The sequence below is a fragment of the Streptosporangium sp. NBC_01810 genome (genome assembly GCF_035917355.1).
GTDB lineage: Bacteria > Actinomycetota > Actinomycetes > Streptosporangiales > Streptosporangiaceae > Streptosporangium.
The window spans coordinates 1304869-1359043 of the sequence record NZ_CP109070.1; the positions used below are offsets into that span (position 1 = coordinate 1304869).

Consider the following 54175-nt stretch of genomic DNA (forward strand, 5'->3'; position numbering starts at 1 on the left):
GGCACGGCTCACAGCGCAGGCACAGGGTGACGTGGCGGCCCCGGTGGAGCTGCGGCCAGTGCCCCCGGCGCAGGCACGCGATCAGGCGTCCGATCAGGCGTCGCACGGGGCCACCTCGATCCGCTTGAGCAGCTCGTCGGCGTGACACGGGACGGGGCGACCGGCCTTGTCGAACAGCGCGCACCAGCACGCCAGGTCCTTGCCGGCCAGCTCGACGCGGGCGCGCTCGACGATGGCGGGGTTAGCGTCGAGGTAGGCGCGGTACAGCTCCAGCGCCCGATCGCGGCCTCGGTCGCGGACGCTGAAGGGGTTGTGCCAGGGGTTCGCGGGCAGGCCGGGGGCGGCCCGGCCGACGTAGACGGCTCCGTCGGGCACACGGCCATGGAAGAGGTCGCCGGCGACCTTGACGCGCTTCATGACGACCTCTCGGTGCGGATCAGGCCGGGGGTGTCGAGCATGGTGCGCCCGACGTCGGCGACGGCCTTGGCGTTGGCGAGTGTCTCGGCGTCGGGCGGGCCGAGCTGCTCGGCGAGGCCTTCGGCGGAGTGGGTGCAGATGGTCCAGGCGCGGGTGTGGACGGAGCCGTCTGGGCTGCGGGTGCCCATGACGAGACGGGTGTCGCCGGGGTGCTCACACATCGGCGGCACCGCCGTTCACGGCGCGGGCGACGGACAGGGTGGCGTCGGTCTGCGCGTTGGTGCTGTAGCCTCGCTCCGCCGCGTACTCGGCGACGCTGGACACGACCTCCAGCAGGGCCGCGAGGGGCTCGCGGAGCCGGTCGGGTACGTCCCTGGCACAGACGGCCCACGCCACCCCGCACCGGCTGCAGGGGCCGGGCGCGAGGAGCGACCCGTGGGGCGGCTGGACGGGGAACGAGTGCTCGCAGCGGAGGTTCGTGGCGACGGCGCGGAGCTCCTCGGGGACGGTGAGGTCAGCCACGGTGCTCACCGCCGTCCTGGGGTGCCGGCACGAGCATCAGCCCGGCCAGGTCCTGGAGACCGCGGATACCGGCGTCGGTGGCCGCCCGGCGGACGGCGTGGGCGTACGCGGCGATGAGGCGCATGGCGGGGTCGTGGCCCAGGGACGCGATGGCGGTGATCAGGTGGCGGGTGAACATGTCGGGCTGGACGCCGCCGGTCGTGCCGAAGTGGTGGAGGACGTGGGCGGCGATCTCCGGGGTGAGCATGGGCGCCTCTGCCGCGACCGGCGGCTCGTTGGCCGGGGTCTGCTCCGGGCGCCCATGCAAGGCGTGGTGGATCTTTGCGGCGACCGCGTCGATGGTCCCGTCCCAGGAGTTCTGCCCGGCGAGCAGCTGCTCCTCGACGCGCACGGTGAGGTTGTCGGGGACGGCGCCGGGGATCAGGGTGCGCAGTGCCTCGGTGATGGTCTTCAGGCGGGGGTCGGTGGTCACTGCTTCTCCGTGGAGGTTGGGGTCGGGCAGGTGCACCAGCCCTCAGGGCCGGTAGGAACGTCGGACAGGCCGAGCGCGTCGAGCAGGTCGGGACCGTGCTGGCGGGCGAAGCGGGCGGCGTGGAAGCGCTCTTCCCGCTCGGCCGCAGCGCTGGTGTCGTTGGTGTACGCGACGTAGACGAGCCCGGTGGCGCGGGCCTGGTCGCTGCGGAAGACGGTCGGCTGGTCGCTCGCGCGGGCGGCCAGCTCGATCTGCGCTGAGGTGGCCATCACGAGGGCTGGATCTCGACGAAGAAGGCGTCCGTGCCGTCGGTGGTGGAGACGCCGATCAGCGGCGGGTCCTGGCCGTCGAGGAGTTCGGCCGTTTCCACTCCCTCGAGTTCGTTGATCTTGCGGGTGAGGGTCTGGGCGAAGGTCTTGAGGTCCATCAGGACTCCTCAGTGGTGGTGAGGGCGGGTCAGGGGGCCAGGGGTGGCCGTGCGGCCTGTGAGGGCGAGCACGGCCACCAGGGCGAGCTACTGCGGGGCGGCCTGCGCGGGCACGTTCGACCGGGTACGGCCGATGCCGTTGCGGTCCCACGCGATGTGGTGCTGGTTGGCCATGACCATCGCGGCGGAGGCGAACTGCTCGGCCTCGGCCGGGGTGGCGAACACCAGGTCGACGCCGCACACGCGCATCCCGGAGGTGGGCGCCTTGTCGTGGTGGTGGCGGACGCCGGTGAACTCCGCGGTGCCCTTGAGGTTGAGCTTCGCCTCGACCTCGAAACGCTCGGGCTCGGGCTCGGGCTTGGTGTCGGCGCTGTACGGGTTGGAGATCATGAGATCCTCCTGAGTGGGTGGTCCCCGCCGTGTAAGCGACGGCGGGGGCTGCTCAGCGGGCGTAGTAGGCGATCAGGACGACGACGGTGACGAGCACCGCCAGGGCGACCAGGGCCACCTCGGCGGGGTTCAGGCGGAGGCGCTTGCCGTGCCTTGCGCGGTCGCGGCCTTTGCGGTGCGCCATCAGAACGGGGGCTCGGTCAGCTCGGCCCAGTCCGAGGTGCTGATGGTGCGCACCCACGGCGTGAGGCCGGTTTGCTGCCACGCCAGCTCGGCCTGGTCGCGGGAGACCGGCCAGAACGGTTCGCCCGAGGTTCCCGGCAGAGGCCCGAGGGTGGTGCCGTACTCGTAGCGGTGGGTCCGGTTACGCCAGTCCTCCAGCTCGGCCTCGGCCGCGCGCAGCCGGGCCAGCAGGTGCGGGACGGCGGCGAGGACCTCGGCCGTGGCCTGCCCGAGCTCGCCGGGGTCGTTCCGCGCGTCGGCGAGAGTGGCGGCCAGCTCGTCGAGGTCCAGCGGCTGCTCGTGCTCCTCCGGCGGCTCCGGCTCCCGGTCGTCGTACGGCTCGTACAGGTCGTCGATGTGCGTCATGAGGCCCTCTCAGAGGTGAGGTCGGAACGGCCGGCCAGACTGGGCTGACCGGTGGAGATGGCCACGGCGCCGATGTGAGAGCAGCGCCCGGCCTCGCGGCACGAGCACGCCCACCCGCCACCGGGGCCGCGGTAGGTGACGGTGTGGCGGCCGGTGTGGCCGCGCACGATGGCCGACACCCAGGTCGGGCGGATGGCGTCGGGGTCGGATCGGGCGTCGAGGATGGTGACGCGGCCCTCGCGGATCGCGGCCAGGGCGCGGTTGCGGAGGTCGGCCATCACGAGCCGTCGTCGGAGAGCTGGACAACGATCGCCAGACAGGGCTCGCAGAGGTGGACGGTGCCGCAGGCGTGGATCGTGGTGGCCGCCCGGCGCGAACAGCCGGCCGAGGCACAGCCGCGGCCCGTCGGGGCACCCTCACCACCCCGCGAGGTGATGTGGACCTCGTAGTCGTACTCGGTGCCGTAGTCGCCCGTGTGCGTGATGGTCTCGATCGAGATGTTCACCGGGATCGCGAATGGAGCGGCATCGGCCGCGAGAGGAGATCCCCACCGCACCTCTCGGTCGCCGATCGTCTCCAGCGTGGCGTAGTAGGCGAGGATGTCCAGCAGGTCCGGCATGAGGTCATCCGCACCTGCCGGACAGTCCTCACACGAAAGGTGAGGCTCCTCCTCCGGCTCGCCTTCGACCTGCCAGCGGTGCCCAAAGGGGCGAGCGGCGCACGCTGCGATGCGCTGGCCCCGCTCCTCCAGCCAGCCGAGGAACTCGTCCTCCCGTGGAGGCTCGCCCACGACTATCTCGAAAAGGTTCACGCCGCGGCCTGCATCTCCGCGCCCAGCGCCTTGATGCGGCGGGCGATGTGGTCGGCCTCGGCCTGGGTGATCTGCTCGGCCTTCAGCGCGGCCCCGGTCGCCGTCCAGCAGAGCGTCAGCTCCGAGACGTTCGAGGCGTCTTCGGCCACGCCCAGCAGCCGCTCGGTCTCCGGGGACAGGTTGTCCAGGTCCGGGCTCTCGGCTCCGGCCTGGAGGGTCGTCATCTCCCGGGCCCGGGTGCCCTGCGGGTCACAGCGCAGGACGTCGAAGACCAGTCCCTCGAGACTCCATCCCTCCGGCAGCTCATGAGGGTCGTCGACGCCGGGGCGGATGCCTGCATGAACCGAGCGAGCACCGACCACGACCGGTGGCCGGTCGCGCGACAGCCGTACCCAGGCGGAGCTGTCGAAGGCGAGGTTCTTGTGCCCCTCGACCTTGTACTCCTTGCTGCCCTCGATCGGGCGGCCCGCTGCGTCGAGGGAGGCCACCTCCTTGCCGCGCGCCGTCATGACGACGATGCCAGGGAAGGTCATGAGCAGGGTCATCAGGCGGCGGTGGCGGGTGGTCGCGTCGTTCCAGAAGTTCATGGGGATTTTGATCTCGTCGTTCGGGTCGACGTGCCTCCCCTTCTTGGCTGCGGCTTCCTTGGCGCGGTTGGCGGCCCAGTCCTTGAGCAGGTCCCACTCGGCGGTCATCGAGTCGATGACCAGGACGACGGGCGGCTCCCCGGCCTTCGCCGCGCGGGCGGCCTCCTCGCGCACCTCGCGCACCTGGGTGAGGATCGAGCCCCAAGTGCCGTCGTGCTCGACCACGAGGTAGCGGGCGCCGGGGATCGCGCCGTACTCGTCGGCCGCGCCTTCGCCGAGGTCGATCCAGTAGGTCTGGCCGACCTTCTCGCTGGCGGACAGCTGGGCGGCAGCCCAGGACTTGCCGCTCTTCTCCCCGCCCTCGATGAGGATGAGGGGCCAGGGGGCGCGGCCGGTGGGCTGTCGGGTGTTGATCACGCGTTCTCCTCGGGAGTGAGTGCGGGCTCGGGGAACGGTCGCCCGCTGGACAGGTGGTCGGCGTTGATCTCGCAGTGGCAGATCGAGCCGGAGGGATCGCCGTCCTCGTCGAAGGTGGTCAGCCAGTGCGTCATGTCTGCTCCTCGGGGTTGTGGTCGTTCCGCTCAGCGCGGTATTCGGCCTCGGTGGCGTCGTCGAGCGGGGGGCCGCCTCGCACGGTCGGGGTGGTGGGGCGGTGTGCCAGCGTCAGCTCGCCGTGCTGAGCACGGACCTCCTCGACCCGACGTGGCCGCCTGTCACTGGCGTCCACCTGGTGAGAGAGGAGGAGGCGGGTACGAGAGCGGCCTTCGGGCTGGGGGAGGTTGACGACGCGCCACCGTGTGCCGTCCGCGGCCACGAGCTCGTCGCCCGCCTGCGGGCCGTACGGCTCGCTACGCGAGGCGGGAGAGGCCGGAGGCGGAAAGGAGCGGACCCGGCGCAGCCAGGAGCACACCGTCGCGACGACGGACGGGTCCTGGTTGGCGAGCCAGCCCAGGAGCTCGTCATCCCAAGCACCGGCCTCCAGGCCGCCCAGCTCGCGCAGCAGGGCGGTGCGGCACGCGGCGGTCAGGGACTCGCCGGGGGAGGTGCGAATCGCGTCCCACGGCTCGGCCTCGATCGGCCCCTCGGGAATGCGGATCTCAGGCATCAGCCACCGCCGGGGCCTGCTCGGCGTCGAGCTCAGCGACGTCCGCCTCCGTGAGCGCGACCCACACCCGGATCCGCGCGCCGAGGTACTCGGCGTCCACGCCAAGGTGCCCGGCGTGGTCAGGAGTCGGGTTGCGGTAGCGGTGCACCTCGGGGGTGGCGTCGAGGACCTCCGCGTAGCGGGTGATGGCGGCCCGCCGGTCAGCGAGCGGCGGCTGGTGGTCGGGCTGCCCGCTGAGCAGGCCCGTGTAGAGGCAGAGGGTCCAGGTCACGCCCGGCAGGTCCCGGCCCAGCAGGTCGAGCAGGGCACGGGCCGCGATTTGCTGGCCGGTCAGCGTCGGGTTGGCGGTCATGCCGTCACCGCCGGGGCCTGCTCGGCTGAGGCGCGCATCTGCGCGACCATCTCGACGCGGCTGTAGACGGTGGTCCACCGGTCCAGCGCCTTGGGGTTCTCGCCCAGCGCGGTGCGGTGCGCGGTCAGCGCGTCCAGGGCGTCACACGCCAGGTGGTAGGAGCCGCGCTCGTCGCCGGGCAGCACCCGGTCAGCGGCCTTGATGACCACGCGGGTGACGTCCACCGACGTCACCCGGGGCGCCGGGTACGTCGTCTCCAGCAGGTCGGCGGCGGCGGCCAGGACCTGGCGTGCGGCTAACTCCGTGACGGCCTCCAGGGCGGGGGCGCTCATGCCTTCACCGCCGAGACGTAGGTCGCGCCGTAGGTGCGGGCGTAGCTGCGCGCCATGTCCTCAATCGAGACGCCGTTGGCCTGGGCGTCGGTCGTGCAGACCTTCACGGCCTGCCCGCTGGACCGCTCGACGACGGCCAGCGTCGCGCCGTCGGGCACGGTGGTGAGGCGGCGCAGCTCGTCGGTGAGGGGCTCCACCCCCACCGAGTGCCGGGTGGTCGGCTCGCCGCGGAGCAGGGCCTGCACCTCGGGCTCGGAGTACCGGCGGTGGCCGCCCAGGGTGCGGATGGAGCCGAGTCGGCCGGCCTTCGCCCAGCGGGTGACGGTCTTCGGGGCGACGCGGAAAAGCTGACCGACCTCAGCGGGGGTGAGAAGGGGATCGGGCTGGTTGGCCATGGGGGTCCTTTCGGATTAGGCGGTGCGGGTCGGGTGGGGCTGGGCCTGGCGGCGCATGTAGTCCAGGACCGAGCCCGAGGGGATGCGCATCTTCGATCTGCGCGCGCCGGGCATGGCGATGTCGCTGATGGCCAGCTCTCCGCCAGCCATGAGGCGACGAACGTGGCTCTCGGAGCAGCCGATCTGGGTCGCCACGTCCTTGGGCTTGAGCAGGGTCTCCATGTCCTCTCCAGTTCTGATGTTGTCTGATGGCGCAGACATAAACGGGTGGAAAAGTGCGCTTCTGTCTACCTTGAGGGCGTCCTCGATCGCGTGGGCGGTGGTCTCGCTGGTGGAGGTGCGGGTGCCGGAGTAGAGGTACCCGATCAGCGACTTAGACCGTTCGACCTGCGCGGCGAGGCTCACGGTGTCGTAACCCGCCGCCTGCATAGCCTGCCGGAGAGCGGCGCCGCTGCGGAGGATCATCGTGGGTCGTCGTGCCATGTCTTGACTCCTAGTTCGTTGTCTGGGCACGCAGACACTTTAAGCGCTGCTCGATTCGGTTGTCCAGCGATTCGGTATGTGGCCTAGGGGATCTGCTTTCATTGCTTCATATTGTTGTCTGGTCGACCGAGGACTACACAGACAGCAAACCTCTGGTGTCTGGACAGGACGCCAGGGCAGGCGAGGGCGACAGAGAGGCGACGAGATGCCGTCGCGACCAGAATCGACAGGCGAGGCTCCAGGGAGCCTGGCGAGCTACGTGGTGAAGTACCTGGAGAGTCGTCCAGGTCGAGGCGGGGGGCATGAGTCCTACCGCCAGCTGGAGCTGCGGTCCCGTGATCCGCAGGGTGACGGGAAGTTGAGGCGGCAGTGGCTGATCGACCTGACCGAGGAGCGCACCGGGCGGCCGGAGGAGTGGCGTCTGCGCGCTCTGGCTGCGGGGATGGCGCGCGGCGAGGCCGAGGACGGCACGGAGGCGTACGAGGATTCCTATCGCCGGCACCTGACCAGCATCCGCCGGCTGGCCGCAGAGCGATGGCCTGGTCTGGAGGGTGAAGCGGCTCGGGTCGAACTGGCCGGAGGGGATGTGATCGTGATTCCGGCCCCAGCGGGGCTGGATGAGGCGGGTCGGCGGCTGGTCGCGGAGATGGCGGCGGAGATGGCTCGGCGTCTGGCCAACAAGGACAGTTAGTAACTTATTAGATACATTCCGCTTACTCGGCTTACTCAGTGGCTGCTGTAGCAGACAACACATTGTGTTGCGCGACAGATTGGACATTCAGTTCAACCCACAATGTCGTGGCGGTGAAGCGAGTGCCCGGAAAAGTTACGTATTGTCTTTTATCGCGCAAAATTATTCCCGTTACACAACCAGTAATAGTTCATGCCGTAAAGGGGGATGTCACCGTATTCGTGGGTGATGATCTCCTTGAGGAGCCTCTCGCGACCGAGCTCGGCCGCGTGGGCGAGAGGCTCCTCCAGGGGCGGCGATGGTTCGACCAGCCCAACCGCCGCCCCGTGTTCGATCTCCGTATCCACCGAGTCTCGGACATCGGGGCGGGCCGTGACCTGCTGTATGTCGATGTTCGCGGCAATGTCGTAGACCTGCTCGTGGATCGCTCCCTGATACGGCCCTCGCTTCCCTCGCTGCTCGTCCAGGCCTCCGACGAGATCGGCCGCAATTTCGCATAATCGATGTCCCCCCCTCCTTCACTCCCGATACCTGGAGGCCGATATGGCCAGATATCGCCGCTTGCCCTCTGGTCTGTGGCAGGCCACCGTGGACCTGCCTGGCGGACGACGGGTCACCGAGACGCACAAGCTGAAGTCCGTCGTCCAGAACTGGGCGAAGGAGCAGGAGGCGAAGATCGCTCAAGGCCACAAGGTCAACCCGCGCGCCGGGCGGATCACGGTGGGGGAGTGGCACGAGAAGTGGTGGGCGGCCCGCGTCGTCGAGGACGAGACCCGGCGCGGGGACGAGGCCCAGTTCCGGCTGCGAATCCTCCCGCACTGGAAGGAGTGGCGGATGGGCGACATCGGCCGTATCAACGTCCAGGAGTGGGTGCGGAAGATGGAGCAGCGGGGTGACGGCCGGTACGCGATCCGCCGTTCCTACAACCTGTTGGCGAGCATGCTCGGGGACGCTGCCTTGGAGGGGGTCATCCCGGCGTCGCCGTGCCAGAAGGTGGTCCTTCCCGCGACGGTGGCCAAGCTGCCGAGCTGGTTCACCCCGGCGCAGGTTGCCGCGATCGTCGCCGAGCTGCCCGAGGGGCACGGGGTGATGACCGACCTCATGTGCTACGCCGGGCCCCGGTGGGGCGAGGCCGCTGGCGTCTGCGGCGCCGAGCGCGCCGACGAAACGGGCAACCCGGTCGACTGGCTGCGGGGGAAGGTCTCGATCCGCGGGGTGGTCTCGCAGTTTGGGAAGTGGAAGGAGTACCCGAAGAACTCCTCTTCGCGCCGGGAGGTGCCGGTGCCCCGGTGGGCGCTGGACCGGATGGCCCCGCTCATCGCCGAGCGGGGCCGGGACGCGTTCTTGTTCGTCTCCCGGCGTCGGTCGCCGGGGGCTGAGGAGCGAGCCCTGCTGTCGGGGGCGAACTGGCGGGTCGTCTGGTACGAGGCGATCGACAGGGCGAACGAGCAGATCCGCGAGGCGAACCGGAAGCTATCGAAGGAGCAGAGGGTCGAGCCGGTGCCGAGGTATGACCCGCACGACTGCCGGCACACGGCGGCGAGCTGGCTCGTGCAGGCCGGTGTCGACCTGTACAGGGTCAAGGACCTCCTTGGTCACGCTTCGTACCAGACGACTCTTCGGTACGCCCATCTCGCTCCCGGTGCGCACGGGGAGATCGAGGCGGCGTGGTCGCAGATAGATGCGCATCAGATGCGCACGGGGACTGATCGTGGATCAGTTACCTAGCTCTGAGCTGTGATGATGCAAATTCGATGTGGTCCCGATGACCCACCACGTGGAGTGTGTGGCGCTGCTGGTCAACGGGTCGATCTAGGCTCTGACCAGCGGTTATGCAACACGTCATGTTTTACTGCGGGTCAGGGTGAGTCGGTGTTTTCCGGATCTCCGACGCGTCCCCAGGAAGCACCTCAAGCTCCTCGCCGGGCCGTCCGACTGCCGGCACCAGCGGGAAGCCGAGCGCATCCGAAGGGAGCGAGGCGGGGGACGCAGCCGTGATCAGGCTCTCAGGCGCCGGGCCGCCGTAACCGCGCGCGTCCGGTCACGGCGGCGGCCACCAGCAGTGCGCCGCACAGTCCCAAGCCCAGCGTCGTCACTGCGGCCAGTACCGAGCTCTCTTCGATGGACAGGGACGCCAGCCCGGCCAGCCCCGACGCGACCCCCGCCGACGCGATCCACGGCTCGACTTCGTCGTGCGTTATCTCCCACGACCGCGCGTCCCCCAGGCCCATCCTGGCCGCCAGCCCGCCCCAGCCGCGTATCGGCCCGCCCCTGATGCGCTTTGCGAGCACGAACAGGGCGAGGCCGACGCCTAGCAACCACAGTCCCACGACCTCGTTCACAACACCCTCCAGCAGGCGGCGGATCCCGGCCCGGCGACGCCCCACGACACCGCCCTTCGGTCCCATGGGAGCCGATACCCGGGCCCATCGCCAGGGCTTTGACGCGATCCCTACGCCTTTGGAGGATTTTCTGACGCCTTACCGGCGACACCGCGCCGGTTGAGACGAACCCGGACACGGCCGTCAGCGATCACGCGAAGAGCGTTATCCCATTGCGCCTGGGACGCCGGACATGTCAATGTCAAGCCCGCTGGACGGTGATTACGGCACAGGGGGGTGGGATGAGGCATGCGGGGCTCACGCTCGCGTTCGTGTCCTCGTGGTGTTTCGCGTTCTCGGGGCCGATGGCCAAATACCTCATCACCGCCGGGCTGACGCCGATCGAGGCCGTGTGGACGCGGATGGCGGGTGCGGGGCTGTTACTGGTGGCCGCGCTGGTTGTGATCAGGCCGCGGGCGTTGCGGATCCCCCGCTCCAGGTTGCCGTTCTTCGGGCTGTATGCGGTCATGGCGGTGGCCGGGGTGCAGTCTCTCTACTTCGTCGCGATCACCCGGCTGCCGGTGGGGATCGCGTTGCTGCTGGTGTACATGGCGCCGGTGATGGTGGTGGCGTGGGTGCGGCTGGTACGGAAGGTACGGCTCGCGCGGGCCGCGTACGTCGGGGCGGTCGTCTCGGTCGCGGGCCTCGGGATCGTCGTCGAGGTCTGGCAGGAGGTACGGCTGGACACGCTGGGCCTGCTGCTGGGGTTGCTGGCCGGGGCATGCTCCGCCGGATATTTCCTGATGAACGATAGCTTCGGCGACGATGTGGACCCGCTCGGGCTCATCGCCTGGGGGATGACAGGGGCGGCCGTGGTGCTGATCCCGTTCACCTGGCCCTGGGACATTCTGTGGGACGCCTTCACGGTCTTCGCCACGCCCGCCGCGGGTGGTCGGACGTTGCCGGTGCTGGCGGCGTACCTGTGGATGGTGCTGGTCGCGACCGTGGCCGCGTACATCCTGGGGGTGAACGCCGTGCGGCGGCTCTCGGCCGCCGTGGGCGCCACCGTGGCGTCGCTGGAGGTCATCGGCGGCGCGATCGTGGCCTGGGCGCTGGTCGGCGAGACGCTCGGCGTGTTCCAGATCGTGGGCGGGCTGATCGTGTTGTCCGGCGCCCTCCTCGCCCAGACCGCCACCGGATCCGCCCCCTGCCGTCCAGCCGTCACAGCCAGAATCACGACATGAGTCCCATCACCGAGACCGGCTGGACCGACACCCGGATCGCCCCGGCCTTCGCCGAGCTCATGGCCCGGCTCGGGTACGACCGCTACGGCGTGCAGGGCGGCGACATCGGGGCGTTCATCGGCCCGGCGCTTGGGCGGGTCGACACCGAGCACGTCATCGGCGTGCACGCCAACGCGCTGGCCACCTTCCCCGCCGGCGACCAGGTCGACATGGCCGCGCTCACCGAGACCGAGCAGCAGCGGCTCCAGGCGATGAAGCACTTCCAGGACGACATGTCCGCCTACATGCAGCTCCAGAGCACCAGGCCGCAGACCCTGGCGCACGCCCTCGCCGACTCCCCGTCGGTCGGCTTGCCTGGATCGTCGAGAAGTACAAGGAGTGGACCGACCCCGCCAAGGAGCTGCCCGAGGACGCGGTGGACCGCGACCGGCTGCTCGCCACCATCAGCATCTACTGGTTCACCGAGACCGCACGCAGCGTGGCCAACTCCTACTACGAGCGCTTCCACGACGCGAGCATGTGGGCGCCCAAGCCCCCTGCCACGGTGCCCACGGGCGTCGCGGTCTTCGCCGCCGCCGACTTCGCCATCCGCCGCTTCGCCGAGAAAGCCCACAACATCACACACTGGTCAGAGTTCTACCGCGGAGGCCACTTCCCCGCTCTGGAGGCGCCCGACCTCCTCATCGGGGACATCCGCGAATTCTTCGCCTCACTCGCCCAGTAGGACTACGGTGTGTGCCGCACAACTGATCAACTATCCGCCCGCTTGCGGACGGCTCCTCGTCATCTGCCGGCAGGACGTAGCCCCGGCCCCCTTTTCTGCGGGGACCGGGGCTCCGTTATTTCGTTTGGATCCTCAGCGCAGTCGGCGCGCGCGCAGCACCAGGTCTTCGGTCGGGTGCGCGCCGGCGCCGTGGTCGGGTGCCATTCGTGGCCGTTGCTCGTTCAGCTCTACCACCCAGTCGTCGTTGAGCAGTGCGGCGACCATCGGGGGCCAGACGTAGTCAGCCGGGTCGAAACCGCTGTCGTGCACCTCATGGGTGTCCATCCCCGCGTGGTGCACGAGCAGCAGCACGCCGCCAGGCGCGACGGCCGCGAGCAGCGCGCGCTCGGCTGCGGCGTCGGGGGTGCGCAGCAGGGCCGGGTACTGCGCGGAGACGAGGTCGAAGGACGCCGTCGGGAGCCGCGCCTCCACCAGTGCGGCATGCACCCAGCGAACGGTGACCCCGGCATCCCGAGCATGCCCGGCCGCCCGCTCCAGCGCCACGCCCGAAACCTCGAGCGCGGTCACCTCCCAGCCGCCCCTTGCGAGCCAGACGGCGTCCGCGCCCTCGCCGCAGCCGACGTCGAGCACCCGCCCGGGCCTGAGCCCGGCAACCTCGGTCACGAGCGCACCGTTGGGCCGGCCGCTCCACAGCTGCTCTTGGGCGGCGTACCGCTTGTCCCATTCCGCCTGCACCGCGGGGTCTGCGGCGTATCCGTTGGCAAGCGGGGGAGTATCGGACGCGGGCGATCCTGCTGCGATGTCGTCGGTCACCGGTCTAACCTCGCCCATCGCGTCCCGCTCTCGCAACTCCTATTGCCGATCCGGCAAGGCGGCGCGGGTACTGGCCTACAACGCCGATTTCGACCGCGCCAGGGGCCGCACGTCGCGTCGTCGACCTGGCCGGCCGGCCCTGCTCGGTCCTGCGGTTTGCGCCAGGTGATGCTGTAGCGCAACAGCAGGTGGCGGCGGTAGCGGGAGCCGGGCAGGATCTCGGCGGCCAGCGCTCGCATCTGCGGGTAGGTCACCGGCGGCGGCCACACCGTGGGGGACGGGTGCTCCCAGTGGCCCTTCGTGGTGCGGTGGAAGGTACCGACGGCGACGCCGGCGAGGTCGCGCGGCAGGTCGTTGGGCATGGTGCTGCGGGCAAGGCCGACGATGGCCAGGACGCCGCCGGGGCGCAGCAGGTCGCGCATGCGGGCCAATCCGGTGGCGGCGTCCATGTGGTGCAGGGTTGCCACGGATGCGATGACGTCGAACGAGGCGGGCTCGAAGGGGTGGGTGAGGAAGTCACCGAGGATGTAGTCGACGTCGTCCGGATGCTCGCGGGCTTGGTCGATGCTGGGCGCGTCGAGGTCGATGCCGGTGACGCGCGGCACGGCCTGCCGCAGTTCACGGGCGAGCATGCCCTCGCCGCAGCCGACGTCGAGGGCGCGCTGGGCGTCATCGGGGACCACCCGGAGGATGCGGGGGTGGTAATGGATGTTGTGGTTCCACCGCCTGCCGTTCTTCACTGTCATGTGAGCATCCTGCCGAATATTCGGCCGCCGGGCCGGTCGGCCGACCGGGGCCAGGGCCGCGTCGTGACCGCTGCTCGCCACAGGGTCAGTTGGCTGCCGGCCATGCTCGTCATGCGTGGAGGTGACGATGGAGTGCCGCGTTCGGATAGGACAACCACAACGCCGGCCTCTGCAGGGTTCTATGCGCGAGTCGCCTCCACGCCGAGCAGCGCGAAGCCGAGCACGTTCTGCAGATACTGGGTCACCAGCAGGAAGGAGATCTCTCGCGCCTGCCACGGCGGGGGGGCACCAGAGATGACGACCTCGCGGTCCGGGCGATGCGACGGCGAAAACTCATGCGAAAGTTCTGGCGGGGGTGTCAAGACGACGGCGGCGGCTCCGACCAACCGGTCGAAGGGCCCAGCCGGGGCTCTGGAATCACGAGGAGTGCGAGATGAAGTTCCTGATCGGCATGCATATCAACCCGGCCGTGCTGGACGCGCTGACCGACGCGGAGAAGGCGGCGATCGGCGACGGCCACGGCAAGTTCATCGAGGCGCTGAAGAAGTCCGGCGAGCTGATCATCACGCAGGCGCTGGTCGACCCGTCACAGGCCGCTGTGGTGTCCGTACGCAACGGCCAGCCGGTGGTGACCGACGGCCCTTTCCTGGAGTCGAAGGAGTACCTGGGCGGCTTCTATCTGATCGACTGTGAGAACAAGGAGCGGGCGATCGAGCTGGCGGCGCAGATCCCGGACACCGCGATCGAGGGTCTGGGGGTCGAGGTGCGGCAGGTGATGTTCGCTGACGGACAATTGGAGGCATGACGGCACCGGTCATCGAGGACCTGCTGCGTGAGCTCACGCCGCAGGTCCTCGGCGCGCTGGTACGCCGGCACAGCCGGTTCGAGGGGTGTGAGGACGCCGTACAGGAGGCTGTCCTCGCCGCCACCGTGCAGTGGCCGGCCGAGGGGGTGCCGGACAACCCGCGCGGCTGGCTGGTGACTGTCGCGTCCCGGCGGCTCATCGACCAGATGCGCAGCGACCACGCGCGCCGTGAGCGGGAGTCGGCGACGGCCACCGAGGTGGTGCCCGAGAACGTACCGGACACCGACGACACGCTCGTCCTGCTGTTCCTGTGCTGCCATCCGACGCTGACCGCGGCCTCCCAGACGGCCCTGACGCTGCGGGCGGTCGGCGGCCTGACCACTGCTGAGATCGCCCGCGCGTTCCTGGTTCCGGAGGCCACGATGGCGGCCAGGATCAGCCGGGCCAAGCAGCGCATCAAGGCCGTCGGCAGCTCGTTCAGCCTGCCGGACGGCGCGGAGCGCGAGGAGCGGCTGCGGGTCGTCCTGCACGTGCTCTACCTGATCTTCAACGAGGGCTACACCGCCTCCTCGGGCAGCGAGTTGCACCGCGCCGACCTCGCGCACGAGGCGGTCCGGCTGGCCAGGATGGTGCACGCGCAGTTGCCCGAGGACGGCGAAGTGACCGGGCTGCTCGCGCTGATGCTACTGACCGACGCCCGCCGGGAGGCACGTACGACGGAGGCCGGCGACCTGGTGCCGCTGGACGAGCAGGACCGTACGAAGTGGGACCGCGGGCTGATCGACGAGGGCATCGAGCTGGTCAAGGCGTCGCTGGCCGGTCTGGCGCTGGGGCCTTACCAGTTGCAGGCCGCCATCGCCGCCACGCACGCCGACGCGGTCACGGCCGAGGAGACCGACTGGTCGCAGGTGCACGCCCTTTACCTGGTCCTGGAACGGATCGCGCCCAACCCGATGGTCACCCTCAACCGGGCGATCGCGCTCGCCGAGACCGAGGGCCCGCAGGCCGGGCTGGCCCTGCTGTCCACATTGGACGGTGACGAGCGGATGGCCGGGCATCACCGGCTGCTGTCCGTACGGGCGCATCTGCTGGAGAAGACCGGCGACCTGGCCGGGGCGTGCGAGCACTACCGGCGCGCCGCGAAGTCCACCGCCAGCATCGCCGAGCAACGCTACCTGGAGTTTCGGGCCAGCCGGGTGAGAACATAGATTATGCCCCCATCCCTCCTGGACTCGTCAAACAGCGGGCCGCCCGGTGCTCATGCCGGGCGTTTCCTGACTCGCGCTCGCCGGTCCGCTGGAACGGATTCCGGGGCCGGGCAGCCGGCGGCCACCTCGCACGTGCCGATGATCAGCCAGCCGGGCGTGCTGACCCGCCTCATCCAGGACGCCGCCCGTGCGGTCGACTGAACCGGCCGGGCCCGGAGCCGAATCGTGGCGACCGGAATCTACACCTACAGCGACGTCCCGCACTTCTTCGCCTACCACGGCCCGGGAACGCTGCTCGGTGGTGACGAGCAGATGGTGTCGATGTTCGTCCAGGACCTGACCGAGGGCATCGCCGGAACGCAGATCAAGGCCGCCTTCCTCAAATGCGCGCTGGAAGGGGATCCGACTCCCGGGGGCGAACGGGTGCTGCGGGCGGTGGCCGAAACGCACAAGCGCACGGGAGCGCCGATCACCGTGCACACCAACCCGGCCAGGCGCACCGGACTGGTGGCGCAGCAGATCCTTAAAGAGGAAGGGGTCGATCTCGGCGCGGTGGTGATCGGGCACAGCGGAGACACCGCGGACCTGGACTACCTGCACGAACTGATCGACAACGGCTCCTATACGGGGGTGGACCGGTTCGGCCTGGACATCCTGCTGCCCGGCGACCAGCGGGTGGCCACCGTCGCCCGACTCGTCGAACAGGGCCTGGCCGACCGGATGGTGCTCTCGCACGACGCCTCGTGTCACATCGACTGGTTCCCGCCCGGTGTGCGGGAACAGGTCGCGCCGAACTGGCACTTCACTCACATCCACGACGCGGTCCTGCCGGCCCTACGCCAGCCCGGGGTCACCGACCGTCAGATCGACGTGATGCTCATCGACAACCCGCGCCGCTACTTCTGGCCAGTCGCCGTCCGACCTGCCGGGCGGCAAGCGTGAGGATGGCCGCGATCACGATCGCATTGGACATGACCGGTACCCAGTCGCCCAGCCGGACGTAGGGTGTTTCTTCGCTGGAGAGCGGCACATCGATCATGAAGGTGCCGCGGTACTCGGGCGGGACCCATGCCAGTAGCCTGCCTCGCGCGTCGAATGCCACCGAGGTCCCGTCAAGCTCCACCAGCACCGCCGGGCGGCCGGACTCCACCGCTCGCACGGCCTCGAAGCCGGCCTGCTGTGGATGCGCCCAGCTACCGTGGAATGTGGTGAGCGAGCCCTGCACGATGGTGACATCGGCGCCCATGCGGGCGAGGTCGCGCCGCATGTCGGGGAAGGTCGACTCATAGGAGATCAATGGGCCGACCTTTACCCCGGAGACATCCAGCGTCGTCAGCTTGTCGCCGGTGGACCGATCCTGCTCGGGGGCCCCGGTGTAGTCGGCTATCCAGCCGAGCAGCGGTCGCAGCGGTATGTACTCGCCGAAGGGCGCCAGCCTCTGCTTGGCGTACGTGGCCACGAGCCCCTCGCCGGTGTAGTGGTAGGTCGACTTGGTGATCTGCCCGGACGTGTCGCGAGCGTCCACGTTGACCAGCAGGTCGCTGCCTGTCGCGGCGGCAGCCTGACGCAACTGGCGGTCGACGTCGGGCCGCTGCGTGGGATCGAGTCCGACGCTGCTCTGGCCCCACACGATGACGTCGTGGTCGAGTCCTGCCAGTTCGCGGGTGAGCCGCAGATGGGTGGCGAGGCGCTCTTTCGGGCCATAGACGATACCGGGCTGCACGCCCGCCACGCGTATGCTGCCGGTCACCGTCGGCTCCGGCCGCAGTATCCCGTAGCCGACCGCGGCCGCGGCCAGAGCGACGGCAACTCCTCCACCGGCCAGCCGGGTACAGAGCGTGGCGCCGGGGATCAGGAGGGCGGTGATCCCGATGTTGACGGCGACCAGCAGGAAGCTCAGCAGCCACACCCCGCCGAGGGCGGCGACGGCGAGTACCGGCCCTACCGTCCACTGGCTGAGACCGAGGATTCCCCACGCCCCACCCAGGTGCTTCCAGGAGCGCAGCGCCTCAACGGTCAGCCACACCGAGGGCAGCACGAGCATCGCCACCAGCACTCCGGCGAGCGAGGCTCGCCGGAGTAGCCCGTAGGCGGCAAGCCCGAAGGGCACCCAGAGCAGGCCGACCATCCCGACCGCCACCACCGAGAGCATCCCCAGATAAGGGAGCACCCAGTGGTGCAGCGTCACGAAGAAGCCGGCCGCCGCGAACCAACTGCGCCAGGCCGCCTCCCGAAAAGATCCTGCGCGGGCCAGGAGCAGCAGGAGGGGAACGAGCCCCACCCACGCCCACCACCACGCGTTGACGGCCGGAAACGCCAGAGCCAGGCATGCGCCGATCAGGAGGGTAAGGAGGCGGAGACCCCAGCGGACCAGCACGGCGAGCATGCCATCGAGCTACCCACGCAGGTACCGCCGAACCTATCAGCAGGCACGAAGGCCGGACCGAGGAGAGCCGCCGAGCCTACACGCGTGCGGCCGAGGTGTTCGAGGCGATCGGTGACGTCGAGGCGAGCAGTCGCTGCCGCGACCTGGCGACCGCCGCACCCTGACATGCCGGAGGTGCCGGTCTTCGCCGAGGGGGTACGACGGGCACTCCACCTCACCGACAGCGCGGGCGGCCAGGGCATGACGCTTCAGGCATCCGGTGATTTCGTTTCAGGGTTGATGCGCCGTATACCCATGTGTCGCCCTCCTCTGACAATGACACCAGTAATAGTGGTTTCGTGCGACACCGGTTATAGTGGCTTCATGCGAGCGAGCACAACCGGACGGGTGCTGCACGACCCCAGGGGAGGGTCGTTCTGGTTCGATGCCGGCGCCGTCTGCCTGGACTTCGCCCACACCGGCGGCGAGGGCCGGTACGCGGTGTTCGAGACCCTCCATGAGCCTGCCGACCTAGGCGAATGGCTGGCCCAGCCGCCGCCGGCCGCGGTCATGACGGTTCCCGTGACGGCCCGCGAGCTGACCGCGGCCAAGGACCTCCGCCAGGCGATCTGGGACGCGGCGCACGCCCGGGCGGCGCGTCGCCCCCTCCCCGCCGGGGCGGTCGCGACCATCAACCGGGCCGCGGCCTCGGCGCCGCTGGTCCCCGAGCTCGCCGTCGGCGGCACGACCGCGGGGTGGGCGCCGCCGGTGCGGGCAACGCAAGCGCTGTCGACGCTGGCGCGGGAGATGATCGAGCTGCTGTCCGGGCCGCTCTCCGGGCGCATCCGCGAGTGCGCGAGCGACGACTGCCCGCTGGTGTTCGTCGACTCGTCCCGCCCCGGCGCCCGGCGCTGGTGTGCGATGGAGCGCTGCGGCAACCGCCACAAGCTCCGGGCTCTCCGCGCCCGGCGTGCCACGGACCCGTGACGCAGCCTCAAGCACTCCCCGGAGGAGATCGCTCAGCCCGGCCTGTCCGAGGCGGGCCCGATCTGCCCAGGAGCTCAGTAGCTCCGCGTGATGGCAGTGACTGCGTGTGTTCGCATAATCGCGCCGGCGCGCTCGACTCCGCCCGATGGCAGTCAAGATCAACCTCAGTGCTAACGGCTGTCGGAGCGGAAGCCGCCGCCGCCCTCGGTGACACGGCTCAGCAGGCCACGCAACTGAACCGTCTGGCCTGGGTGCATCAGGTACCGCCCGGGGACCTGGAAGCCACATCGCCATGCTGACCGAGGCGATCGCTCTCATGGAGCAGTTCCAGTCGTTCAGCTCACAGGCCCGCGCCCTGGAGACACTCGCGACCATCCTGGCCGAGGAAGGCCGGACCGACGAAAGCCGCCAAACGTACGCGCGTGCGGCCGAGGTGTCCGAGACGATCAGCGATGCGGAGGCGGCCAGTCGCTGCCGCGACCTGGCGGCGACCCTCCGCTGAGCCGCCCAGAGCCGGTTGCCACGCGGCCGCAGGACTATCGCATCGACCCCTACGCCCAGTTCCCGCACAGCGTCGCGGAGCACCTGAAGGCGCCGGAACCGTTCCTGCTCGGCCACTCCCACGGCGGTTTCGTCGCTCAGCGCTACGTGCTGACCCCCACCGCCCTGAAGGGTCTGATCTTGTACGACACCTCACCACGCAGCGGAGAGGAGTTCTGAAACCAGGCGCTCGGCAACCCGCCGGCGCCGACTCCGGGCACCTCGCCTTTACTGGGGCTGGTCAACGTGTGTCGAGGAGTCGTTCGGTTTCGCGCCACAGCAGGGTCTGGAGTTCGAGGTCGTCGCCGGGTGGGGTGGGCTGGATCCGGCGGGTTTTGCGGACGGTGTAGTAGCCGCCGGTGCGGCCGGTGAAGGCGGGGTCGGTGGCGAGGGTGACGATCAGGCCGGCGCCGCGGGCGGGGTCGACGATCGACAGCCGGGTGAGGATCTTTTCCAGGGTGGCGGCGAAGCGGAGCTCGCGGCCCAGGCCGGTGGTGTTGAAGCCGGGGTCCAGGCAGTTGGCGGTGATGGTGGTGCCGGCCAGGCGCCGGGCGAGTTCGAGGGTGAACATGATGTCGAGCAGCTTGGTCTTGCCGTAGTGCTGCGATGATCCGCGTGCGGTGAACGGGACCGTCTCGGTCAGGTCCTGCGGGAGCCGGAGGGTGCCGTGGTGGCGGGAGGCTTGGGAGGCGACGTTGACGATCCTGGCGGCCGGGGCCCGGCGCACTCACCCGCCTCATCGAACTGCTCGGACGTCTCACATCCGACTGGTCCACGTAACATCCGCCTCCCGGGGCACTCCGGTCTCGGCCGGTAGCCGACAGGCCAAGGCTTTGACTTCGGCCCTTTGGGCCGGGGTGAGGCGGTGCGGCAGGCCCGGGCGGGGCCGGTCCTTCAAGGGGTTAGCCGGACTGCTGGTGCCAGCGGTCCAGCAGGGCCGGGATCTCGCCGAGCAGGAACTCGTAGAAGGCGTGCATCTGTGCCAGGCGCTGATGGGCGGGATCGCCGCTGCCGGTGGCGGCGATCCCGGCGGCCGCGGCCTGGAGCATGGCCTGGATGACGGTGTTCTGGCTGGTGAACAGGGTGGCCCAAGCGTCGTCGCGGAGCCGGTAGTGCTCGCGGCGGCTGCCGGGCGATGGGAGGCGTTCGATCAGCCCGACCGTCAGCAGGGATTTGATCGAGCTGGAGACCGAGCCTGCGCTGGCCTCCAGCCGGTCGGCGATCTCGCCGGCGGTGACGCTCTGCTGGTCGGTGAAGAGGAAGACCGCCAGGGTGCGCGCGGCCATGCGCTGCATCCCGCCCTCGGTCAGAGTCAGCGCCAGTCGTTCGGCGGCCTGCCACTCCTCATGCCTGTCGTTCACATATGCCTCCTTACGTGAGGAAGGATATCGAACGCCACGACTCTTCAGTACTTTCTGAAAAGTCGGTATATTGCTCACATCGGCCTCCCCGTGAGGCTCGATGGTGTGCCGGGAAGCCTGGTCGGCGATGCGACATCCAGTTCCGCGTCGATGAGGAGATGACTCCGGTGACCCTGCTCAGCCGTCTGTACGGCGTGCGTCCCGCGATCCGGGCCGCTGGATCGATCGGCCCGCCTGGCCGCCCGCGCACGAACCGACACCCTGGTATCCGCGCTCGTACGGCGGGCTCAGCCGTATCCCGCAAGACGGCCAGGCCGCGCCCACCCGCGCTTCGGCCGCAACCCCGGCCCCGGCGAACCACTCGCGACCGGGACGAGCCTGCACACATCGGAGCACGAGATCTTCCACGACCACGACCACCCTTCAGCCGGCTGGCTGCCACTCACCCCAGGAGCATCGTGAAACTGCTTGTCCTTGGCGGCACCCACCATGTGGGCCGCGCCATCGTGGAGACCGCGCTGGAGCGCGGCGATGAGGTGAGCACGCTCAACCGCGGCCTCAGCCGCGACCCCGCACCCGGGGTGCGGGCGCTGATCGCCGACCACACCGACGTCGACACCGTACGGCAGGCGCTGGGCGACGCCGAGTGGGACGCCGTCATCGACACCTGGGCCTGGCTCCAGGCCGAGGGCGACCCGGCACCCCGCGCGGACGCGCCCTCCCCCGACACCTGGCTCGACACCGCCGCCGAGCAGCGCCTGCTCGACCAGCTCTCACGCTAAGGAAGCACCACTGTCATGCGCGCCATCATCGTCGGAGCCGGCATCGCCGGCCTGGCCGCCGCCCTGCGCCTGCGCCAGATCGGCTGGGACACTCTCATCGTCGAACGCGCGCCCGCCCGCCGCGGCGGTGGTTACGCGGTCACCTTCGGCGGCATCGGCTACGACGCCGCCGAACGCATGGGCATCCTGGACGCCCTGCGCCGTCGATCCTTCGTCACCGAGGAACTCGTCTACCACAAGCCCGACGGCTCTCGCCGCTTCGCCCTCGACCGCGACACCATCGTCGCCACCACCGGGCCGCGCTCGATCACCATCCTGCGCGGCGACCTCGAAGCCATCCTGTTCGAGCAGGTCCACGACCACGGTGAGATCCGCTTCGCCACCACCGTCACCGCCATCGACCAGGACGGCGACGCGGTCCACGCCACCCTCAGCGACGGCCGCGTCGAACGCGCCGACCTGCTCATCGGCGCCGACGGCCTGCACTCGGCCACCCGTGCGCTGGTCTTCGGCCCAGAGGAGGACTACCTGCTCGATCTCGACCACCAGGTCGCCGTCTACATGCTCGACCAGCGCCCCGCCGCCATCGCGCCCGGCACCACCGGCACGCTGTCCTCAGGCGGCCGCACCATGGCGGTGATCAGTGTCGGCGACGGCCGCAACGTCGCCTTCTTCGGTTACCGCACCGACCGCGCCACCCCAAGTCAGGACCCGCGCACGGTGCTACCCGAGGTGTACGGCGACATCGGCTGGGTGGTGCCCGAAGTGCTCGCGGGCATGGACAGGACCGACTCGGTCTACTTCGACAGCATCAGCCAGGTCGTGGCCAAGCAGTGGAGCCGCGGCCGGGTGGTGCTGCTCGGCGACGCTGCCTGGTGCGTGACCCTGTTCGCCGGATACGGCTCCGCCCTGGCCGTCGGCGGTGCCGACCTGCTCGGCACCGCGCTGGCTGACCACCCGGGCGACATCGGCGCCGCCCTGAACGCCTGGGAGAGCGCACTACGCCCCGAAGTGGACAAGAAGCAGAAGCTCGGCAGGCGCGTCAAAGGCGTCTACGCCCCCGCCAACCCCTTGCTGCTGTGGCTGAGCCTGCTACCGCTGCGCCTGGCCACGCTGGGCCCGGTGCGCCGCTACATGACCCGCCGCTTCATCAAGGGCTGAGCACATCGCGCCTGGCCGGGTAGGCCGGCGCCTGGTTGCGGTAGCGGACGATCGACGGCCGGTCCCGCCGCGTCACCAGGGTCGGCCCCAGGCAGCCGAGCCCGGCGGCCCCGCTCCGGCCCGGCAGATCCGACGCCCAGAAACCCCAGGCGACAGTCACGCCGAGATCGGCAGGTCAGCCGACGGCTTCATACGCCTTCCAGCATGCCCACACGGGGATGTAGCGGACGGCGCCCGCAGTTCGGGGTCGTTCAGGATGTCGTCGGGCGCGCGCCGGAACCGCTGCACCGTCACCAGGGTGGGCGACTGCCAGGCGCCGCGCCGGATCATCAGCGCGAACAGCTCCGCGGCCTGGCGCGGGCTGTACGTCGCCACCGCCTCGCGTTCCAGCTGACTGCGAGCACCGTTCGATCGGGCCGACATCGGTTGAACAGGGCGACCTAGGCGTCCTTTGTGGATAGCCGACCGGCGGAATCAGCCCGCGTCGCCGGGTTCTCCGGTTCACGCCGGGTGAGCACCAAGGGGGCGTTCTCGGTGACGGCTACCGTGTGCTCGGAGTGGGCCGTGCGCGAGCCGTCCGCCGACCGGATGGTCCAGCCGTCGGCGTCGTAGACGATCCGGTCGGTCGTGCGGGCGAACCAGGGTTCGAGCGCGAGGGTCAGGCCCGGCCGGAGCGTAAGGCCGCGCCCTGCCCGGCCCTTGTTCGAAACGTGGGGCCCCTCGTGCATGGTGCGGCCAATGCCGTGGCCACCGAACTCGGTGTTGACCGGGTAGCCGTAGTCGTGGGCTACCGCCCAGATGGCCGCCGAGATGTCACCCAGGCGGTTGCCCGGACGTGCCACCTCGATCGCCGCCTCCAACGCTTCCTCGGTGGCGCGGATGATCCGCAGGTCCTCCTCGGCGGCGGTCCCGACGACGACCGTGCGCGCCGAGTCGGCCACCCATCCGTCGACGCCGACCGCGAGGTCCGCGCTGAGTACGTCGCCGTCACGCAGCGTGTAGTCGTGGGGTAGGCCGTGCAGGACGGCGTCGTTGACCGACAGGCAGATGACGTTGCGGAACGGGCCGCGTCCGAAGGACGGCGCGTAGTCCCAGTAGCACGACTCTGCCCCGCGCTGTTTGATCATGCCGCGCACGTGGTGTTCCAGGTCCAGGAGGTTGACGCCCACGTCGGCGAGTCGGCCGACCTCGGAGAGCACCTCGGCGATGAAACGCCCGGCCACGTGCATGCGTTGGATCTCCGCAGGCGTCTTCAGTTCAATCACGAATACCTCGCGTCACAGGGTGTTGGTATAGTTATACCGGCACCCTAGCGCTTGCCGGTAAAGTAATACCAGCCCTATTCTGGGGGCATGGTCCGCCAACCGCTCACACCTGAGCAGATCGAAGCCGGCAGGCGTCTCGGCGCCCTGCTGCGCCACGCGCGAGCGGGACGCGACCTAGCGGAAGTCGCGCACGTGGCCGGCATCTCGCCGGAAACCCTGCGCAAGATTGAGACCGGACGACTGCCGTCCCCCGGATTCGGCACGATCGTCTGCCTCGGTGAGGCACTCAACGTGCCGGTTCAGGAGTTGGCGGCTACCTGGCGCGGCAACGACCTACCGCTGGAAGCCGTCTCGTAGCCGCTGTTGCGCCCGCCCACGGAGTCCCGGTGGACACGGCCGGTTCCTCATCCAGCGCCTGTGCCTGTTGATCCAGCCACTGCTGGTCGAGCCGGCATCGTGACCCGCCCGGTTCCCCGGACGCCGGCGCGGCCCGACCGCCGGCCCGCCACCCGTACACCGAGGACGTCGGCGACAGGCTGATCACCGCTGTGCTGAAGGAGCCGGCCTCCCGGTGACGCCTGGCCAGTCGGCCCGTCGGGCGGCCTCAGGGGAGACTACGGAACCGGGCCACCGGTCTACCGCCAAGACGTGCCTGCGACCGAGATCCGCCCGCCGCTGCTCAGCCGGGTGCCCTGCCGGTCCTGGGTGCTGCTCGACCTCGACGCCTGCCTGGTCACGGTGTTCGGCAGCCCCCGTCGGTAGGGACCGTACCGGTGGTCTTCCAGGAGCAGGTCATGGCCATCGCGCAGCAGCTCGCCGGGTACTCCCTCGGCGCCGCCGACATGCTGCGCCGGGCCATGGGCAAGAAGAAGAAAGAGGTCCTGGACGCCGAATGGGATCGGTTCTCGGCGGGCATGCGCGGACGCGGCTTCTCCGAGGAGGCGATCAAGGCGGTCTGGGACGTCCTGGTCCCGTTCGGCGGCTACGGCTTCAACAAGTCGCACACCGCCGGGTACGGCCTGGTCTCCTACTGGACCGCCTACCTCAAGGCCAACCACCCGCAGGAGTACCTGGCCGCGCTGCTCACCTCGGTCGGCGACGACAAGGACAAGATGGCCGTCTACCTGTCGGACTGCCGGCGCCTGGGCATCAGGGTGCTGCCCCCCGACGTCAACGCCAGCGGGCTGGACTTCGCCGCCGTTGGGTCCGACATCCGCTTCGGCCTGGGCGCGGTGCGCAACATCGGAGCGGGCGTCGTCGAGGCGATCGTCACCACCCGGGAGGCCCGCAGCACCTACACCGACTTCAACGACTTCCTGGCCAAGGTCCCGTCCGTCGTCTGCAACAAGCGCGTCATCGAGTCACTGGCCAAGGCCGGCGCCTTCGACAGCCTGGGACACCGCAGAAAAGCCCTGGTCTCGGTGCACGAACCCGCCGTGGACACGGTCATCGACATCAAGCGGAACGAGGCCCACGGCCAGAACTCGCTGTTCGGCGAGCCCGGCCGGAGCAGCGCCTTCTCCGTCGCGATCCCCGAAGGCGAGTGGGACAAGGCCACCCTGCTCGCCTTCGAACGCGAGATGCTCGGCCTGTACGTCTCCAGCCACCCGCTCGACGGCGCCGAACGCGTCCTGTCCGCCGGCCGCGACGCCACCATCGCAGACCTGCTGGCCTCCGGACGCCAGGACGGCGCGACCCGGATCAGCGGCATCATCTCCAGCCTGCAACGCAAGGTCACCAAACAGGGTCGTGCAGGATTTCAAGCACATCCTGACCACCCATCCCGGCCGGGCACCCGTGCACGTACGGGTGCACCGCCCCGGCGCCGCGAGCGTGCTGTGGAACCTCCAGCCGTTCCAGGTGGCCCCGGAGCCGGCGTTCTACGGCGACGTCAAGGCACTGCTCGGCGCCGGCGCGATCGGCGGCGCATGACCGGCCGGTGGGCCTGCCCGCGCTGCCGTACCGGCGAGGTCCTGGCCGTCGTGCGCCTCCCGCACACCTGGACGAACGCGGCGGGCGACCCGGTCCGCGGCATCCGTGACGCTCTCCTGTGCGCCTGCTGCGACGCAGGCGACCCCAATGCCGGCCCGATCATCACGTACTTCGCCGTCCATGGGTCCGCGCAACCAGAGACCCTGGTTCAACTCGCGCGGTACCTGCTCCGCTGGATCCATCGGGCGCGGGCGCCGAAGCAGCCGGACGAGAACGCGCTGAACGCCGAGGCCGAGGCCTGGTACCGCGGCGAGCTGTAACGTCGTCTTCGCCTTGGCCAAGGCAGACCACCCGCCACGGCCGCGAGCTCGCGCACCTCGTGGTGGCGGCGCCTGTTCGGCATTCGGCCTGGTCAGGCAGATCGTGAACAAGTGAAAAGATCATGTGTTCACTGCTTTGTCAACGCCTCGTTGACGTGGGGTGGTGTGGGGCGGCGGGGGGTGAGGCGCTCAGCGCGCTCACCGGCTACGCCTCTCCGCGGGGCCAAGACGCTCCTCCAGCCGTTCGAGCCTGCGCAGGACGGGACGGAGCTCCTCGCGGATGGCCGCCGACAGCGCGCTCGCCGCGTCGGCGGGCTGGGCCGGGACACCGGGAGCGGCCTGGGTCTGCGCACGCAGGTGGACATAACCGGCGAGGGCCGCCGATACCGCGCGGCGGGTCAGCCGGTGCTCGGCACCCAGCTCCCGCAGGACGTGCCCGGCCACTCCCTCAGGTTCGGCGATCAGCCCGAGGAGCAGGTGTTCGCAGCCGATGTAGTTGTGGCCGAGCGAGGTGGCCTCGGTGACGGTCATCTCCAGGGCCGCCGCAGCCGGTGCCCCGAAGGTGAGCTCTGCGCCGGTGGCGGTCGCGGCCGGTGCGTCGAGGCGCGGCCGGTCCAGTCGGCGCCGCACCTCCTCGGGGTCGATCTCCAGGGCGCCCAGAACCTGGAGCGCTAGGTTGCTCCCCTCGGCGAGCATGCCGCCCAGCAGATGCTCGGTGCCGACCTCGGCCGCGCCCAGGGCTCGTGCCTGCTCCACCGACAGCTTGATCACGGACCGGGCCCGGGGGGTGAAGTGCGGGAAGCGCGCCGTCAGGTCGTCGATGTCGGGGGAGCTGAGCGCCGTCTCGCGGATGGAGGTCACCCGCCGTACGGCCTGCTCCAGTGCCCGCTGGCACACGGCGGAGACCGGCACCCCGGCTCTCTTGACCGCCTCGGCCAGCTCGTCGGGCAGGTAGACATTGATCTTCGGCATTACATCTCCCCTTAGGGGTTATGGAAGGGTTATAACCCATAGATAACCCTGGAGGGGGGTAATTGTCTAGCGTGCCGCACCGGTGAGGAACCGGGTGATGTCAGGGGCGAGGGCCGCGCCCCTGGCGGAGAGCCATGCCAGATTGTTGCGACTGGTGAAGGCGGCGAGTCTCCGGGCGTCGAGCCGAGTGAGATCGCCGGACCTGGCCAGCACGGGGGTCAGGGCGATCCGGTTCCAGGCGGCGCTCTCACCCAGGGAGCGGGCTATCTGCGGGTGCGCGGCGCGGACGGCGGAGGCGATCGGATGCAGGCGGCCTCCGGAACCGGAGGAGGCGTCAACGGGGGCGAGCAGGTTGACGGCGGCGATCTCGACGCCTTCCGACCGGGTGGCCCGGAGCATCTCCTGGTCGCCGCGTGCCAGACCGGCTTCGGTGACCGGGAGGGTGAAGCTCACCGTGAGGGGACGGCCCTCGCGGGCGGCCTCCCGTTGCAGGGTCGCGATCGCCCTGGCGCGCCGCCGCACGACGGTGTCACCGGCCGGGGCGTGGACCTCGAAGTCGATGTACCTGGCGTCGAAGGCGCCGATCGCCCGGCGGTAGGCGGCGGTGAGCCGACCCGGGTCCGCGCAGGCGGTGGCGAGTTCGCGTCCGGTGGGGCCGCCGAAGGCGAGGCCCGCGTCCCCGCCGGCGGCTCGCAGGGAGCCGAGCCGATTGGCGACCGGATTGCGTCCCTGCCCCTGGAGCCCGCCCCACCTGGGAACGCACCCCCTGTGCCCGGCGGTGAGGTGGCCGAGCGTGAACCAGCGCACTCGGCTCTTCCTGACCGCCCTGGAGAGGTTGAAGCGCGGGTCGTGGACCGCGTCCACGAACGCCACGAAGCCCGACGGGCGGACGACGGCCGGTGTGGACGCCTGTTCGGACGCGGGCCGGGTGGCGGTCCCCGAGGGCGGCGCGCCCGCCCCGGCATGCCTGCCGGCGGCGGCCCACTCACCCTGCGCCCTGGGGGGCAGCAGCCAGATCGCGCCACCGGTTCCCGCAGCGAGTGCGATGGAGGCGAGCACCACGAGGGGCCGGGGCGGGGTGCCGGGCTCGCGGGCCCGGCGGGTGCCGGTACGGTCGGTCGCCACGGGCATGTGATCCCCCTCCTCAACGACAGGGGTGATCGCTTTAAGTGTTGGATCCGCTACCCGTTGCGTCGAAGGCCAGAACGTTAGCAAGCGTTCCGGTCACGGCGTGGGCTTTCTGCGGATGCCGTCCGGAGTGCCCGGATAATGGTCGCCATGAAGTTGAGGATCTTCACTGAACCGCAGCAGGGTGCCACCTACGACGAGTTGCTGACGGTCGCGCTGGCCACGGAGCGGCTGGGGTTCGACGCCTTCTTCCGTTCCGATCATTACATGCGGATCGGAGGGGGCGATCCCGGCCCCGGCCCCACCGACGCCTGGACGACCCTGGCGGGCCTGGCCAGGGAAACCTCCACGATCCGCCTCGGCACCCTGGTCACCCCGGCCACCTTCCGGCTGCCGGGACCGCTGGCGATCAGCGTGGCCCAGGTCGACCAGATGAGCGGCGGCCGGGTCGAGCTGGGCCTGGGCGCCGGTTGGTTCGACGCCGAGCACATCGCGTACGGCATCCCCTTTCCGCCGGTCGGCGAGCGGTTCGGCCGGTTCGAGGAGCAGTTGGAGATCCTGACCGGGCTCTGGACCACACCCGCGGGTGAGACGTTCTCCTTTGAAGGCGCCCACTACCGGCTGGCCGACTCACCGGCGCTGCCCAAGCCCGCGCAGAGCCCCAGGCCGCCGATCATCATCGGCGGCGTCGGCGCCAGGCGCACCCCGCGCCTGGTCGCCAGGTTCGCCGACGAGTACAACGTGCCGTTTCGCACCCTGGATGACACCGCGAAGGCCTTCGACCGGATCGGCAGGGCATGCGAGGCGGAGGGCAGGGCGCCGGTCATGCTCTCCGTCGCGCAGACCGTCTGCGTCGGCTCCGGCGACGCGGAGATCGCGCGGCGGGCCGGGATCATCGAGCAGGACCTCGGCGCGCTGCGCGCGACGGGCCTGGCGGGTACCCCCGCCGAGGTGGCCGAGAAGATCGGACGCTTCGCCGAACTGGGCGCCGAGCGGATCTACCTGCAGGTGCTTGACCTGGCCGACCTTGACCACCTGAACCTCATCGCCGAGGAGGTCCTGCCTCACGTGTAAGCCGGGCGCCGCAGATGGGCGGGCGTCTTCGAGGCGGACGCGGCCGAGGCGGACGCGAGCATCGCGATGCACCGCGACTCCGTCCACCTGCCCGGCCTCCAGGGGCTCAGAAAGCGCCTGGAGGGCCGAACCGGCCGGCCCGTGCCCGGGAGTGCCACCGCCTGCGGCGGAGCAGGCCCAGCACGGCCATCGCCAGCCAGGCGAGGAGGAGGAACTTCAGCACCCCGACTCCGGCTACCGCCACCCCCGCCACCAGCAGCAGGACCACCACGGGAGCGAACGGAGGCCCGCCCCGGTGTCCCGCGTGGTGGTGACTCCAGGCCGCGCGGTGACGGATTCGGGACCCGGGCCGGAACCCGGGATGATGAACGCCCCGGGCGTGCGCGTGCCACTCACGTCCCCATGGGCTCCCGGCGTCTTCGAACTCCTCCGGCCCGGGGTCGCGCGGACCGGGGAGGTCCGCGCACACCACGGCGAGGTCGCCGCCCGTTCGCGCGGACAGGGTAAGTTCGAGGCGCTCGTCGAGTTCCTCGCGGGTCAGGCGGCCCTTGGCGTAGTGCTCGCGCAGGGCCTCCATCGCCGCGTCACGCTCGGCGTCTCCGATGCGGAGGTCGTCTCGGGGCGTCATGGTCGGGTCACTCCTCGCCGGTGTCGCCGTCGGCCAAGATCTGGTAGAGCTTGCGACGCGTCTCGGTCAGCGTCTGCTTCGCCTGCCGGATCTGCGCCTCGCTGCCGGTCTGCAGGATCTGGAGCATGGCGAACCCCGACTGGCGGGCGATGTCCATCAGCTCCCAGGTGCTGTCGTCGATGTCGGGCGTCATCTCCTCCCACGGCGCGCGCACCTCGTCGGAGTGCTCGGCCACGTAGGCGCGGCCGGCCTCGGTGAGGCTGAAGGTCTTGCGCCCCTCGTTCTCCTCGGCCAGGACCAGGCCCTCGTCGGTGAGCTGCTGCAACGCCGGGTAGACCGCCCCCGGACTGGGCTTCCAGCCCCCCTCGCTGCGCCGCTCGATCTCCTGGATGATCTGGTAGCCGTTCCGCGGGGACTCGGTGAGCAGGGCGAGGATCGCCGCGCGGACATCGCCGCGCTTGGCCTTGCGTCCGCGTCCGAACGGTGGGCCTCCGCCGAACGGGCCTCTGCCCCCCCGGCCGCCTCGGGCGCCCCTGGCGAAGTCCCAGGGGAACCCGCCGCCGGGGAAGGGGCCGCGGTGACCGCGGTGCCGGTGCTCGTGCGGCCCGCCCTCGTGGTGCTCGTGCGGCCCGTGCTGCGGCCCGTGCTGCGGCCCGCCCTCGTGCCATCCGGCGGCCATCTGTCGCCACGCCTCTCTGGCCGCGCGCTTCATCTCGCGCCTGACCTCCGGTGAGCCGAACCCGGACCAGGGGCCATTCGTCGCACTTGTCGCTGTCATGTCGTACCTCCATATCGCGATCGTCTTTTGACCGCTCTCGATGGCTCAAAGATATATCGAGAACATTCTGACAGCAACCCATGTCCTGAAATATGGGCTTCCTTCGGCCGGGTTGCCGGTGGTCACCATGCGGGTGCTCGGCGTGTAAGTGAGGTAGATCACGTAATTCTTGCCAGATTCCGGAACAAGCACTGAGACCTGCACGTTACAAAGGACGTAGACGGGATTCGTTCCGTGTCGGAAGGGCTGGGGGGTGCTTTCGGCGCGGAACGGTCCCGTCTGTCGTTTTCGCAGGCGTTTCCGCAGGCCCACGTCTGCTCACCGGTCTTTCCCGTCGCACCTCCGGTCTCCCGTGGAGACGATCCGGAGGGCGCCCGGCGAAGACTCCGGTGCGAGGCTCCCAGGTGAAGACGATCTTCCCGGGCGGATGCTCTCGTACGGCCGTCCCCGGCACCGATCACCGGTTCCATCCGTTCCCCATTCGTAGGAAGATGCCGATGGCAGGCACTTCTCACGGAGGGACGGGGAGATCGAAGCGGACGACCGTCGCCCTCGGGCGACCCTGGAAGCGGATGGAAACGATCAGCGCTCACGCGCCGGGATCATCTCGCCCGCGCGACACGCCGATGGTGCAAAATGGCACGATCCTCCATCTGGAGGGGGCTTTGGCGTACGGTCTCCCGGGGTGATCTTGATGGCGGTGTTTGGGCGATGATGGGTCATACGCATGCGCTGACGGGGGCGATCGCCTGGCTGGGCGTGGCGCCCACGCTGGCCGCGCTGCCGCTGCTGACCGAGACGTCGAAGTTCCTGGAGACCGGCGTCATGGTCAACGCGCTCAACCCGGCCGAGTTCGTCGCCGGGGCCCTCATCTGCGCCGGTGCCGCGATGCTGCCCGACCTCGACCATCCGAGCGCGACGATCGCGCAGACGTTCGGGCCGGTCACCTGGGGGCTGAGCAAGGCGGTGTCGTGGCTCGCCGGCGGCCACCGCAACGCCACCCACTCGCTCGTGTTCGCGGCAGCCGCGGGCTTCGGCGCGCATTACCTGGCCAACACCTATCCGATCGGCCGCGACATTCTGGTGGTCCTGCTCATCGGCCTGGCGCTGCGGGCGATCGGGGTCGGCATCCCGGGCAAGAAGTTCGCCTCGGCGATGCTCAACGTCGGCATGACGGCCGGGTTGTTCGTGGTGTTCCGCAGCGACAACGTGGGTTACGCCTGGCTGGGGCTGGCGGTCGCGATCGGATGCCTGACCCACGTCGTGGGTGACTGCTGCACCGAGAAGGGCTGCCCGGTGCTCTGGCCGATACGGCGGAAATGGCTGCTGCCGTGGAAGATCGGCATCAAGACGGGCCGCGCCTTCGAGCAGAAGTTTCTCGCCCCGGTACTTTCCGTCGTCGTTCTCGGGTTGCTGTACCTCCGCCTCGCTCCGCAGTGATCATACTGGGGGTAATTTGATGTCGAGATACCCGGGGCGATATCTTGATATCGAGACATCCGCTGCAACCTGCGGGTGCCCCGGAGGTTAGGTGTACCTAACAGTCCGGGGTGCTCGGGTGGTGCGGCAGGATCTAATCGCGCCTTATGTGCCGGCGCGACAGACATCAGGGTGATGAGGGAGGCGAACCGTGTCCTCGAACAGCTTTGGCAGCCGTGACACGCTCCGCGTCGGTGACGCGGGATACGAGATTTACCGGCTGGACGCCGTGGAAGGGTCGGGGCGTCTCCCGTACAGCCTGAAGATCCTTCTTGAGAACCTTCTCCGCACGGAGGACGGCGCGAACATCACCGCCGACCACATCCGCGCGGTCGGCCAGTGGGATCCGTCCGCCGCGCCGAACGTGGAGATCCAGTTCACGCCGGCTCGCGTGATCATGCAGGACTTCACCGGCGTCCCGTGCGTCGTCGACCTGGCGACCATGCGCGAGGCCGTCCGCGACCTCGGCGGTGACCCCGCCAGGATCAACCCGCTCGCCCCGGCCGAGATGGTCATCGACCACTCGGTCATCGTCGACTTCTTCGGCGGCCCCGATTCCTTCCAGCGCAACGTCGAGCGGGAGTACGAGCGCAACCGCGAGCGCTACCAGTTCCTGCGCTGGGGGCAGACCGCCTTCGACGAGTTCAAGGTCGTCCCGCCGGGCACCGGCATCGTGCACCAGGTCAACATCGAGCACCTGGCCCGCGTGGTGATGACGCGAAGCGTCGAAAAGGACGGCAAGGCGGTGTTGACCGCGTACCCCGACACCTGCGTCGGCACCGACTCCCACACCACGATGGAGAACGGCATCGGCGTCCTGGGCTGGGGCGTCGGCGGCATCGAGGCCGAGGCCGCGATGCTCGGTCAGCCGATCTCGATGCTGATCCCGCGGGTGGTCGGTTTCAAGCTGACCGGCAAGCTCCCCGCGGGGGCCACCGCCACCGACCTGGTGCTCACGATCACCGAGATGCTCCGCAGGCACGGCGTCGTCGGCAAGTTCGTGGAGTTCTACGGCGAGGGCGTCTCCAGCGTGCCGCTGGCCAACCGGGCCACGATCGGCAACATGAGCCCCGAGTTCGGCTCGACCTGCGCGATCTTCCCGATCGACGGCCAGACGATCGACTACCTCACGCTGACCGGCCGCCCCGCCGAGCAGGTCGCCCTGGTCGAGGCCTACGCCAAGGCCCAGGGACTGTGGCTGGACCCCTCCGCCGAGGAGCCGGTCTTCTCCGAGTACATCGAGCTGGACCTCGCCACGGTCGTCCCGTCGATCGCCGGCCCCAAGCGCCCGCAGGACCGCATCGCGCTGTCGGCGGCCAAGGAGACCTGGCGTCACGACGTGCGCAACTACGTCGAGGACATCGACCACGACGGCGTGGACGAGGCCGGGCAGGAGAGCTTCCCGGCCTCCGACGCCCCGGCGTCCAACGCCGGCGCCAACGGCAGGCGACCGCACAAGAAGGTGGCGGTCGCCCTGGCGGACGGCACGAGCTTCGAGATCGATCACGGTGTGGTGACCATCGCCGCGATCACCAGCTGCACCAACACCTCCAACCCGTACGTCATGATGGGTGCCGCGCTGCTCGCCAGGAACGCGGTCGAGAAGGGCCTGACCCGCAAGCCGTGGGTCAAGACCTCGCTGGCTCCCGGCTCGCAGGTCGTCACCGGCTACTTCGAGCGCTCGGGCCTGCAGCCCTACCTCGACAAGATCGGCTTCAACCTGGTCGGCTACGGCTGCACCACCTGCATCGGCAACTCGGGTCCGCTGCTGGAGGAGATCTCCGCCGCCATCCAGGAGAACGATCTCGCGGTCACCGCGGTGCTGTCCGGCAACCGTAACTTCGAGGGCCGGATCAACCCCGACGTCAAGATGAACTACCTGGCCTCGCCGCCGCTGGTCGTCGCCTACGCCCTCGCGGGCACCATGGACGTCGACCTGAACACCGAGCCGCTGGGTACCGGCTCGAACGGTGAGCCGGTCTTCCTCGCCGACATCTGGCCGGCGCCCGAGGAGATCGCGGCGGTCGTCGCCTCCTCGATCGACCAGGAGATGTTCCTGCACGACTACGCCGACGTGTTCAAGGGCGACGAGACCTGGCGTTCGCTGCCGATCCCGACCGGTAACACCTTCGAGTGGGACCCGGCCTCGACCTACGTCCGCAAGGCTCCCTACTTCGAGGGCATGCCGCCCGAGCCGGAGCCGGTGACCGACATCTCCGGGGCCAGGGTGCTCGCGAAGCTGGGCGACTCGGTCACCACCGACCACATCTCCCCGGCGGGTGCCATCAAGGTCGGCACCCCCGCCGCCGACTACCTCAAGGAGAACGGCGTCGCGGTCAAGGACTTCAACTCCTACGGCTCGCGCCGGGGCAACCACGAGGTCATGATCCGCGGCACCTTCGCCAACATCCGGCTGAGGAACCTGCTGCTCGACGGGGTGGAGGGTGGCTACACCCGCGACTTCACCGCCCCGGGCGGGCCGCAGGCCTTCATCTACGACGCCTCCACCAACTACCAGGCCGCGGGTATCCCGCTCGTCGTCCTGGCCGGCAAGGAGTACGGCTCGGGCTCCTCGCGGGACTGGGCCGCCAAGGGCACCGCGCTGCTCGGCGTCCGCGTCGTCATCGCCGAGTCCTACGAGCGCATCCACCGCTCCAACCTGATCGGCATGGGCGTGCTGCCGCTGCAGTTCCCCGAGGGGGAGACGGCGCGGTCGCTGGGCCTGACCGGTGAGGAGACCTTCGACGTCGTCGGCGTCGAGGCCCTCAACGGAGGCGGCATCCCGCAGACCGTGACGGTCAGGGCCGACGGTAAGGAATTCCAGGCCGTCGTACGCATCGACACTCCCGGAGAGGCCGACTACTACCGGCACGGGGGCATCATGCAGTACGTTCTGCGCTCCCTGCTCGCCAAGAGCTGAGCAGGAGGGGCGGGGCCGCACTGAGCCCCGCCCACATCGGGGGGACACCCCAGAGGGGACACCCCAGACAAGAACCGCCCGGTGGGACATCATCCCGCCGGGCGGTTCCGTGTTCTCCGGGCCGTCGTCCAGAAGGGGCAGGTCGGGGCCGCGACTCCCACCTCGCCCGGGCCTCCATGGCAGTGGTCCAGGTGAGCGTGACGCGCATAGAGGAGATCCGCGCCCAGCTACGCGGCTCGACCGCAGAAAGCCCACTCGCCGAATTCCTGCTGACCGACGACGCCACGCGCACTTGGGACGGTCTCACCCTTCGGTGCTTCGCGCGTCTGCCTCAGCGCGCCCCTCTCGGACGAGCTGATCTATCGGGTGCATCTACCACCCACGTTTGCCGTCCCTTCGACCGGCGCGCCGACATCAACGCCCCTCCTCACCCTCTGCCACCGGCGCGCTGCTACGCCTCGTGTGCAGACCGTCCGCCCAACGCCAGGTACGCCTCACGCTCCGGGCCGTGCGACCCACCCACGCCTCAGCCACTCCCGGCCGCTCAGACTCCACCGTGGCCCAATGCGCCACCCGCACCCACGTCGCGCTCAGCGTCCACGTGGCCCCGTCCGTTCCGTCATCCAGGCGCGTCCCGACCTGATATACCGTCACCTTGTCCGGGCCGATCGACTCCGGCGGCCTACCACCAGCCGGGACATCGCTGTACGCCCAGGTCAGCTCCGCCCGGTCCGAACCGCTCTCCTGAACCCAGCTGAAGACCACCACCGCCCCCACCAGCAGCGCGATGACCACGAACACCGTCATCAGCGGAAGGTCCGGCGCAGATGACCACGCAGGTACACCCGTGTCCTGCCGTCCTTGCCCGAGAGATAGACCTCCTTGCCACCGTTGTGCAGTGACTCCTCAATGGCCAGATCCACAGCGTCCGCATCAAACGTCTCGATCACGTGCGACTCGCCGCCCAAAGCCCCGACGACGTAATGATCTGCGGACTGATCGGCGAAACGGGGCTTAAGAGCGTCGTACCGCTCCGCGCTCTCCGCCCGCCACTTGTCGTCTTGCCTGCCCCGATACCACAGGTAGGCGGGTATGAAGATGGCCAGTGCAGCAAAGGCCAGCAGAACATGCGTATCGGTGACACCGACACCCGCAGCATGGTGCATAAGAATGTCCTTTCCCTCAGTGGCTGTCTTTGCCGCTACTGTCACTAGATCCATGAGTCCTCAGCGCTGACTGCCACGACCAGGGATACACGGTCTTGCCCGCCAACTTCCCGTCCTCCCACGTCCACGCCGTACTGATCCGCGCCCCCTGGTCCTCATACACCGCCATAGCCGCCACCCCCGGCGTCTTCGAGGCTTGTTGCCCCCATTCCTCTAACTGCGGCCACGAGACCAACCACTCTTGAACGGCGCTTTCCTCCTCGAATTCCTTCGTGATCGTGCTGGCCGTGATCGTGCTGATCACATAGGGGCGCACCGGCCACGGCGCTCCCGACGACGACGCCCGCTCATGCCTCGCCCCCTGCACCGCCGGACGCCGCCGATCAATCCGCCGGTTCCGAATCCGCCGCGTCATCCACCAGCCCACCAGCATGGCCACAAACACCACGCCCAGCGGGATCAGCAGCACCTCAACCGCAAAAACCTCACCCATCGTGATCAGCCACCATTTCCTTTCGATTCGATGTCCGCCCGCTTATTCGTAGTGCGTACGCCGACGCTCCCGCCACACCCGGCGTGCCTGCTGCTCTTCCACTAGCTCACGCACGTCCGAGTCCGACAACCCTTGCTTCTTCCGCCACTCCCTATCACCCCACCACTCCACCGCCCTACGAACCGAACTGACGAGCATGACCAGCCCGCAGACGATGAACAGCCCCCAGTGAAACCAGGTGAATTTCGCTATGAACTCATCGAAATCGAAGGCCACTCGCTACCTTCCTTCCTACCTGTCGTTGACGTGCGTTCCTGTCTATCGCTTTGGCGCGCTCATTTCGCCACCTAATCAGGACATCGCCATTTCCTGTTTAGGGAGGGATCCGCCCGACGTCTCGGAAAGCGGGTCGATCTTCGCCCGTTCTTGCAGGTCGGCCAGATGCGTCCGCCACGCCTGCGCCCGAGCCACCTCACGCAGCAACCGTGTCAACGGACACGCCGTAGTCTTGGTGGGCGGTCGGTAGTTCTCCGGGCTGACGGTCAGCGGAATTCCAGGCTGATGGCCAGTTGATCTATGTTGGGTGGTCAGGTCAGCGGGACGACGCCGCGGCCGGAGAGGGCCTCGGCGAGACGGTGGCTGTCGCCGTTGGTCTGAACGAGGTGGGCATGGTGCAGGAGCCGGTCGACTGTCGCGGTGGCGAGGGTCTTGGGCATGATCGTGTCAAAACCGCTGGGATGGATGTTGCTGGTGACCGCGATAGAGCGGCGTTCGTAGGCGGCATCGACGATCCGATAGAACGCCTCGGCGGCATCTTGCCCGGCGGGCAGTAACCCGATGTCGTCGACCACGATGAGGTCTGAGCGGCAGATCCGGGCGACGGTTCGGGCCGTGGACCCGTCGACTTTGGCTCTGGCCATGGTCTGGGTGAGTGTTTCGAGGGTGAACCACGCGACCCGCAGGTCCGCTTCGATCGCGGCGTGTGAGAGCGCCTCGACATAGTGGGACTTTCCGGTTCCGCTGGGGCCGGCGATGACGAGGTTCTCAGCCCGGCCGATGAACTCCAGAGTCTTGAGCGAGGACTGAGTCGGGGCGGGGATCGAGGACTCCTCCTCGCTCCAGGTGCAAAATGTCTTCCCCGAGGGGAACCCCGCGCTCTTGCGGCGGTTGCGGCGGGAGGCGGCGGACCGGCCGGTGATCTCCTCGTTCAGTAGGACCCGCAAGACCTCGGCGGGGTCCCAGCGTTGGGCTTTGGCGGTGGCCAGGACGCCTGGGTTCCGCAGCTAATCAGGGTTCTGGGCCACGGCTGAAGGTGTAGATGCTGGTCAGAGGGGTGGGGACTGGTCGGATTCTCGATTCTGCCTAGATACACGCATATTCGCCGTTTCCTAGGCCTGCCAAGGGTTATGGCGTTATCGTCTAGTCCATGTATCTGCGGTCGACGCCTCGCCGGAACAAGGACGGGACGGAAGTCCGATACCTGCAGCTCGCGCACAACGTGTGGGATCCGGTGTTGAAGCGGTCGAAGGTGCAGGTCGTCTACAACTTCGGCCGCGAGGATGCCGCGAACCGGGAAGCCTTGCAGCGCCTGATCGCCTCGGTCACCCGGTTCCTCGATCCCGACGCCGCCTTGTCGGCGGCGACCGACGGGCTGGCGTTCACCGAGTCCCGACCTCTGGGCGGCACATGGGTGCTGGATGCCCTCTGGCGGCAGTTGGAGATCGGCAAGGTGATGAAACGGCTGCTCAAGGGCCGCCGGCTCGACCCGGCCGCGGAGCGGGTGCTGTTCGCGCTGGTCGCCAACCGGGCCCTGGCCCCCTGCTCCAAGCTCGCGGCGGCCCGCTGGGTGAACGAGGACGTGGCGATCGACGGCCTGCTGCCCGCGACCAGCGACGACGCCTGCTACCGGGCGATGGACTGGCTGATCGAGATCTCCGGAAAGCTCGAGGAAGAGGTGTTCCACCAGGTCGCAAACCTCCTCAACCTCGAGGTCGATCTGCTGTTCTTCGACACCACCTCGACCTACTTCGAGACCGAAGACGCCGACGAAGCCGTGCCTCGCGACGCGTTCGGCCAGGTCGTGCCCGAGCAGGACGCCACCGACGATCACAAGCGCAAGGGGTTCCGGTCGTTCGGCAAGTCCAAGGACCACCGCGATGACCTGCCGCAGGTCGTGATCGGGATGGCCGTCACCCGCACCGGCATCCCCGTCCGGGTGTGGTCCTGGCCCGGCGCGACCGGCGACTCCGCGCTGATCCGGCAGGTCAAGGACGATATGCGGGACTGGACGTTGTCGCGGATCGTGTGGGTCGCCGACCGCGGCTTCGCCTCCGAGCGCAACCGGCTGCACCTGCGCAAGGGCGACCACCACTACATCATCGGAGAGAAGCTCCGCTCCGGATCGGCCGAGGCCACCGAAGCACTCGCCCGTCAGGGCCGCTACCAGGAGATCCGCGACAACCTGCGGGTCAAGGAGGTTCGGATCCGCGAGGACGAGCGGTTCATCATCTGCTTCAACCCCGAGGCCGCGCAGCGGGACGAGAAGGTCCGGGAACGACTGCTCGCCCAGCTCGCGACCTTGATCGAGGGCACCGATCGGCTGAACGCGACCAAACGTGCGGAGCTGCGCGGGGTGATCTCCACCAAGCCCGGCCTGAACCGGTACCTGCGGACCACGCCCGGCGGGCTGCTGCGCATCGACGCCGCGAGAATCAAGGCCGAGGAGAACCTCGACGGCAAGTACCTGCTGCGCACCTCGGACCCGAAGATGACTCCTGAGGACATCGCGCTCGGCTACAAGCAGCTCCTCGAGGTTGAGCGGGGCTGGCGCGACATGAAGCAGATCATCGATCTGCGGCCGGTCTTCCACCGCAAGGAGCAGCGCATCCGCGCGCACGTCCTGCTCTGCTGGCTGGCGCTGCTGCTGGCCCGGATCGCCGAGACCTCCACCGGGCAGACCTGGCCCGCCCTGCGCCGCGAGCTCGACCGGATCACTCTGGGCACCTTCACCGGCCCCGCCGGCACCTTCCGGCAACGCACCGAGATCACCAAAGCCCAGCGCGATCTGCTCCACGCCCTCAAAATCGATGCCCCGCCCAGGATCTACCAGCTCACCCCGCCCAGCCGCTGACCAGGCCGAACCCCAGCCCCTAGATACACGCCGTCCCGCCAGCAGACGGCATGTTTCCGCATGTCAATCCCCAGATTCGCGGACTATCCCGCTACATCAACTGCGGAACCCCGGGGACGTCGGGTGCGGCTTTGCGTAGATACGGCATCCGCATATGCCGAAGGTGAGGTGGCCGTGCTACGGGGGGAAGCTCAGTACCCGTGCCCGGCCAGTTCGCGGGCCATCTCCCGCAGCACAGGTCGGATGCCGAAGCCGTCCGCGTACATCAGCACCCCTGGGTGCCGCTCGCCATGGTCGGGGAAGGCGGCGAAAGCGTCGGCCTGGCCGTCCGTGGTGGGAATCTGCAGAGTCTTGGTGGGCATGACTTCTCCTGTCGTGGTTGATGTGTAGAGCCTGTGATCAACACGACGGAGGCGGAGCCCGCGCGGCAGCGCAAGATTTTCGATCGAACAGCGGGCCCGTACCAGCCCGTACGGTGCTCAGGAGAGCACCGGGTCACCAATCTGTGAGTGGCGCGATGCCGTCCCGGTAGTCATAGCCGAAGAGCATAGCCCGCCGGACAAAGCCGACACGATCGTAGTCGTAGGCCAAGTACGGGAGGAAGGGCAGCGATCCCCGTGTACTGGCCAGGCACTCCCATAGCTGCGGCGGGCCGCCGACGCGCCGATGCGGAGGGCTTGGCGGCTTTCGGGAACGGTGGTGGCTTCAAGTCCTCAAGCGCGATCGTCGCCGACTATCTCGTGCATCGCGGCCGTGACGGCTCACCAGACGGTGATCAAACCCGCCTCGTTCGCGCCTCCTGCTACCGCGAGCACCTTGCCCGCCGGCGCAGGAGCCCAGCAACACGAACCTGAACCGCCCTTCTGTGGCCCGGCGCTCGGGTCGCTGCCACCAAACGCTAAGTAGCTGTGAGTGACCGGGATTTCCGCAGGTGACGAACATGCCCGACAACCCCAGATAGCTTGTCGGGCATGTTCGCCGGGAACGCACTTGCCTCACATGCCTGACGCCTTCTCGGCACCCCAGATAACCCGGCTCCAGTTTGGTGACAACAACCGTGGTCAGGTGACATCTAGCTTGGCGAGTCGCACCGCGCGGGGCGGGGGTTGTTAACGACGCGTTTCTGGATTGTTACCGGCCACAACAAACTTTAGCCATGGAGGGTCTGGCGCTCCTGGCCAATGGCGGAATACGTTGCCGCAAACAACATTCAACGGAACGGTGAGCCGAGACCCGGTGGAGCCGTACCCGCGAATCCGGCATGCCGCACATCCGCCGTACCCCCCACTTTCGAAGAAAGGACCCGTGGACCATGCGCAAGGGGATCCTCAGCCTTACCGCCGCCGCCGCGGCGATGACCCTTGGCCTCGCCGCTTGCGGGAGTGACGATGCCGACACCAGCGCGTCGAGCGGCGCGTCCCCCGCGGAGAGTTCGGCTGCCGTGGCGGGCAAGGTCGGTGTCATCCTTCCCGACAGCAAGTCCTCCGCCCGCTGGGAGACCGCGGACCGCAAGTACCTGGAAGAGGCGTTCAAGGCCGCGGGCGTCGCCTACGACATCCAGAACGCCCAGGGTGACAAGACCCAGTTCCAGACCATCGCCGACCAGATGATCACCAACGGTGCCACGGTTCTGATGATCGTCAACCTTGACAGCGGCACCGGCAAGGCCGTGCTCGACAAGGCCAAGGCGCAGGGCGTGGCCACCATCGACTACGACCGGCTCACGCTCAACGGCGGCGCGTCCTACTACGTCAGCTTCGACAACACCAAGGTCGGCACCCTGCAGGGGGAGGGTCTGGTGAAGTGCCTGTCAGACAAGCAGGCCAAGAAGCCCATCGTCGCCGAGCTCAACGGCTCGCCGACCGACAACAACGCCACGCTGTTCAAGAACGGCTACGACGGCGTGCTCAAGGCCAAGTACGACTCGGGGGACTACGTCAAGGGCCCGGACCAGTCGGTTCCCGACTGGGACAACGCCCAGGCGGGCACGATCTTCGAGCAGATGCTCACCGAGCAGCCGAAGATCGCCGGCGTCCTGGCCGCCAACGACGGTCTCGGCAACGCGGCCATCTCGGTCCTGAAGAAGAACAGCCTGAACGGCAAGGTCCCGGTCACCGGCCAGGACGCCACGGTGCAGGGCCTGCAGAACATTCTCGCCGGTGACCAGTGCATGACGGTCTACAAGGCGATCAAGAAGGAGGCCGACGCGGCGGCCGCGCTGGCCATCGGCCTGGCCAAGGGTGAGAAGCCCGCGGCGACCGGTACGGTCAAGGACACCGAGAGCGGCGCCGACGTGCCCGCCGTTCTGCTCGACCCGCAGGCGATCTTCTTTGACAGCGTCAAGGACGTCGTCGCCGACGGCTTCGTGACCAAGGACGAGCTGTGCACCGGCGATTTCGCCGCCAAGTGCACCGAGGCCGGAATCCAGTAGGGCGTGATGGGGACGGACGGCCTACTGGATTCCGGCCCCGTCCGTCCGTCCCCTTGGCTCCACCGCGGCGTATTCGCACTGTGACGCCGGAGGACGCGGCAGGTGAACGAACGTCCATTCCGGCGACGGGGCAGGACACCGCCCGCAGGCGCCCGAGCCGCGCGAGCTTCACCGCGCGAAATGAACACAGGGAGCACACCCCATGACCCCCGCACTGGAACTTCGCGGGATCGACAAGAGCTTCGGTCCCGTACAGGTCCTGCACGACGTCGCCTTCTCCGCCTACGCCGGAGAGGTGACCGCGCTGGTCGGTGACAACGGCGCAGGCAAGTCCACACTCGTCAAGTGCGTCGGCGGCATCCACCCGATCGACTCCGGCGAGTACCTCTTCGACGGCAAGCCCGTCCGGATCGGCAGCCCGCGCGACGCGGCCGAGCTGGGCATCGAGATCGTCTACCAGGACCTCGCGCTCTGCGACAACCTCGACATCGTCCAGAACATGTTCCTGGGCCGCGAGCACAAGCGCGGCATCGTCCTCGACGAGGACACCATGGAGGCGATGGCGGCCAAGACCTTGGAGAGCCTGTCGGTCAGGACGGTCAAGTCCATCCGCCAGCTCGTCGCCAGCCTCTCCGGCGGCCAGCGCCAGACGGTGGCCATCGCCAAGGCCGTGCTGTGGAACAGCAAGGTGGTCATCCTCGACGAGCCGACCGCGGCGCTCGGCGTCGCCCAGACGGCGCAGGTGCTCGAACTGGTCCGGCGCCTGGCCGACCAGGGCCTGGCCGTCGTGCTGATCTCGCACAACATGAACGACGTGTTCGCCGTGTCGGACCGGATCGCCACCCTCTACCTGGGCCGGATGGCGGCCCAGGTCAAGACCTCGGACGTCACCCACGCTCAGGTCGTCGAACTGATCACCTCCGGCCGCAGCGGGGACCTCGGCCTCACCAACGGAGTCACCGTATGACCGCCACGATTTCCCCGGAGCGGGTACCCGAGGCCCCTTCGATCAGGACCAACGTTCGCGGCTACGCCGAGCGGGTGCGCGGCGGCGACATGGGCGCGCTGCCGGCGGTGTTCGGCCTCGTGGTGCTCTGCACGGTCTTCGCCATCCTGCGGCCGTCCTTCCTGACCGCGGGAAACTTCGCCAACCTGTTCACCCAGGGCGCCGCGGTCACCGTGATCGCCATGGGCCTGGTCTTCGTGCTGCTCCTCGGCGAGATCGACCTGTCGGCGGGCTTCGCCAGCGGTGTCTGCGCCGCGGTGCTCGCGATCATGCTCGGCAATCAGGGACTGCCCTGGTACGTGGCGGTGGGCGCGGCCATCCTCACCGGGGTGGTCATCGGTACCGGGATCGGCTCCGTCGTCGCGAAACTCGGCATCCCGTCGTTCGTGGTGACGCTCGCGGCCTTCCTGGCCTTCCAGGGGCTCGTGCTGCTGCTGGTCAAGGGCGGCACCATTATCGCCATCCGGGACGAGACCATCCTGGCGATCGCCAACAAGAACCTTCCGCCCGCGCTGGGCTGGATCCTGCTGGCCGTGGGGGTCGCCGGATACGCCGGGCTCCAGTTGCTGCGCGCCCGCAAGCGCGCAGCCCGGGACCTGGCCTCCGACCCGGTCTCGCTGATCGCGGTCCGGGTGGGTGCCCTCGCGTTGCTCGGCGGGCTCGCCGTCTACTTCCTCAACATCGAGCGGAGCCGCAACGCGGCGGTCGTCTCGCTGGCGGGCGTGCCGGTCGTGGTGCCCATCATCGTGCTGCTGCTGCTGGTCCTGACGTTCGTGCTCCGCCGCACGGCGTACGGACGCCACCTGTACGCGGTCGGCGGCAACGTCGAGGCCGCGCGCCGGGCGGGCATCAACGTCGACCGGATGAAGATCAGCGCTTTCGTGATCTGTTCCTCCATGGCCGCGGTCGGCGGCATCATCGCCGCCTCCCGGGCCAGTTCCGTCGACCCCAACACCGGCGGAAGCAACGTGCTGCTGTACGCGGTCGGCGCCGCGGTCATCGGCGGCACCAGCCTGTTCGGCGGCAAGGGCCGGGTGCTGGACGCCATCCTCGGTGGTGCGGTGGTCGCGGTCATCGAGAACGGCATGGGCCTGATGGGCTACAGCTCCGGCGTCAAGTTCATCGTCACCGGATCGGTCCTGCTGCTGGCCGCCGTGGTGGACGCGCTGTCCCGCAAGCGGGCGGCCGCCACTGGTCTAAGGTGATCAGCGACTCCGATCCACCGAAGGAACCCCTCGTCATGCGGGCAGGCCCCTCCCAAGAGGAGATCAGGCGCCACAATCTTGGTGCCCTGCTCCGCCACGTCCATCTGAGCGGTCCCACCTCGCGCGCGGAGCTCACCAACCGGATGGGCCTCAACCGCAGCACCATCATGGCCCTCACCGCCGACCTGACCTCCGTCGGCCTGGTCAGGGAGGAACTTCCCAGGGAGACGGGCCGGGCCGGGCGCCCCTCCCTGGTGGTCCGCCCCGAGTCGGCGCGGGTCTACGTGTTCGCCTTCGACGTGGGCGTCGACCGGATGGTCGCCGCCCGCGTCGGCCTGGGCGGCACGATCCTCGACCGCCGCGAGACGGTACGGAGGCGAGGAGCCTTCTCCCTGGAGGAGATCGTCGGCCCGCTCGCCGCCTTCGCCCGGCAGATGCACCGCAGGACCCGGCCCGACACGGTGTGCGTCGGGGTGGCGGCGGCCTTCCCCGGTGGAGTGAGCCGCGATGACGGGGGCATCAGGTTCGGGCCCAACATGGCCACGGTGGACGACGTGCCGTTCGCCGAGGAGATGACCCGCCGGCTGGCCTTCGGCCTGCCGGTCACGGTCGGCAACGACGCCAACCTGGCCGCCCTCGCCGAGCAGACCAGGGGCGTCGGCGTCGGCTGTCGCGACCTCGTCTACCTGCACGGCGACGTCGGCATCGGCGGAGGCGTGATCGTCAACGGCCAGCTGCTCGGCGGTCACCTGGGTTTCGGCGGCGAGGTCGGACACATGATCGTCAATCCTGACAAGGGCCGCCTCTGCGGGTGCGGCTCGCTCGGCTGCCTGGAGGCGGAGGTCGGCGAGCGCGCCCTTCTTGAGGCCGCGGGCCGCTTCGGCCCCCAGGTCGGCAGGGACGCCGTCCGCGCCGTGGTCGACGCCGCCGACCGGGGCGACATCGTCGCGCAGGCCGCGCTGAGCCGGGTCGGCGACTGGCTCGGCCTGGGCGTCGCCAATCTCGTCAACATCTTCAACCCCGAGATGGTGGTGTTCGGGGGCATGCTCAGGGAGATCTACCTCGGCTCCGCCGCCCAGGTCCGCAGCCGTCTCGCCCTGGACGCCCTGCCCCCGTGCCGCGAGCACCTGCGCCTGCGCACCTCGGCCCTCGGTGATGACGCCACCCTTGTCGGCGCCGCCGAGCTGGCCTTCTCCCAGGTCCTCACCGACCCCCTGGAAGTCCTCGCCCGCGCCGGCTCCTGACCCGCCCGAGCGGCCCGGCAGGCGCTCAGGAGATCTGGGATCCGAGCATGGAGCGGGGGCCCGAGACCGTGCTCCTTTCTGGCTTGACAGGCTGTCAGGCGACCCGGCCGGTGGGGGCGGACCAGGTGTTGCAGCCGGAGGGGGAGCCGGAGTCGAAGCCGCGCTCCATCCAGTAGGCCTGGCTGCGGCCCTTGCCGTGGTCGTTCTTGGGCCAGTTCTTGTGGCCGTTGGCGTTGACCCAGCCGACCATCGCCTCCCACTGCGCCCGCTCGACCGGCAGGTCGTCGGCGATCTGGCGCAGGAAGACGGAGGCCAGGCAGTCGGCCTGCAATTCGAGGCGGCGGGAGTAGGCGAGCTTGGCGGGCGCCTTCGCGAGCCAGACGCTCCTGGCGTAGTAGTCCATGATGCCCGCGAGGTGCTGCACGTGGTGGCCGTACTCGTGGGCCATGAACTGGGCGTGGTTGGCCGCGTAGGGGTTCCGCAGAACCTGGCGCGTGATCCCTATGTAGATGGTCTTGTTGGTCGAGCAGTACAGCCCGCCCGCGCTGCCGGGCCATCGGCCGCAGGGCGTGGTCACCTTGGAGGTGGAGAAGCGCAGCCTGGGCTTGGCGAAGGGCAGTCCCGCCCTGGAGAACTGGGTCTTCCAGGAGAGGTTCAGGCAGCGGGTGATCTGAGTCATGAAGGTCCGGTAGGAGGCCGCGCTCCCCGTGCGGATCGTCCCCGTCGAACATCTGGCGGCCCGCATCGACCCGGTGTGGTAGAGGCGGCTCGCCGTCGCGGCGGTGCGGCCCCGCGGCGCCGCCCGCTCCTTGATGACCGGGACCCTTTCGGGGGCCGGGGTGGGGGGAGAGGTGGGGGCGGGAGCGGGTGCCGGGAGGGCCGCCGGGGTGAGGTGAGGAACGGCGATGACGATTCCCGCGACCACCACCGCGAACACCAGGAAGGCCACGACCAGTGACAGTTGTCGCCTAAAGGGGAGGGGGTTCATGGTGAGGGAAAGGCTAGGGCAAGTGTGTATAAACCGTGCAGGTTTTTCACCCGGGAGGGCAGCGCCTGTCATCCGAACTAGACTCTTCGTGACGGTGACTGGACAGAGGGGATGATTCCGTGAGCGAGCGGACCGGGCAGCCTGGAAGTCTTCTGGAGTCGGTCAAGGGGCCAGGGGACCTCAAACTGCTGGAGGTGGACGAGTTGCCACTGCTCGCCACCGAGATCAGAGATCTCCTGATCGCCTCCACGGCCCGCAGCGGCGGCCACCTCGGCCCCAACCTGGGTGTCGTCGAGCTGACGATCGCGATGCACCGGGTCTTCGACTCGCCACGTGACCGCATCCTGTGGGACACCGGTCACCAGGCCTATGTCCACAAGATGCTCACCGGCAGGGCCGGGCGGTTCGACACGCTCCGCCAGGAGGGCGGCCTGTCGGGCTACCCCAGCCAGGCCGAGTCCGAGCACGACATCATCGAGAACTCGCACGCCTCGACCGCGCTGTCGTACGCCGACGGCCTGGCCAAGGCGTACCGGCTGCGGGGCGAGGAGGAGCGCACGGTCGTCGCGGTGATCGGAGACGGGGCGCTCACCGGCGGCATGGCCTGGGAGGCGCTCAACAACATCGCGGCGCGTAAGGACCTGCCGCTGATCATCGTGGTCAACGACAACGGCCGCTCCTACTCGCCGACCATCGGCGGGCTCGCCTCCCACCTGGCCTCCCTGCGCACCACCCAGCGCTACGAGGACATGCTCGACTTCGTCAAGGACAACCTGAACAGGGTCCCCGTGGTCGGCGCTCCCGTCTACGACGCCCTGCACGGCGTCAAGAAGGGCATCAAGGACGTCCTGGCCCCGCAGGTCATGTTCGAGGACCTCGGCCTGAAGTACATCGGGCTGGTCGACGGCCACGACGAGCAGGCGGTGGAGTCCGCGCTGCGCAGGGCCAGGGACTTCCGCCGCCCGGTCATCGTGCACGTGCTCACCAAGAAGGGCTTCGGCTACTCCCCGGCGGAGAACCACGACGAGGACTGCTTCCACTCGCTGGGCGTCTTCGACCCGCTGACCGGCGAGGAGAAGTCGAAACCGCACGGCTGGACCAACGTCTTCGGCCAGGAGATGGTGCGCCTGGGCGCCGAGCGGCAGGACATCGTGGCGATCACCGCCGCGATGCTCGGCCCGACCGGCCTGATCCCGTTCTCCGAGGCCTACCCCGACCGACTCTACGACGTCGGCATCGCCGAGCAGCACGCCCTGACCAGTGCCGCGGGTCTGGCACTCGGCGGCCTGCACCCGGTGGTGGCCGTCTACGCCACCTTCCTGAACCGGGCGTTCGACCAGCTCCTGATGGACGTCGCCCTGCACCGCCTCCCCGTCACCGTCGTGCTCGACCGGGCGGGCGTCACCGGCGACGACGGCGCCAGTCACAACGGCATGTGGGACCTGTCGATCCTGCAGGTCGTCCCCGGCCTGTCGATCGCGGTTCCCCGCGACGAGTCCCGGCTGCGCGAGCTGCTGGCCGAGGCCGTGAAGGTCGACGACGGCCCGACGGTACTGCGCTACCCCAAGGGTCCGGTGGCCGCCGAAATCGAGGCGGTCGGCCGCCTCGGCGAGATGGACGTGCTGCGCGGGGGCGACGCCGACGTGCTGTTCGTCTCCGTGGGGCCGATGGCCGAGCTGTGCCTGGGGGCCGCGGGCCTGCTCGACGCCCAGGGGATCTCCGCCACGGTGGTCGACCCACGCTGGGTCAAGCCGCTGGACGAGGCTCTGGTGCCGGCCGCCCGCGCCCACAAGCTGGTCGTGGTGGTCGAGGACAGCAGCAGGGTGGGCGGTGTGGGTGACGCGGTCGCCCGCCTGCTGCGCGACGCCGACGTCGACGTCCCGGTCCGCACCTACGGCATCCCGCAGCGCTTCCTCGACCACGCCAAGCGTGCGAAGATCCTCAGCGAGATCGGCCTGACCTCGCAGGACATCGCCCGCCAGGTCACCGAGGCGATCGCGAAGCGCTCTCCGGCCCTGGAGAACGAACCGGCCGGCTGAGCGCACCTCCTGTCAAACATCCCGGCTTCGCCGTTCAGGCGGTGATCCGCTGGGCATGACCTGATGCGTCGGCAAGGGTGACCGCCGGCGCGTCAGGAGGGGTCGTGGGCGTTCTTCGCGTCAAGTCGGTGGAGCAGTCGATCTCGGACACCGAGGCACCGGAACACCGGTTGCGCAAGGACCTCACCGCGCTGGACCTCACGGTCTTCGGCATCGGCGTCATCGTGGGCACCGGTATCTTCGTGCTCACCGGCCGGGTCGCCAGGGATCTGGCCGGGCCCGCGGTGGCCCTGTCCTTCGTGGCCGCCGGGATCGTCTGCGCGCTGGCGGCGCTCTGCTACGCCGAGTTCGCCTCCACGGTCCCGGTGGCGGGATCCGCCTACACCTTCGCCTTCGCCACCCTCGGCGAGTTGCCCGCCTGGATCATCGGCTGGGACCTGACGCTGGAGATGATGCTCGGCGCCGCGGTCGTCGCGGTCGGCTGGTCGGGGTACCTGACCTCGCTGCTGGCGTCTCTGGGGACCCCGCTGCCGAGCGCGATCGCGGGGGAGGGCGCGGTGTTCAACCTGCCCGCCGCGCTGGTCGTGCTGATGCTCACCGCGATCCTGGTCATCGGGATCAAGCTGTCCTCCCGATTCAACCTGATCATCGTCGGGATCAAGCTCGGGGTGATCCTGCTGGTCGTGGTGGCGGGGCTGTTCTTCGTCAAGGGCGCCAACTACTCGCCGTTCGTTCCGCCGTCCAAGGTGACCCCCGCCGTGGAGGGGCTGTCGGCGCCTCTGATCCAGGTGCTGTTCGGTATCACCCCGGTCGCGTACGGAGTGCTGGGCATCTTCAGCGCCGCGGCGATCGTGTTCTTCGCCTACATCGGCTTCGACGTGGTCGCCACCGCCGCCGAGGAGACCCGCGACCCGCAGCGGGACCTGCCCGTCGGCATCCTGTCCTCACTCGGTGTCTGCACCCTGCTCTACGTCGCGGTCTCGCTGGTCGTGGTCGGCATGCAGCCCTACGACCGGCTCAGCGAGACGGCGCCGCTGGCCGACGCGTTCAAGGCCGTCGGCCAGACCTGGGCCGCGTCACTGATCAGCATCGGCGCGCTGGCCGGCCTGACGACCGTCGTGATGATCCTCATGCTGGGCATGTCGCGGGTGATGTTCGCCATGTGCCGCGACAACCTGCTGCCGCGAGGGCTGGCCAGGGTTCATCCGAAGTACCGCACACCGCACGTCATCACCATCATCATGGGTGTCGTCGTGGCGGCCCTGGCCGGGCTGGTGCCGCTGTCCACGATCGCCGAACTGGTCAACATCGGCACGCTCTTCGCGTTCGCGGTGGTCTCGATCGCGGTGGTCGTCCTCCGCCGTACCCGCCCCGACCTGCCCCGCTCCTTCCGCACTCCTCTGGTGCCGCTGGTGCCCGTCCTGTCGGTGCTCGCCTGCCTCTACCTGATGCTCAACCTTCCGGTGGAGACCTGGCTCAGGTTCGGGGCGTGGATGCTCCTCGGATTCCTGATCTACATCGGCTACGGCTACCGGCACAGCGCTCTGTCGGAGCACTCCCCGGAGCGCTAGCCCTGTATTCCGCACGTGACCCCCGATCGACCTGGGGTGATTACCCGCTGTGCTGGATCAGGTATGGCTACTGACCTGCGACGACGCGGCAGGTGCGGAGAACGGGTCCGGCGGGGCACCGCTCCCGGTGCGGTGACCCCTGTCCTGCGGAGCCGCGGGACAGAAGCGCATCACCACCTGGCCGCCGCCGAGGATCCGGGGTGCGGTGACTCCTGTCCCGCGGCGGCTGCGGGACAGGGGAGTCCGCCCGCTGCGTCAGGCGGGGACCGAGGCCACGCCCGGCGGCAGGAAGCGCGGTTCGGCGATACCCTCGCGGTCGAGGTAGGGGGTGACACCGCCAAGGTGGAACGGCCACCCCGCGCCGAGGATCATGCACAGGTCGATGTCCTGGGGAGCGGAGACCACACCCTCGTCGAGCATGAGACGGATCTCCTCCGCCAGTGCCCGCAGCGCCCGCAGCCGCACCGCCTCGGCCGTCGACGGGGAGGTGCCCCCCGCGAAGAGGGCCACCGCCTCGGGGTCCAGCGAGAAGTCAGGCGCGTAGACACCCGGCTTGCCCGCCGCGACCAGCCGGGCGAGGTTCGCAGACACCCCGTAGCGGGACGGGAACGCCTGGTGCATCGTCTCGGCGACGTGCAGTGCCACGGCCGGGCCGACGAGCTGCAGCAGCGCGAACGGGGTCATCGGCAGGCCGAGCCCGTCCAGCGCGTGGTCGGCGAGCTCCAGTGGGGTGCCCTCGTCGACGGCGCCGATGACCTCGCCCATGAAGCGGGTCAGCAGGCGGTTGACCACGAACGCGGGCGCGTCCTTGACCAGCACCGAGGACTTCTTCAGCGACCGGCCGACGGCGAAGGCCACCGCGAGCGTCGCGTCGTCCGTCCGCTCCCCCCGGACGATCTCCAGCAGCGGCATCACCGCGACCGGGTTGAAGAAGTGGAAGCCCACGACGCGCTCGGGATGCCGGAGCCCCGAGGCCATCTCGGTCAGCGAGAGCGAGGAGGTGTTCGTGGCCAGCACGCACTCGGCGGAGACGACCTCCTCCACCTCGGCGAAGACCTTCTGCTTGACCTTCATGTCCTCGAACACGGCCTCGATGACGAAGTCGGCGTCGGCGAACGCGTCCTTGGTCAGCGAGCCGGTCACCAGGGCCCTGAGCCGGTTGGCCTGGTCGCCGGAGACGCGGCCCTTGGCGAGCAGCTTGCCGATCTCGGTGTGCACGTAGCCCACGCCCTTGTCCAGCCGGGCCTGGTCCAGGTCGGTCAGCACGACCGGGACCTCCAGGCGGCGGGCGAACAGCAGCGCCATCTGTGAGGCCATCAGGCCCGCGCCGACGACGCCGACCTTGGTGACCCTGCGGGCCAGTGCCGGGTCCGGGGCTCCGGCGGGCTTCTTGGCCCGGCGCTGCACCAGGTCGAAGGCGTACAGGCCGGCGCGGAGCTCGTCGCCCATGAGGAGGTCGGCCAGCGCCTGGTCCTCGGCGGCGAAGCCCTCCTCGCGCGTGGCGGTGCGGGCCAGCTGGAGAAGCTCCAGCGCCCGGTACGGGGCGGGGGAGGCACCGTGCAGCCTCATGTCGAGCAGGAAGCGCGCGTCGGCGATCGTCTTGGCCCAGTCGTCCCCGGCGTGGTCGGGGCGCGAGACCGTCACGTCGCCGCGCAGCACCGCCGAGGCCCAGCGCAGCGACTCCTCAAGGAAGTCGGCGGGCTCGAACATCGCGTCGGCGACACCGAGCGTGAACGCCTCCCTGCCCTTGATCATGCGATTCTGCGAGAGCGGGTTCTCGATGATCAGTTTGACGGCCGCGGCCGGCCCGATCAGGCGGGGCAGCAGCTGGGTGCCGCCCCAGCCGGGGACCAGGCCGAGGAAGCACTCGGGCAGCGCCACGGCGGGCACACCGGAGGAGACGGTCCGGTACGTGCAGTGCAGCGCGACCTCCAGGCCGCCGCCCATGGCCGCGCCGTTGACGAACGCGAACGACGGCACGTCCAGTTCACCGAGGCGGCGGAACACCTCGTGGCCCAGCCTGCCGATCTGCAGCGCCTGGTCCCGTTCGGAGACCAGCGCGGCGCCCCTGAGGTCGGCGCCGACGGCGAAGACGAACGGCTTGCCGACGACGCCCACGGCCGCCAGGTCGCCGCGCCCGGCGATCGTGTCGAGGGCCTCGCCCAGCGAGGTCAGCCCTCCGGGGCCGAACGTCGACGGCTTGGTGTGGTCGAAGCCGTTGTCCAGCGTTATCAGGGCCATGGTGCCCGCGCCCTGAGGCAGCTCCACGTCGTGGACCGTCGCCCGGGTGACGACCTCGTCGGCGAAGAGTTCCTTGATGTCCGTCACTTGTTACCTTCCCAGCTGAGGTTCTCCCAGATGACCGTTCCACCCATGCCCAGGCCGACGCACATCGTGGTCATGCCGTAGCGGACGTCGGGGCGCTCGCCGAACTCGCGGGCGAGCTGCGTCATCAGGCGCACCCCGGAGGAGGCCAGCGGGTGGCCGAAGGCGATGGCGCCGCCGTAGGGGTTCACCCGGGCGTCGTCGTCGGCGATGCCGAAGTGCTCCAGGAACGCCAGCACCTGCACGGCGAAGGCCTCGTTGATCTCGAACAGTCCCATGTCGGAGACGGAGAGCCCGGCCAGGCGCAGCGCCCTTTCGGTGGACGGGATCGGCCCGACCCCCATGACCTCGGGGTCCACACCGGCGAAGGCGTAGGAGACCAGGCGCATCTTCGGGGTGAGGCCGAGCTCCGCGGCGACGTCGGCGGCGGCCACGATGCAGCCGGTGGCACCGTCGTTGATACCGGAGGCGTTGCCCGCGGTGACCCGGCCGTGCGGGCGGAACGGGGTCTTCAGCGCGGCCAGGCCCTCCAGCGTGGTGCCGGGGCGGGGCGCCTCGTCGGCGGTGGCCAGTCCCCAGCCCTTCTCGACGGACCTGGTCGCCATCGGGACCAGGTCCGGCTGGATCCGGCCGTCGGCGTAGGCCTTGGCGACCTTCTCCTGGGAGGCGAGGGCGAAGGCGTCGGCGCGGTCCTTGGTGATGGAGGGGTAGCGGTCGTGCAGGTTCTCGGCGGTCATGCCCATGACAAGGGCGGAGCCGTCCACGAGCTGCTCGGCCAGGAAGCGGGGGTTGGGATCGACGCCCTCGCCCATGGGATGGCGGCCCATGTGCTCGACGCCGCCGGCGATGGCGACGTCGTAGGCGCCGAAGGCGATGCCTCCGGCGACCGAGGTCACCGCGGTCATCGCGCCGGCGCACATGCGGTCGATCGAGTAGCCGGGCACGCTCTTGGGCAGCCCGGCCAGGATCGCGGCGGAGCGGCCGAGGGTCAGGCCCTGGTCGCCGATCTGCGTGGTGGCCGCGATGGCCACCTCGTCGACGCGCTCGGGAGGCAGATTCGGGTTACGCCGGATCAGCTCGCGGATGACGCGGATCACCAGGTCGTCGGCGCGCGTCTCGGCATACAGGCCCTTGGGACCCGATCTGCCGAAGGGTGTGCGCACACCGTCGACGAATACGACGTCACGAGACGAAGGCACGGATTCGCTCCTCGTTGCTGGATGGCTTCCCCCCTATGCTACTCGCGAGTAACAACGTTTGGTGCGGCCGGTCCCGCCCGGGATGGGTAAGTTGTTCGCCGAGGCGCGCGGTCCGGTGCGGCATGTCACGGATGCGGGGCGGCGGCAACTCCGACAGATTTTGGAAAACGCTTTCCTGGAGGTTGCCGGTGGTCACGCTTGAGGATGTCGCCCGGCACGAGGGCGTCTCACTCGCCACGGCGTCACGGGTGCT

General features: G+C 69.3%; 64 protein-coding genes and 4 pseudogenes (2 of these 68 running past the window's edge). 27 read left to right on the forward strand and 41 right to left on the reverse strand.

What is annotated here, in order from left to right; genetic code table 11:
* The 19 genes and pseudogenes from OIE13_RS06100 to OIE13_RS06190 form a co-directional block, all read right to left on the reverse strand.
* On the reverse strand, window positions 1-106 hold the 5' portion of the coding sequence (locus OIE13_RS06100; RefSeq protein WP_326829710.1) for a hypothetical protein. Its footprint begins 62 nt before the window's first position; only the first 106 of its 168 coding nucleotides appear in the window; it begins with the start codon at window positions 104-106; the stop codon falls past the left edge of the window.
* Entirely contained in the window at window positions 94-417 is a 324-nt protein-coding gene (locus OIE13_RS06105) for a DUF4326 domain-containing protein (protein ID WP_326829711.1), read from the reverse strand. Before OIE13_RS06105 ends, OIE13_RS06100 begins: the two co-directional genes overlap by 13 nt.
* Window positions 414-638, reverse strand: coding sequence for a hypothetical protein (locus OIE13_RS06110; RefSeq protein ID WP_326829712.1), 225 nt, complete (start codon window positions 636-638; stop codon window positions 414-416). Before OIE13_RS06110 ends, OIE13_RS06105 begins: the two co-directional genes overlap by 4 nt.
* On the reverse strand, window positions 631-948 hold the full coding sequence (locus tag OIE13_RS06115; protein WP_326829713.1) for a hypothetical protein: 318 nt from the start codon (window positions 946-948) through the stop codon (window positions 631-633). The genes OIE13_RS06110 and OIE13_RS06115 overlap by 8 nt, the downstream gene beginning before the upstream one ends.
* Window positions 932-1411: a hypothetical protein gene (locus OIE13_RS06120; RefSeq protein WP_326829714.1), complete on the reverse strand. Its 480-nt coding sequence runs from the start codon at window positions 1409-1411 to the stop codon at window positions 932-934. Before OIE13_RS06120 ends, OIE13_RS06115 begins: the two co-directional genes overlap by 17 nt.
* Window positions 1408-1683 carry a hypothetical protein gene (locus OIE13_RS06125; protein ID WP_326829715.1) on the reverse strand — a complete coding sequence of 92 codons (276 nt, stop codon included), beginning with the start codon at window positions 1681-1683 and terminating at the stop codon, window positions 1408-1410. Before OIE13_RS06125 ends, OIE13_RS06120 begins: the two co-directional genes overlap by 4 nt.
* On the reverse strand, window positions 1680-1838 hold the full coding sequence (locus OIE13_RS06130; RefSeq protein WP_326829716.1) for a hypothetical protein: 159 nt from the start codon (window positions 1836-1838) through the stop codon (window positions 1680-1682). The genes OIE13_RS06125 and OIE13_RS06130 overlap by 4 nt, the downstream gene beginning before the upstream one ends.
* 87 nt (window positions 1839-1925) lie before the next feature.
* Window positions 1926-2228, reverse strand: a complete 303-nt coding sequence (locus OIE13_RS06135; protein ID WP_326829717.1) for a hypothetical protein — start codon at window positions 2226-2228, stop codon at window positions 1926-1928.
* A 52-nt stretch (window positions 2229-2280) separates the two neighbouring features.
* On the reverse strand, window positions 2281-2412 hold the full coding sequence (locus OIE13_RS06140) for a hypothetical protein (protein ID WP_326829718.1): 132 nt from the start codon (window positions 2410-2412) through the stop codon (window positions 2281-2283).
* A complete protein-coding gene (locus OIE13_RS06145; RefSeq protein WP_326829719.1) occupies window positions 2412-2816 on the reverse strand; it encodes a hypothetical protein in 405 nt (134 codons plus the stop codon). Before OIE13_RS06145 ends, OIE13_RS06140 begins: the two co-directional genes overlap by 1 nt.
* Entirely contained in the window at window positions 2813-3094 is a 282-nt protein-coding gene (locus OIE13_RS06150) for an SWIM zinc finger family protein (protein ID WP_326829720.1), read from the reverse strand. The genes OIE13_RS06145 and OIE13_RS06150 overlap by 4 nt, the downstream gene beginning before the upstream one ends.
* Window positions 3094-3627: a hypothetical protein gene (locus OIE13_RS06155; protein ID WP_326829721.1), complete on the reverse strand. Its 534-nt coding sequence runs from the start codon at window positions 3625-3627 to the stop codon at window positions 3094-3096. The genes OIE13_RS06150 and OIE13_RS06155 overlap by 1 nt, the downstream gene beginning before the upstream one ends.
* Window positions 3624-4631 carry an AAA family ATPase gene (locus tag OIE13_RS06160; protein ID WP_326829722.1) on the reverse strand — a complete coding sequence of 336 codons (1008 nt, stop codon included), beginning with the start codon at window positions 4629-4631 and terminating at the stop codon, window positions 3624-3626. Before OIE13_RS06160 ends, OIE13_RS06155 begins: the two co-directional genes overlap by 4 nt.
* Entirely contained in the window at window positions 4628-4765 is a 138-nt protein-coding gene (locus tag OIE13_RS06165) for a hypothetical protein (protein WP_326829723.1), read from the reverse strand. Before OIE13_RS06165 ends, OIE13_RS06160 begins: the two co-directional genes overlap by 4 nt.
* Window positions 4762-5319, reverse strand: coding sequence for a hypothetical protein (locus OIE13_RS06170; RefSeq protein WP_326829724.1), 558 nt, complete (start codon window positions 5317-5319; stop codon window positions 4762-4764). Before OIE13_RS06170 ends, OIE13_RS06165 begins: the two co-directional genes overlap by 4 nt.
* On the reverse strand, window positions 5312-5671 hold the full coding sequence (locus OIE13_RS06175; RefSeq protein ID WP_326829725.1) for a hypothetical protein: 360 nt from the start codon (window positions 5669-5671) through the stop codon (window positions 5312-5314). Before OIE13_RS06175 ends, OIE13_RS06170 begins: the two co-directional genes overlap by 8 nt.
* On the reverse strand, window positions 5668-6003 hold the full coding sequence (locus tag OIE13_RS06180; protein WP_326829726.1) for a hypothetical protein: 336 nt from the start codon (window positions 6001-6003) through the stop codon (window positions 5668-5670). Before OIE13_RS06180 ends, OIE13_RS06175 begins: the two co-directional genes overlap by 4 nt.
* Window positions 6004-6212: 209 nt before the next feature.
* A pseudogene (locus tag OIE13_RS06185) lies at window positions 6213-6398 on the reverse strand (BldC family transcriptional regulator); the annotation flags it as partial.
* 15 nt (window positions 6399-6413) lie between these two features.
* Window positions 6414-6881, reverse strand: a complete 468-nt coding sequence (locus OIE13_RS06190; protein WP_326829727.1) for a hypothetical protein — start codon at window positions 6879-6881, stop codon at window positions 6414-6416.
* 205 nt (window positions 6882-7086) lie between these two features.
* On the opposite strand from OIE13_RS06190, the gene OIE13_RS06195 reads away from it, so the two are divergent.
* The 3 genes from OIE13_RS06195 (at window position 7087) to OIE13_RS06205 (ending at window position 9300) form a co-directional block, all read left to right on the forward strand.
* Window positions 7087-7572, forward strand: coding sequence for a hypothetical protein (locus OIE13_RS06195; protein ID WP_326829728.1), 486 nt, complete (start codon window positions 7087-7089; stop codon window positions 7570-7572).
* A gap of 221 nt (window positions 7573-7793) precedes the next feature.
* Window positions 7794-8072 (forward strand): hypothetical protein, encoded by a 279-nt coding sequence (locus OIE13_RS06200; RefSeq protein WP_326829729.1) that lies wholly within the window; start codon window positions 7794-7796, stop codon window positions 8070-8072.
* 43 nt (window positions 8073-8115) lie between these two features.
* A complete protein-coding gene (locus OIE13_RS06205; RefSeq protein WP_326829730.1) occupies window positions 8116-9300 on the forward strand; it encodes a tyrosine-type recombinase/integrase in 1185 nt (394 codons plus the stop codon).
* A 278-nt stretch (window positions 9301-9578) separates the two neighbouring features.
* On the opposite strand, the gene OIE13_RS06210 is transcribed toward OIE13_RS06205, so the two are convergent.
* Window positions 9579-9959, reverse strand: a complete 381-nt coding sequence (locus OIE13_RS06210) for a hypothetical protein (protein WP_326642152.1) — start codon at window positions 9957-9959, stop codon at window positions 9579-9581.
* Between the two features lie 236 nt (window positions 9960-10195).
* Between OIE13_RS06210 and OIE13_RS06215 the strand changes: the two genes are divergently transcribed.
* Together OIE13_RS06215 and OIE13_RS06220 are read left to right on the forward strand one after the other, a co-directional pair.
* Entirely contained in the window at window positions 10196-11137 is a 942-nt protein-coding gene (locus tag OIE13_RS06215; protein WP_326829731.1) for an EamA family transporter, read from the forward strand.
* A gap of 415 nt (window positions 11138-11552) precedes the next feature.
* Window positions 11553-11861 (forward strand): alpha/beta hydrolase, encoded by a 309-nt coding sequence (locus OIE13_RS06220; RefSeq protein WP_326642148.1) that lies wholly within the window; start codon window positions 11553-11555, stop codon window positions 11859-11861.
* A 132-nt stretch (window positions 11862-11993) separates the two neighbouring features.
* Here OIE13_RS06220 and OIE13_RS06225 read toward each other — a convergent pair whose 3' ends face one another.
* Both OIE13_RS06225 and OIE13_RS06230 read right to left on the reverse strand, forming a co-directional pair.
* Complete coding sequence (locus OIE13_RS06225) at window positions 11994-12674, reverse strand: class I SAM-dependent methyltransferase (RefSeq protein ID WP_326642146.1); 681 nt, start codon at window positions 12672-12674, stop codon at window positions 11994-11996.
* A complete protein-coding gene (locus tag OIE13_RS06230; protein ID WP_326642144.1) occupies window positions 12671-13420 on the reverse strand; it encodes a class I SAM-dependent methyltransferase in 750 nt (249 codons plus the stop codon). The genes OIE13_RS06225 and OIE13_RS06230 overlap by 4 nt, the downstream gene beginning before the upstream one ends.
* Before the next feature lie 433 nt (window positions 13421-13853).
* On the opposite strand from OIE13_RS06230, the gene OIE13_RS06235 reads away from it, so the two are divergent.
* The 3 genes from OIE13_RS06235 (at window position 13854) to OIE13_RS06245 (ending at window position 16375) form a co-directional block, all read left to right on the forward strand.
* Window positions 13854-14225, forward strand: coding sequence for a YciI family protein (locus OIE13_RS06235; RefSeq protein WP_326642140.1), 372 nt, complete (start codon window positions 13854-13856; stop codon window positions 14223-14225).
* Window positions 14222-15433 (forward strand): RNA polymerase sigma factor, encoded by a 1212-nt coding sequence (locus tag OIE13_RS06240; protein WP_326642138.1) that lies wholly within the window; start codon window positions 14222-14224, stop codon window positions 15431-15433. Before OIE13_RS06235 ends, OIE13_RS06240 begins: the two co-directional genes overlap by 4 nt.
* Window positions 15434-15658: 225 nt before the next feature.
* Window positions 15659-16375, forward strand: coding sequence for a phosphotriesterase family protein (locus OIE13_RS06245; protein ID WP_326642136.1), 717 nt, complete (start codon window positions 15659-15661; stop codon window positions 16373-16375).
* Here the strand turns inward: OIE13_RS06245 and lnt are convergent.
* A complete protein-coding gene (lnt, locus tag OIE13_RS06250) occupies window positions 16311-17819 on the reverse strand; it encodes an apolipoprotein N-acyltransferase (protein ID WP_326642133.1) in 1509 nt (502 codons plus the stop codon). The genes OIE13_RS06245 and lnt overlap by 65 nt on opposite strands.
* Before the next feature lie 363 nt (window positions 17820-18182).
* On the opposite strand from lnt, the gene OIE13_RS06255 reads away from it, so the two are divergent.
* From OIE13_RS06255 to OIE13_RS36550, 3 genes are all read left to right on the forward strand, one after another.
* Window positions 18183-18785 carry a CGNR zinc finger domain-containing protein gene (locus OIE13_RS06255; RefSeq protein WP_326642131.1) on the forward strand — a complete coding sequence of 201 codons (603 nt, stop codon included), beginning with the start codon at window positions 18183-18185 and terminating at the stop codon, window positions 18783-18785.
* Window positions 18786-19077: 292 nt separating this feature from the next.
* On the forward strand, window positions 19078-19287 hold the full coding sequence (locus tag OIE13_RS06260) for a hypothetical protein (protein ID WP_326642129.1): 210 nt from the start codon (window positions 19078-19080) through the stop codon (window positions 19285-19287).
* Window positions 19284-19505, forward strand: a complete 222-nt coding sequence (locus OIE13_RS36550) for an alpha/beta fold hydrolase (protein ID WP_442816060.1) — start codon at window positions 19284-19286, stop codon at window positions 19503-19505. The genes OIE13_RS06260 and OIE13_RS36550 overlap by 4 nt, the downstream gene beginning before the upstream one ends.
* Window positions 19506-19566: 61 nt before the next feature.
* Here OIE13_RS36550 and OIE13_RS06265 read toward each other — a convergent pair whose 3' ends face one another.
* Together OIE13_RS06265 and OIE13_RS06270 are read right to left on the reverse strand one after the other, a co-directional pair.
* Window positions 19567-20052: a hypothetical protein gene (locus OIE13_RS06265; RefSeq protein ID WP_326642127.1), complete on the reverse strand. Its 486-nt coding sequence runs from the start codon at window positions 20050-20052 to the stop codon at window positions 19567-19569.
* Window positions 20053-20227: 175 nt separating this feature from the next.
* The gene (locus OIE13_RS06270; RefSeq protein ID WP_326642125.1) at window positions 20228-20686 is read right to left on the reverse strand and encodes a GbsR/MarR family transcriptional regulator; all 459 of its coding nucleotides are present in this window, start codon (window positions 20684-20686) and stop codon (window positions 20228-20230) included.
* A 458-nt stretch (window positions 20687-21144) separates the two neighbouring features.
* Here OIE13_RS06270 and OIE13_RS06275 point away from each other — a divergent pair, with 458 nt between their 5' ends.
* Both OIE13_RS06275 and OIE13_RS06280 read left to right on the forward strand, forming a co-directional pair.
* Entirely contained in the window at window positions 21145-21468 is a 324-nt protein-coding gene (locus tag OIE13_RS06275; RefSeq protein ID WP_326642124.1) for an NAD-dependent epimerase/dehydratase family protein, read from the forward strand.
* 15 nt (window positions 21469-21483) lie between these two features.
* Window positions 21484-22629: an FAD-dependent monooxygenase gene (locus OIE13_RS06280; RefSeq protein WP_326829732.1), complete on the forward strand. Its 1146-nt coding sequence runs from the start codon at window positions 21484-21486 to the stop codon at window positions 22627-22629.
* On the opposite strand, the gene OIE13_RS06285 is transcribed toward OIE13_RS06280, so the two are convergent.
* Genes OIE13_RS06285 through map form a run of 3 tightly spaced genes read right to left on the reverse strand, consistent with a single transcriptional unit; the run spans window position 22619 to window position 23894 of the window.
* Entirely contained in the window at window positions 22619-22789 is a 171-nt protein-coding gene (locus tag OIE13_RS06285) for a hypothetical protein (protein WP_326642121.1), read from the reverse strand. The two genes, OIE13_RS06280 and OIE13_RS06285, sit on opposite strands and share 11 nt — an antisense overlap.
* The gene (locus OIE13_RS06290) at window positions 22786-23052 is read right to left on the reverse strand and encodes a hypothetical protein (RefSeq protein ID WP_326642119.1); all 267 of its coding nucleotides are present in this window, start codon (window positions 23050-23052) and stop codon (window positions 22786-22788) included. Before OIE13_RS06290 ends, OIE13_RS06285 begins: the two co-directional genes overlap by 4 nt.
* A gap of 17 nt (window positions 23053-23069) precedes the next feature.
* The gene (map, locus tag OIE13_RS06295) at window positions 23070-23894 is read right to left on the reverse strand and encodes a type I methionyl aminopeptidase (protein WP_326642118.1); all 825 of its coding nucleotides are present in this window, start codon (window positions 23892-23894) and stop codon (window positions 23070-23072) included.
* 87 nt (window positions 23895-23981) lie between these two features.
* Between map and OIE13_RS06300 the strand changes: the two genes are divergently transcribed.
* The 3 genes and pseudogenes from OIE13_RS06300 to OIE13_RS36555 all read left to right on the forward strand — a co-directional run.
* The gene (locus OIE13_RS06300) at window positions 23982-24251 is read left to right on the forward strand and encodes a helix-turn-helix domain-containing protein (protein WP_326642116.1); all 270 of its coding nucleotides are present in this window, start codon (window positions 23982-23984) and stop codon (window positions 24249-24251) included.
* A 416-nt stretch (window positions 24252-24667) separates the two neighbouring features.
* Window positions 24668-25826: pseudogene (locus OIE13_RS06305) on the forward strand (helix-hairpin-helix domain-containing protein); the annotation flags it as partial.
* Between the two features lie 23 nt (window positions 25827-25849).
* A pseudogene (locus OIE13_RS36555) lies at window positions 25850-26146 on the forward strand (DUF6300 family protein); the annotation flags it as partial.
* A 198-nt stretch (window positions 26147-26344) separates the two neighbouring features.
* Here the strand turns inward: OIE13_RS36555 and OIE13_RS06310 are convergent.
* Window positions 26345-27118 carry a Clp protease N-terminal domain-containing protein gene (locus OIE13_RS06310; RefSeq protein ID WP_326829734.1) on the reverse strand — a complete coding sequence of 258 codons (774 nt, stop codon included), beginning with the start codon at window positions 27116-27118 and terminating at the stop codon, window positions 26345-26347.
* A 66-nt stretch (window positions 27119-27184) separates the two neighbouring features.
* A complete protein-coding gene (locus tag OIE13_RS06315; protein ID WP_326642110.1) occupies window positions 27185-28249 on the reverse strand; it encodes a hypothetical protein in 1065 nt (354 codons plus the stop codon).
* Window positions 28250-28396: 147 nt separating this feature from the next.
* Here OIE13_RS06315 and OIE13_RS06320 point away from each other — a divergent pair, with 147 nt between their 5' ends.
* Window positions 28397-29320 (forward strand): LLM class F420-dependent oxidoreductase, encoded by a 924-nt coding sequence (locus OIE13_RS06320; protein WP_326642108.1) that lies wholly within the window; start codon window positions 28397-28399, stop codon window positions 29318-29320.
* Between the two features lie 106 nt (window positions 29321-29426).
* Here OIE13_RS06320 and OIE13_RS06325 read toward each other — a convergent pair whose 3' ends face one another.
* Window positions 29427-29948, reverse strand: a complete 522-nt coding sequence (locus OIE13_RS06325; protein WP_326642106.1) for a DUF1707 SHOCT-like domain-containing protein — start codon at window positions 29946-29948, stop codon at window positions 29427-29429.
* 7 nt (window positions 29949-29955) lie between these two features.
* Window positions 29956-30726, reverse strand: coding sequence for a PadR family transcriptional regulator (locus OIE13_RS06330; RefSeq protein WP_326642104.1), 771 nt, complete (start codon window positions 30724-30726; stop codon window positions 29956-29958).
* Window positions 30727-31437: 711 nt separating this feature from the next.
* Between OIE13_RS06330 and OIE13_RS06335 the strand changes: the two genes are divergently transcribed.
* Window positions 31438-32166, forward strand: coding sequence for a metal-dependent hydrolase (locus OIE13_RS06335; RefSeq protein ID WP_326642102.1), 729 nt, complete (start codon window positions 31438-31440; stop codon window positions 32164-32166).
* 190 nt (window positions 32167-32356) lie between these two features.
* Window positions 32357-35125 (forward strand): aconitate hydratase AcnA, encoded by a 2769-nt coding sequence (gene acnA, locus OIE13_RS06340; protein WP_326642101.1) that lies wholly within the window; start codon window positions 32357-32359, stop codon window positions 35123-35125.
* A 414-nt stretch (window positions 35126-35539) separates the two neighbouring features.
* On the opposite strand, the gene OIE13_RS06345 is transcribed toward acnA, so the two are convergent.
* The 5 genes from OIE13_RS06345 to istB form a co-directional block, all read right to left on the reverse strand.
* Window positions 35540-35932 (reverse strand): hypothetical protein, encoded by a 393-nt coding sequence (locus OIE13_RS06345; protein WP_326642100.1) that lies wholly within the window; start codon window positions 35930-35932, stop codon window positions 35540-35542.
* The gene (locus OIE13_RS06350) at window positions 35932-36291 is read right to left on the reverse strand and encodes a hypothetical protein (RefSeq protein WP_326642098.1); all 360 of its coding nucleotides are present in this window, start codon (window positions 36289-36291) and stop codon (window positions 35932-35934) included. The genes OIE13_RS06345 and OIE13_RS06350 overlap by 1 nt, the downstream gene beginning before the upstream one ends.
* A 16-nt stretch (window positions 36292-36307) precedes the next feature.
* Window positions 36308-36784, reverse strand: coding sequence for a hypothetical protein (locus OIE13_RS06355; protein WP_326642096.1), 477 nt, complete (start codon window positions 36782-36784; stop codon window positions 36308-36310).
* Between the two features lie 42 nt (window positions 36785-36826).
* Window positions 36827-37060 (reverse strand): hypothetical protein, encoded by a 234-nt coding sequence (locus OIE13_RS06360; protein ID WP_326642094.1) that lies wholly within the window; start codon window positions 37058-37060, stop codon window positions 36827-36829.
* A gap of 311 nt (window positions 37061-37371) precedes the next feature.
* A complete protein-coding gene (gene istB, locus OIE13_RS06365) occupies window positions 37372-38067 on the reverse strand; it encodes an IS21-like element helper ATPase IstB (protein ID WP_326830267.1) in 696 nt (231 codons plus the stop codon).
* A gap of 143 nt (window positions 38068-38210) precedes the next feature.
* Between istB and OIE13_RS06370 the strand changes: the two genes are divergently transcribed.
* A complete protein-coding gene (locus tag OIE13_RS06370; protein ID WP_326639544.1) occupies window positions 38211-39914 on the forward strand; it encodes an IS1634 family transposase in 1704 nt (567 codons plus the stop codon).
* A 191-nt stretch (window positions 39915-40105) separates the two neighbouring features.
* On the opposite strand, the gene OIE13_RS06375 is transcribed toward OIE13_RS06370, so the two are convergent.
* Window positions 40106-40276, reverse strand: a complete 171-nt coding sequence (locus OIE13_RS06375) for a hypothetical protein (RefSeq protein ID WP_326642090.1) — start codon at window positions 40274-40276, stop codon at window positions 40106-40108.
* A gap of 950 nt (window positions 40277-41226) precedes the next feature.
* On the opposite strand from OIE13_RS06375, the gene OIE13_RS06380 reads away from it, so the two are divergent.
* From OIE13_RS06380 to OIE13_RS06395, 4 genes are all read left to right on the forward strand, one after another.
* On the forward strand, window positions 41227-42345 hold the full coding sequence (locus OIE13_RS06380) for a sugar ABC transporter substrate-binding protein (protein ID WP_326642088.1): 1119 nt from the start codon (window positions 41227-41229) through the stop codon (window positions 42343-42345).
* A 202-nt stretch (window positions 42346-42547) separates the two neighbouring features.
* Entirely contained in the window at window positions 42548-43312 is a 765-nt protein-coding gene (locus tag OIE13_RS06385; RefSeq protein ID WP_326642086.1) for an ATP-binding cassette domain-containing protein, read from the forward strand.
* Window positions 43309-44556 carry a sugar ABC transporter permease gene (locus OIE13_RS06390; RefSeq protein WP_326642084.1) on the forward strand — a complete coding sequence of 416 codons (1248 nt, stop codon included), beginning with the start codon at window positions 43309-43311 and terminating at the stop codon, window positions 44554-44556. The genes OIE13_RS06385 and OIE13_RS06390 overlap by 4 nt, the downstream gene beginning before the upstream one ends.
* A 35-nt stretch (window positions 44557-44591) precedes the next feature.
* Complete coding sequence (locus OIE13_RS06395; RefSeq protein WP_326829735.1) at window positions 44592-45800, forward strand: ROK family transcriptional regulator; 1209 nt, start codon at window positions 44592-44594, stop codon at window positions 45798-45800.
* 94 nt (window positions 45801-45894) lie between these two features.
* Here the strand turns inward: OIE13_RS06395 and OIE13_RS06400 are convergent, their stop codons facing one another.
* The gene (locus tag OIE13_RS06400) at window positions 45895-46788 is read right to left on the reverse strand and encodes a neutral zinc metallopeptidase (RefSeq protein ID WP_326829736.1); all 894 of its coding nucleotides are present in this window, start codon (window positions 46786-46788) and stop codon (window positions 45895-45897) included.
* A gap of 119 nt (window positions 46789-46907) precedes the next feature.
* Here OIE13_RS06400 and dxs point away from each other — a divergent pair, with 119 nt between their 5' ends.
* Window positions 46908-48827: a 1-deoxy-D-xylulose-5-phosphate synthase gene (gene dxs / locus OIE13_RS06405; RefSeq protein ID WP_326829737.1), complete on the forward strand. Its 1920-nt coding sequence runs from the start codon at window positions 46908-46910 to the stop codon at window positions 48825-48827.
* 104 nt (window positions 48828-48931) lie between these two features.
* On the forward strand, window positions 48932-50398 hold the full coding sequence (locus tag OIE13_RS06410) for an amino acid permease (protein WP_326642076.1): 1467 nt from the start codon (window positions 48932-48934) through the stop codon (window positions 50396-50398).
* 255 nt (window positions 50399-50653) lie between these two features.
* Here OIE13_RS06410 and OIE13_RS06415 read toward each other — a convergent pair whose 3' ends face one another.
* Together OIE13_RS06415 and OIE13_RS06420 are read right to left on the reverse strand one after the other, a co-directional pair.
* Window positions 50654-52726: a 3-hydroxyacyl-CoA dehydrogenase NAD-binding domain-containing protein gene (locus tag OIE13_RS06415; RefSeq protein WP_326642074.1), complete on the reverse strand. Its 2073-nt coding sequence runs from the start codon at window positions 52724-52726 to the stop codon at window positions 50654-50656.
* Complete coding sequence (locus tag OIE13_RS06420; protein WP_326642072.1) at window positions 52723-53922, reverse strand: thiolase family protein; 1200 nt, start codon at window positions 53920-53922, stop codon at window positions 52723-52725. Before OIE13_RS06420 ends, OIE13_RS06415 begins: the two co-directional genes overlap by 4 nt.
* Before the next feature lie 131 nt (window positions 53923-54053).
* Between OIE13_RS06420 and OIE13_RS06425 the strand changes: the two are divergent.
* A pseudogene (locus OIE13_RS06425) lies at window positions 54054-54175 on the forward strand (LacI family DNA-binding transcriptional regulator); its annotated part runs 58 nt beyond the window's last position; the annotation flags it as partial.

Bases quoted from the DNA above. Each gene is read 5' to 3' on its own strand.
- OIE13_RS06105 (WP_326829711.1), bottom strand. From the start codon at position 417: ATGAAGCGCGTCAAGGTCGCCGGCGACCTCTTCCATGGCCGTGTGCCC.
- OIE13_RS06110 (WP_326829712.1), bottom strand. From the start codon at position 638: ATGTGTGAGCACCCCGGCGACACCCGTCTCGTCATGGGCACCCGCAGC.
- OIE13_RS06130 (WP_326829716.1), bottom strand. From the start codon at position 1,838: ATGGACCTCAAGACCTTCGCCCAGACCCTCACCCGCAAGATCAACGAA.
- OIE13_RS06135 (WP_326829717.1), bottom strand. From the start codon at position 2,228: ATGATCTCCAACCCGTACAGCGCCGACACCAAGCCCGAGCCCGAGCCC.
- OIE13_RS06140 (WP_326829718.1), bottom strand. From the start codon at position 2,412: ATGGCGCACCGCAAAGGCCGCGACCGCGCAAGGCACGGCAAGCGCCTC.
- OIE13_RS06145 (WP_326829719.1), bottom strand. From the start codon at position 2,816: ATGACGCACATCGACGACCTGTACGAGCCGTACGACGACCGGGAGCCG.
- OIE13_RS06150 (WP_326829720.1), bottom strand. From the start codon at position 3,094: ATGGCCGACCTCCGCAACCGCGCCCTGGCCGCGATCCGCGAGGGCCGC.
- OIE13_RS06165 (WP_326829723.1), bottom strand. From the start codon at position 4,765: ATGACGCACTGGCTGACCACCTTCGACGAGGACGGCGATCCCTCCGGC.
- OIE13_RS06170 (WP_326829724.1), bottom strand. From the start codon at position 5,319: ATGCCTGAGATCCGCATTCCCGAGGGGCCGATCGAGGCCGAGCCGTGG.
- OIE13_RS06175 (WP_326829725.1), bottom strand. From the start codon at position 5,671: ATGACCGCCAACCCGACGCTGACCGGCCAGCAAATCGCGGCCCGTGCC.
- OIE13_RS06180 (WP_326829726.1), bottom strand. From the start codon at position 6,003: ATGAGCGCCCCCGCCCTGGAGGCCGTCACGGAGTTAGCCGCACGCCAG.
- OIE13_RS06190 (WP_326829727.1), bottom strand. From the start codon at position 6,881: ATGGCACGACGACCCACGATGATCCTCCGCAGCGGCGCCGCTCTCCGG.
- OIE13_RS06195 (WP_326829728.1), top strand. From the start codon at position 7,087: ATGCCGTCGCGACCAGAATCGACAGGCGAGGCTCCAGGGAGCCTGGCG.
- OIE13_RS06205 (WP_326829730.1), top strand. From the start codon at position 8,116: ATGGCCAGATATCGCCGCTTGCCCTCTGGTCTGTGGCAGGCCACCGTG.
- OIE13_RS06215 (WP_326829731.1), top strand. From the start codon at position 10,196: ATGAGGCATGCGGGGCTCACGCTCGCGTTCGTGTCCTCGTGGTGTTTC.
- OIE13_RS06230 (WP_326642144.1), bottom strand. From the start codon at position 13,420: ATGACAGTGAAGAACGGCAGGCGGTGGAACCACAACATCCATTACCAC.
- OIE13_RS06235 (WP_326642140.1), top strand. From the start codon at position 13,854: ATGAAGTTCCTGATCGGCATGCATATCAACCCGGCCGTGCTGGACGCG.
- OIE13_RS06240 (WP_326642138.1), top strand. From the start codon at position 14,222: ATGACGGCACCGGTCATCGAGGACCTGCTGCGTGAGCTCACGCCGCAG.
- lnt (WP_326642133.1), bottom strand. From the start codon at position 17,819: ATGCTCGCCGTGCTGGTCCGCTGGGGTCTCCGCCTCCTTACCCTCCTG.
- OIE13_RS06255 (WP_326642131.1), top strand. From the start codon at position 18,183: ATGCGAGCGAGCACAACCGGACGGGTGCTGCACGACCCCAGGGGAGGG.
- OIE13_RS06260 (WP_326642129.1), top strand. From the start codon at position 19,078: ATGCTGACCGAGGCGATCGCTCTCATGGAGCAGTTCCAGTCGTTCAGC.
- OIE13_RS06280 (WP_326829732.1), top strand. From the start codon at position 21,484: ATGCGCGCCATCATCGTCGGAGCCGGCATCGCCGGCCTGGCCGCCGCC.
- OIE13_RS06290 (WP_326642119.1), bottom strand. From the start codon at position 23,052: ATGTCGGCCCGATCGAACGGTGCTCGCAGTCAGCTGGAACGCGAGGCG.
- OIE13_RS06300 (WP_326642116.1), top strand. From the start codon at position 23,982: ATGGTCCGCCAACCGCTCACACCTGAGCAGATCGAAGCCGGCAGGCGT.
- OIE13_RS06310 (WP_326829734.1), bottom strand. From the start codon at position 27,118: ATGCCGAAGATCAATGTCTACCTGCCCGACGAGCTGGCCGAGGCGGTC.
- OIE13_RS06315 (WP_326642110.1), bottom strand. From the start codon at position 28,249: ATGCCCGTGGCGACCGACCGTACCGGCACCCGCCGGGCCCGCGAGCCC.
- OIE13_RS06320 (WP_326642108.1), top strand. From the start codon at position 28,397: ATGAAGTTGAGGATCTTCACTGAACCGCAGCAGGGTGCCACCTACGAC.
- OIE13_RS06325 (WP_326642106.1), bottom strand. From the start codon at position 29,948: ATGACGCCCCGAGACGACCTCCGCATCGGAGACGCCGAGCGTGACGCG.
- OIE13_RS06330 (WP_326642104.1), bottom strand. From the start codon at position 30,726: ATGACAGCGACAAGTGCGACGAATGGCCCCTGGTCCGGGTTCGGCTCA.
- OIE13_RS06335 (WP_326642102.1), top strand. From the start codon at position 31,438: ATGATGGGTCATACGCATGCGCTGACGGGGGCGATCGCCTGGCTGGGC.
- OIE13_RS06345 (WP_326642100.1), bottom strand. From the start codon at position 35,932: ATGACGGTGTTCGTGGTCATCGCGCTGCTGGTGGGGGCGGTGGTGGTC.
- OIE13_RS06350 (WP_326642098.1), bottom strand. From the start codon at position 36,291: ATGCACCATGCTGCGGGTGTCGGTGTCACCGATACGCATGTTCTGCTG.
- OIE13_RS06355 (WP_326642096.1), bottom strand. From the start codon at position 36,784: ATGGGTGAGGTTTTTGCGGTTGAGGTGCTGCTGATCCCGCTGGGCGTG.
- OIE13_RS06370 (WP_326639544.1), top strand. From the start codon at position 38,211: ATGTATCTGCGGTCGACGCCTCGCCGGAACAAGGACGGGACGGAAGTC.
- OIE13_RS06375 (WP_326642090.1), bottom strand. From the start codon at position 40,276: ATGCCCACCAAGACTCTGCAGATTCCCACCACGGACGGCCAGGCCGAC.
- OIE13_RS06380 (WP_326642088.1), top strand. From the start codon at position 41,227: ATGCGCAAGGGGATCCTCAGCCTTACCGCCGCCGCCGCGGCGATGACC.
- OIE13_RS06385 (WP_326642086.1), top strand. From the start codon at position 42,548: ATGACCCCCGCACTGGAACTTCGCGGGATCGACAAGAGCTTCGGTCCC.
- OIE13_RS06390 (WP_326642084.1), top strand. From the start codon at position 43,309: ATGACCGCCACGATTTCCCCGGAGCGGGTACCCGAGGCCCCTTCGATC.
- OIE13_RS06395 (WP_326829735.1), top strand. From the start codon at position 44,592: ATGCGGGCAGGCCCCTCCCAAGAGGAGATCAGGCGCCACAATCTTGGT.
- OIE13_RS06400 (WP_326829736.1), bottom strand. From the start codon at position 46,788: ATGAACCCCCTCCCCTTTAGGCGACAACTGTCACTGGTCGTGGCCTTC.